A 41,359-nucleotide genomic window follows, 5' to 3' on the forward strand; every position below is an offset into this window, starting at 1 on the left:
GATGACACGCGCCACTGACAACGCGGCCCCGGGCAGCCGGAAGGGGGGGCCCCCCCCCGGCGGGGGGCGCCCGCGCGCGCCCCCCCCCCCCCCGGCGACCAGCTCGGGGTGGCTGTGCTGGTGGCCGATTCCGCGGTCTCCTGGAGCCAGCTCGCCGGTGTGGTGTACGGGCTGGTGCTGGAGAGCCGCGAGACCGCTTCGGGACGCGGCCCGACCGACCTGTTCGCCCTGGCCGACAGCCTGGCCGACGCGATCAGCGGGGCGGTGACCATCGAGGACCGGCACTCGCGGGTGCTGGCCTACTCCCGCTCCCAGCAGGCGGGGGATCCGGCCCGGTTGGAGACGATCCTCGGCCGGCGCGTCCCGGACCGGCTACGCGAGCTGTTCCAGCAGCGGGGGGTGTTCGCCCAGCTGACGGCGACGGACGAGCCGGTGTTCGTCCCCGCCGATCCCGGGCACGGCCTGACCGGGCGGATGGCGGTGGCGGTGCGGGCCGGCTGCGAGTTGCTCGGTTCGGTCTGGGTGAGCTGCGAGCGCCCGCTGACCGGCGCCCGCCGGCGCGCGCTGGCGCACGGCGCACGCACGGTGGCGCTGCACCTGCTGCGCTCGCGGGCCAGCGCCGACCTGGAGCGGCAGGTGGAGTCCGACCTGGTCATCCGGCTGCTGGAGGGCAGCGTCGACGCGGAGACGGTGATCAGCCGGCTGGGCCTGCCGTCGCAGGCGCTGCGGGTCATCGCGATCCGCGCCCACACCGACGGCGAGGAGCCCCACGCCGCGCTGCTGCTGGCCTTCGAACAGGCCACCACCGGCTTCGGCTGGTCCAGACCCGGCCGCAGCACCCTGCTCGGCGACACGCTGTACACGATCCTGCCCGCCGAGCAGGCGGACATGGCCCGCCACTGGATCACCGCGCTGCGGGCCGAACTGCCCGCCCGGGTACGCATCGCGGCCGGAATCGGCGCGCCCGCCGCGACCGAGGAACTGCCCGCCGGCCGCCAGGAGGCCGACGAGTGCCTGGCTTTGCCCGAGACCGGCCGGCCCGGCACTGTCGCGCCCGCCTACGACGAGTCGTGGGACGAGATCTTGCTGCGGCGGCTACGCGCGGCCTCGCGCACCGGCCGTACCCCGGCCCGCGGGCCGCTGAGCACGCTGCTGCGACATGACGCCCGCCACGGCACACGCTACGTGCCCACGTTGCGGGCCTGGCTGGAGACCCAGGGCGACCCCGCTTTGGCCGCCGAACGACTGCAGGTGCATCCCAACACCGTCCGCAACCGGCTGCGCAAGATGAGCGAGGTCACTCTCCTGGACCTGGACGACCCCCGTAAACGCCTCGCCATGATCATCATGCTGGCCGCCTCCGACGCCGAGGACGACCCCCACCGATGATCTTGTACCAGGCCTGTCGCTGACGCCGACGCGGCCGGTCAACGCCGTCGAGGCGTGGCTGCCGGGCGTTGTGACGATGGCACAACGGCCGCGAAGTGATTGTCGGCCGCCCACAACGCCGCCGGCTGCCGCGCGGGCCATGCTGACTTGGACACCGGCATTCGTACCCGTTGGAGGTTGGGCATGGTCGGCAACTGGCCGCGATCGGTGATCGTGGTGGGCGCGGGCATCGTGGGCCTGTCGACCGCGTGGTTCCTGCAGGAGCGCGGGGTCGAGGTCAAGGTGGTCGACCGTGGCGGCGTGGCGGCCGGCGCATCCTGGGGCAACGCCGGATGGGTCGCCCCAGGCCTGGCCATTCCGCTGAACGAGCCCGCGGTCCTGCGCTACGGCCTGCGCTCGCTGCTGAACGCGGACGCGCCGCTGCATGTGCCGGCGAGCCTCGACGCGGGGTTGTGGGCGTTTCTGGCCCGGTTCGCCGCCAACTGCCGCTGGCGATCGTGGATGCGCGCCGTGCGCGCCAACCTGCCGCTCAACGAGGAATGCGTCGAGGCCTACGAGGTACTGGCCGCCAACGGCGTGTCCGCCCCGGTCATCGCGGCGCCGATCACCGCCGCGTTCCGCACACCACGCCATGCCGAGAGCCTGCTGCGCGAGCTGCGCCGGCTGGAAGCGGCCGGGCAGCGGGTCGACCATACCGTGCTGGACGCCCGGCGACTGGCCGAGCACGTGCCGCTCGCCGGTCAGGCGCTGGGCGTGGGGGTGCGCATCGACGGGCAGCGCTACGTCGACCCGGGCGCCTTCGTGCACGCCCTGGGCAAGGCCGTGATGAGCCGCGGCGCGACCGTGTACGCCTTCGAGGTCGACCAGGTGCGCACCGACGGCAGGAAGGTGATCGTGCGCTCGGGCAAGGGCACCGTCCTGTCGGCCGACGCGGTGGTGCTGGCCACCGGCGCGTGGCTGCCCCGCCTGGCCCGGCAGTGGGGCGTGCGCGTCCCGGTCCGGGCCGGCCGGGGCTACTCCTTCACCGTGCCGGTGGACCACCCCGTCCCTGGCCCGATCTACCTGCCCGACGTACGGGTGGCGTGCACGCCGTATCGCAACGGGCTGCGCGTGGCCGGCACCATGGAATTCCGCGACCCGGACGCCCCGCGGGTGCCCGCCCGGCTGGAGGCCATCGTCGCCTCCGCCCAGCCCCTGCTGCGCGGTGTGCACTGGGACGAACGCACGGATGTCTGGGTGGGCCCTCGCCCGATCACCCCGGACGGCCGGCCGCTCATCGGCGCGACCAAAGCCCCCGGTATCTACGTGGCCGGCGGTCACGGCATGTGGGGTCTGGCCCACGGCCCCATCACGGGGCGGCTGCTCGCCGAGCACATCACCACCGGCAAGCAGCCCACCGCCCTTGCCGACTTCGCCCCCCTGCGCTGACGGGCTTCTCCTATCCGGCCGAGCGCGCGGGCCGGCCACTGTGTCGGTCGGCCTGGCCTGAGCCGGGTGAGCCGGCCCTGGTCCTCTCCCGTCGCGGTCCTCGTGAGACCAGTCAGCGCAGCGCCGCTTCGACCGTACGCACTCTGGACATGACGCGCTGAACGATCTCCTGCTTCTCACCCACGGGCGCCGCGTACTCGATCGCGGCCCAGGCGGCGGCCTCGCCGACCGTGTGGAGGAGCGTCCACGCCGCCAGATAGACAGATGCCAGGCATCCGCCCGCGGTCGCGATCGCGCCCTCCGCGTGGAACGGCGCGTCCAGTACCGTCACTCCGCGCTCCTCGAGCCAAGGCCGCGTGACGGTGTCGGTGCAGGCAGGTCGTCCGGCGAGGAGGCCGAGGTGCGCGAGTACGAGGGCTCCGGAGCACTGCGAGCCGATCAACTGTCGCGCGGGGTCAAGGGGGAGACGCGTCAGCAGGGTGTCATCAGCCACGACATCACGGGTCTTGATGCCGCTGCCGAGGAGTACGGCGTCAGCCTCGGCGATGAAGTCCAACGGCCGCTGCCCGGTCACTTCCACGCCGTTCATCGAGGTCACGACGGGCGCTGGTGTCGTGATGAACGCGGTCACGTCTTGGCCTTGCACGCGAGCGCGATTGATCAGTCCGTACGCGATGAAGCTGTCGAGCTCGTTGAATCCGTCAAAGGTGACGACCGCGACCTGCAACCCCACTCCTCCCGCAGCTCTCCCTAACAACCTCAAATGCTACAAGTCTCACGCCGGAAAGCCCAGGTCGGGCTCCTGCTCCGCATCCCGGCACTCTGGGATCGGGTGCCGCGATCATCCTGGGGTGCTCTGCCGGTACATGTTCCAGCAGAGTCTTCCACGGCCGCTTCACCTGGGATGTCATGGGCCATCTCGGCCCGCCGATCCCTCGGCGCGGGTTTGGGTTCCATCACGACACACGGCAGGGAGACACGCATGGCTGAACCGGTTCGGACCGCACGCGAACAGGAGGCGATCGGCCGCCCCTTGGCGGTCGTCCTGTGTGTGCTGACGGTCTTCGGGCCGATCTCCATGGACCTCTATCTGCCCGTACTCCCCGCGCTCACCACCGAGCTGCGCTCCGCGACCTCGGCCGCGCAGCTGACGGTCACCGCGTGCCTGCTCGGCCTGGCTCTCGGCCAGGTCATCGCCGGACCGGCGTCCGACCGGTTCGGCCGCCGCGGTCCCCTCCTCATCGGTGTCGTCGCCTACATCCTCACCTCGGCGCTGTGCGCCCTCAGCCCGGCCATCGAGGCTCTCATCGCCGCCCGGTTCGTCCAGGGTCTGGCCGGTGGGGTGGGCATCGTGATCGCGCAGGCCGCGGGACGCGACCTGTACTCCGGCGGCAAGCTGGTGCGCTACTACGGCCGTCTGACCGTGATCGGCGGGCTCGCCGCCATCATCGGGCCGGTGATCGGCGGGCAGCTCGCCGCCGTCACCGACTGGCGGGGCATCTTCCTGTTCCTGTCCGCGATCGGCGCGGCGATCCTCATCGCCGTCCTCGTCATCTTCCGTGAGACGCTGCCGCCGCGGGAGCGCGTCGCCGGGGGGCTCACGCGGGCCGGGCGCGACTTTCGGCGGCTGATCCGCGACGGGGTGTTCCTCGGCGCCGTGCTCATCACCGGGCTCGTGAACGCCGCCCTGTTCGCCTATCTGAGCGGCGCCACGTACGTCCTGCAGGGAATCTACGGGCTCTCACCGCAGGGGTACTCGTTCGCGTTCGGTCTGAACTCCCTGGGATTCATGGTGTTCGGGTTCGTCGCCGGCCGCCTGTCCGAGCGGTGGTCGGAGAAGGGGACCTTGGTGATCGGGCTGGTGATGTGCCTGTTCGGCGCCGTCGGGCTGCTTGTCACCGCGGCGCTGCACCTGCCGCTGATCGCGGTGATCCTCTCGCTGCTGACGATGGTCAGCGGCGTGGCCGCCACGACCCCGCCGGCCACCTCCCTCGCCCTGGCGAACTACCCGGACATCGCCGGCACGGCGTCCTCGCTGCTCGGGCTGGCCCGCTTCGCGTTCGGCGGCCTCGCCGCGCCGCTCGTCGGTCTGGGGGGCGCCGACGACGCCGTTCCGCTCGGGCTCGTCACGGTCGTCTCGACCATGCTCGCCATGATCGTCTACGTCGTGTCCATCCGGCGTCGCGGCAGCACTCCGCCGCACCCCGTCACGGAAGGCTCGCAGCCGCACGACAGCATCGCCGCGCGGGCCTGAAGGGTTAGGGGTGCCCTGTCAGTACATGTCTCAGCGGGGCCTCCCTCAGGCCGTTGACCACTGGTTTCATGGAGAGACGGCCGGCGTCGCCGCCTTTTGCCGCCGGCCGTCGGGCGCGGATACGGCTACGGCCGCGGCGCCGAATCCTTGATCACGTAGCGCAACGCTGACGCGGCCACGCCTCCGGCGCACGGATGAGTGTGAACGCCGGTCCTTCGCCCACTCGAGAGGGTGCCTATGTCTTCCGAACTCCCTGACTCATATGTTCCGACCGAGGCGGAGCCCGCCTCGACGGTTTCTCGGCGTACGTTCATCGCGACAGCCACCACAGCGGTCGTCGCGAGCGAGCTGGTGAGCGTGGAGACGGCGGGCGCGGAGGCGGCGGGCGCCGCCGAGGCGCCGCTCAGCGGGCGCGTCTCGCTGACCGTCAACGGCGAGCGGCACGCGGCGGTGATCGACAATCGGACCTCGCTGCTGGACCTGCTGCGCGAGCGCTTCGGGCTGACCGGCACCAAGAAGGGGTGCGACGCTGGGGCCTGCGGCGCGTGCACGGTCCTGGTCGGCGGCCGCCGCGTCAACGCGTGCCTGACGCTGGCGGTACGGCTGGAGGGCGCGGAGGTCACCACCATCGAAGGGCTCGCCCCGGGAGAGGGCGACGAGCTGCATCCGTTGCAGGAGGCGTTCGTCGAGCAGGACGCCTTCCAGTGCGGTTACTGCACCCCGGGCCAGATCATGTCCGGCATCGGCTGCATCCGGGAAGGTCACGCCGGCTCGCCGGAGGAGATCCGGGAGTGGATGAGCGGCAACATCTGCCGCTGCGGCTGTTACGTGAAGATCGTCAGAGCGGTTGAGCAAGCGGCGCGGAGGACCTGATGCACCCCTTCTCCTACACCAAGGTCTCCGACCTCGAGGGGGCGCTTGCCGCCGGGCGGCGGGGCGGGCGCTACATCGCCGGCGGCACCACCCTGGTCGACCTGATGCGCGAGAGCGTCGAACGCCCCGGCGCGCTGGTCGACATCAGCGCCCTTCCGCTGGGTGAGGTGAGCGCCACCGCGGGCGGGGGCCTGCGCATCGGCGCGCTGGTATCGATGGCCGAGGCCGCCGCCGACCCCAAGGTGCGCGCCACCTTCCCGGTCGTGTCGCAGGCGCTGGAGCTGAGCGCCTCGGCCCAGCTGCGCAACATGGCCACCATCGGCGGCAACATCATGCAGCGCACCCGGTGCGCGTACTTCCGTGATGTGACAGCGGCGTGCAACAAGCGCGAGCCTGGCTCGGGATGCGCGGCGCTGGAGGGGTTCAACCGCGGCCACGCGATCCTCGGCGGCTCCGACCAGTGCGTGGCCACCCATCCCTCCGACGTGGCTGTGGCGTTCGCGGCGCTGGAGGCGAGCGTGCACCTGCGGGGCCCGGACGGGGAGCGCAGCGTCGCGTTCGCCGACTTCCTGCTGCGGCCGGGCGGCACCCCGGACCGGGAACAGGGCCTGCGGCCCGGCGAGCTGATCACCGCCGTGGAGCTCCCCGCCCCGCCGCGCCCGCTCAGGTCCGGCTACCTCAAGGTGCGCGACCGGCAGTCGTACGAGTTCGCGCTGACCTCGGCGGCGGTCGCGCTGCACGTCAAGGGCGGGGTGATCCGGGAGGCGAAGGTCGCCGCCGGAGGCGTGGGCACGGTGCCGTGGAAGCTGCCCGCCGTCGAACGCCACCTCATCGGCGAACGGCCGTCCGAAGCCCTGTGGACTGAGGCGGCCGAGCGCGCGGCAGAGGGAGCCCGCCCGCTCGAGCACAACGGCTTCAAGGTCGAACTGCTGAAACGCACCGTCGAACGGCAACTGCGCATCGTGGGAGGAACCGAATGAGCCGGCGAGCCGTGGGGGCGCCGCTGTCCCGGGTGGATGGACGCCTGAAAGTGACCGGGCGGGCGACCTATGCCGCCGAGCACGACGTCAAGGGCGTTGTGTACGCCGTCATCGTCGACAGCGGCATCGGGCGAGGCCGCATCACCGGCATCGACGCCCGCGCCGCCCTCGCTCACTCCGGCGTCCTGAAGGTGATCAGCCACCTCAACGCGCCCAAGCTCGCCTACCGGCCCAACGCGGGATCGAACAACCCGGCGGGCGGTGAGCGGCTACACGTCTTCCAGGACGACCGGGTGCGCTTCTTCGGCCAGCCGGTCGCCGTCGTGGTGGCCACCACGCTGGAGGCGGCGCAGCACGCGGCCCGCCTGGTCGAGGTCCGCTACGCCGCCGAGAAGCCGACGACCGGCCTGGCCGGCGACCGTGCCAACAAGCCCGTGACGTACGCGCGGGGCGACGCGGAGCAGGCCCTGCGCTCGGCGGAGGTACGGATGGAGATGACCTACCGGACCGCCCGCAACCACCACAACGCGATGGAGCCGCACGCCACCATCGCCCGCTGGAACGGCCATCGGCTCACGGTATGGGACAAGACCCAGTGGGTGAACGGCACCCAGGAAGAGCTCGCCGCTGTGTTCGGCATGCCGAAGGAGTCGGTGCGGGTCATCTCGCCGTTCGTCGGCGGCGCGTTCGGCAGCGGCCTGCGGGTCTGGCCGCACGTCACCATCGCGGCTCTGGCCGCCCGCGAGACCAGGCGCCCGGTCAAACTCGTCCTCGCCCGCAGGCAGCAGTACTTCGGTACGGGCTACCGGCCCGCCTACGTGTACAAGGTGCGGCTGGGCAGCGCCCGGCAGGGGCGCCTGCTCGCCATGACGCACGACATCAGGGCCGAGACCTCCACCTACGAGGATTACCAGGAGGGCGTCCTGCCCACAGGGCAGATGCTCTACAGCATGCCCCACGTCTCGCAGACCTACGAGCGGGTGCCGCTGGATGTGAACACCCCGCTCTACATGCGCGGCCCCGGCCACGCGACCACCTCCTACATCATCGAGTCGGCGATGGACGAACTCGCCCACGAGCTCGGCCTCGACCCGATCGAGCTGCGCCGGCGCAACGAACCCGACGACGACCCCGCGACCGGGCGGCCGTTCTCCACCCGGCGGCTGCGGGAGTGCTACACCGTCGGCGCCCGCGAATTCGGCTGGGACCGGCGCCACCCCAAGCCGCGCTCCACCCGCGACGGCGATTGGCTGATCGGCATGGGCATGGCCGCCGGCGTCTATGACACCCAGCGCGGCGCGGCCCAGGCGCGGGTCAGGCTCGACGCCCGGGGGAGCGCCCTGGTCGAAGCCGCGTCCAGCGACATGGGACCGGGCACGTACACCTCCATGACCCAGGTCGCCGCCGACGCCCTCGGCCTGGCCATACGCGCCGTGACCTTCCGGCTCGGCGACTCCATCATGCCGCCGACTCCGCCGCACGGCGGTTCCATGACCATGGCCAGTGTCGGCTCCGCCGTCCAGGACGGCTGCGACAAGCTGCGCCGCCAAGCCATCGAGCTGGCCGTCGGGGACGAGCGGTCGCCCCTGCACGGCGTCGATGCGGGCGACGTCGTGGCCGATGACGGCCGGCTGTACGTCAAGGGCGATTCCGCGCGCGGGGAGACGTACCAGCAGCTTCTTGCCCGCAACAACCGCACCCACCTCGAGACGCTCGGCTCCTTCACTCCGGGAGAGAGCCGCTTCTCGATGTACGCCTATAACGCCACGTTCGCCGAGGTCGCCGTCGACCATCGCCTCGGCCTGGTCCGCATCCGGCGGATGCTCGGCGTCTACGACGCGGGACGCATCATCAGCCCCAAGCTCGCCGACAGCCAGGCGGTCGGCGGGATGGTCGGCGGCATCGGTGCCGCCCTGCTGGAGCACACGGTCACCGACCCTCGCGACGGCCGGATCGTCAACGCCAACCTCGCCGACTACCTCGTCCCCGTCAACGCCGACGTGCCCTCCTTGCGCGCGATCTACCTCGACGGTGATGACCGCGAGGCAGATCCCATCGGCGTCAAGGGTCTGGGCGAGGTCGTGTTCACCGGCGTGGCGCCCGCCATCGCCAACGCCGTCTTCCACGCCACCGGCCGCCGCGTCCGCGAGCTGCCCATCACTGCCGAAGCGCTGCTTTGAACGTCGCGCCTCAGCGGTCCGTACGGCCTCAGCGGTCCGTGCGGGGGAGGCGGCGCAGCAGGTAGGTGTCCATGATCCAGCCCTTGCGGGCCCGGGCCTCGGCGCGAAGCTCGCGGATCCGGTCGCCGACCTCGGCCACCGGGCCGGACACCAGGATCTCGTCGGGGCTGCCCAGGTAGGCGCCCCAGTGGATGTGGAAGTCGTCGAGGCCGGCGAAGGAGCAGTGGGCGTCCAGCATGACCACGACGTCGTCGGCGGACGGGCCGTCCTCGGCCAGGCGGCGGCCGGTGGTCAGGTGTACGGGCCGGCCGACCTGGGTGAGGCTGGTGCGGTGGCGGGCGGTGAGCGCGGCCACGCTGCTGACCCCGGGGATCACCTCGTAGTCGAACGTGACGTTCCCGCGTTGGAGGATCTCCTCGACGATGGTCAGCGTGCTGTCGTACACGCCCGGGTCGCCCCACACCAGGAACGCCCCCGTCTGGCCCTCGCCCAGCTCCTCGCGGATCAGCGTCTCGCAGGCCAGCGCGCGGCGGGAGCGCCAGTCCTCGACGGCGGCGGTGTAGGCGGGGGTGGTGCGGTCGCGCTCGGGGTCGCGGGCCTCGGCGATCCGGTACGGCGCGCGGCCGTGCTGGTCGATCAGGTCCAGCCGGAGGCGTACGAGATCCTGTTTGACCTCGCCCTTGTCGACGATGAAGAACACGTCCGTGGCGGAGATGGCCTTGGCCGCCTGCAGAGTGAGATGGTCGGGATCTCCGGCGCCGATGCCGATGATGAGTAGCCGCTTCACCCGCATGAGTCTGCCAGAGGACCGGATATACGATATGCCTCCGCAATTCCCTCGAGGAGGCTCGTGAATCTGGTCGAGCAGGGCGCCGCTTTCGCCGCGTTCTGGCAGGAACGGCACCTGTGCACGCTCTCAACGGCGCGTCCCGGCGGGCCGCCGCACGCGGTGCCGGTCGGTGCGACGCTGGATCTGGAGACCGGCATCGTCCGGGTGATCACCTCGGGCACCTCGTACAAAGCCCGGCTCATCGCAGCGGACGGCGCGCTGGTCGCGCTCTGCCAGGTGGACGGCCGGCGGTGGTCGACGCTGGAGGGGCGAGCCGTGGTACGCACCGAGCCGGAGCAGGTGGCCGACGCCGAGCGCCGTTACACCGCCCGCTACAAGCCGCCCCGGCCCAACCCGGCGCGGGTGGTCGTGGAGATCCAGGTGACGCGCGTGCTGGGCAACGTGTGATCACCGTCGTCGGCATCGGCGCGGACGGCTGGGACGGCCTGTCGGAGGAGTCTCGCCACGTACTGGAAGCGGCGGAGGTGCTCATGGGCGCCTCCCGGCAACTCGACCTCGTGCCCCCGTCCGCTGCGGAGCGGGTGGTTTGGCCTTCGCCGCTGCTGCCCGCGCTGCCCGAGCTCATGGAGCGGTACGCCGATCGCCAGGTGTGCGTGCTGGCCAGTGGCGATCCGATGTTCTACGGCATCGGCTCCACCCTGGTGCGGCTGCTCGGCGCGGCCCGGATCAGGGTGCTGCCGCATCTGTCGTCGCTGTCGCTGGCCTGCGCTCGGCTGGGCTGGCCGGTCGAGCAGGTGGACGTGGTCAGCCTGGTGGGCCGCCCCCTGGCCGCGCTGAACGCGGCGATCCTTCCCGGGCGGCGGGTCCTGGTGCTCGGCGCCGGTCGGGACGCCCCGGCTCTGGTGGCGGGGTCGCTGGTTGGGCTCGGGTACGGCCCGAGCCCGATGACGGTCTTGGCGGACCTGGGCGCGGCGTCGGAGTCGGCCCGGGCGGGAACGGCCGCGACGTGGGCGGACAGCGAGCCGTCCGGGTCGGGACAGACGCCGCCTGGGGCGGAAGGGGCGCCGTCCGGGCTGGAAGAGGCGCCGTCTGGAGCGGGACAGGTGCCGTCTGGGTCGGGGCAGGGCCGGAACGTGTCGTCGGTGTTGCAGGTGATCGCGGTCGAGTGCGTCGCCGGACCCGGCGCCGAGCCGTTCGCTCGTGTGCCCGGACTGCCGGACACGGCGTTCGAGCATGACGGGCAGCTCACCAAGCGCGAGGTCCGGGCCGTCAGCCTGTCACGGCTGGCGCCGCTGCCCGGGGAACTGCTGTGGGACGTGGGCGCGGGCGCGGGCAGCATCGCCGTCGAATGGCTGCGCGCCCACCCGTCGAACGCCGCCGTGGCGGTCGAGAGCAGGGCCGATCGTGTCGCCGCCATCCGTCGCAACGCCGACCGGCTCGGGGTTCCCGCCCTGCGCGTCGTGGAGGGGCGAGCGCCGGCGGCGCTGGAGGGCCTGCCCGCACCGGACGCGGTGTTCGTCGGCGGCGGCGCCACCGCGCCCGGAATGCTGGAGACCTGCTGGGCGGCGCTGCGCCCCGGCGGCAGGCTCGTGGTGAACGCCGTGACCTTGGAGTCGGAGTCCGTCGTCGCCGGATGGTACGCCCGGCTGGGCGGCGATCTGGTGCGCCTGGCCGTGCAGCGAGCCGCGCCCGTCGGCGGGTTCACCGGCTGGCGCGCCGCGATGCCGGTGACCGTGTGGTCGATCACCAGAAAGGACGTGCCGTGACCGTGGGGCCCATCGCCAGGGAGGACGTGCCGTGACCGTGTACTTCATCGGGGCGGGTCCTGGTGCCGCGGATCTGATCACGCTGCGCGGGCTGCGGCGGCTGGAGTCGTCGCCGGTCTGCCTGTACGCGGGCTCGCTCGTACCCCGCGAACTGCTGGAGTCCTGCCCGGCGGGCGCCAGGCTGGTGGACACCGCGAACCTGACGCTCGACGAGATCGTCGCGGAGCTGGTCGCCGCCCACGCCGAGGGCGTGGACGTGGCGCGGCTGCACTCGGGGGACCCGTCGGTGTTCAGCGCGGTGGCCGAGCAGATGCGCAGGCTGGACGGGCTCGGCGTGCCGTACGAGGTGGTGCCGGGCGTTCCGGCGTTCGCGGCGGCGGCTGCCGCGCTGGGCAGGGAGCTGACCGTGCCCGGTGTCGGCCAGACGGTCATCCTGACCCGTACGTCGGCGCGGGCCACGCCGATGCCCGACGGCGAGGACCTGACCACGCTGGGCGCCAGCCGGGCCACGATGGTGCTGCACCTGGCCGTACAGCGGATCGACGCGGTGGTGGCGGAGCTGCTGCCCTCCTACGGGCCGGACTGCCCCGTGGCGGTGGTGGCGCGGGCGAGCCGGGCCGATGAGGTCGTTCTGCGCGGCACGCTGAGGGACATCGCCGGGCAGGTCCACGAGGCGGGCATCCGCCGCACCGCGGTGATCGTCGTCGGCCGGGTGCTGTCGGCGACACAGTTTCCCGACAGTCACCTGTACAGCGCGGAACGGGAGCGATCATGCGACGAGACCTGATCGCGGCATGAGACGGGTCCTGATCCTGGGTGGTACGGCGGAGGCGCGGGCGCTGGCCGCCGAACTGGCCGACGTCCCGAGCATGCACGTGGTGTCGTCGCTGGCCGGGCGGGTGACGAACCCGAGGCTGCCGGTCGGCGAGGTGCGCGCGGGCGGGTTCGGCGGGCCGGACGGGCTGGCCACGTGGCTGGCCGCCGAGCGGATCGACGCCGTGGTGGACGCCACGCATCCGTTCGCGGCGCGCATGACGGCTTCGGCGGCCGAGGCGTCGGCACGCACGGGCGTGCCGCTCCTCGTCCTGCGCCGACCGGGCTGGCCGCAGGGGCCGGACGACACCTGGCAGCGCGTCGACTCCCTGGAGGCCGCCGCCACCCGCCTGGCCGTCGCCATGCCGACCGAACCGACCGAGCCGGTGCGGGTGTTTCTCACCACCGGGCGCCGGAGTCTGCCCGTCTTCACCGGGCTGGCCGGGGTGTGGCTGCTGGCCAGGTCCGTCGATCCGCCCGAACCGCCGCTCCCGCCCAACGTACGCGTGCTGCTCGACCGTGGCCCCTACACGGTCGAGGGCGAGCGGGCCCTCATCCGCGAGCACCGTCTGGAGGTGCTGGTCACCAAGGACAGCGGCGGTCAGCTGACCGCCGCCAAGCTCGTCGCGGCCCGCCAGCTCGGGCTGCCGGTGATCATGGTGGACCGGCCGCCGCTGCCGACAGGTGTCCGCCTGGTGGAGAGCGTGAACGACGCGGCGCTCTGGGCTCAGGGGTAGCGGCGCGGGGTGTAGACGACGCCGCGAGCGGTGACCCGGGTCGTCGAGGAGCCGACGATCAGCAGGCAGCGCATGTCCACCTGAGCCGGGTCGAGCTCGCCGAGCGTGGTGACGGTGACGCTCTCCCGCTCGCCGCCGACGTCGCGGCCGATCACCACGGGAGTGGCGGCGTCGCGATGCTCCAGCAGCAGGTCACGCGCGGCGGCGAGCTGCCAGGTACGGCTGCGCGAGGCCGGGTTGTACAGCGCCAGCACCAGGTCGGCCTTGGCCGCCGCGGTCAGCCGGTCGGCCACCACGTCCCACGGTTTGAGCAGGTCCGACAGCGACAGTACGCAGTAGTCGTGGCCGAGCGGCGCGCCCGCCCTGCTGGCCACCGCCTGCGCGGCCGTCAGGCCGGGCACGATCCGTACCGGCACGTCGGGGAACCCGGCCGCCGCCTCCTCCAGCACCGCGCTGGCCATGGCGAACACCCCGGGATCGCCGGAGGACACCACGGCCACCCGCGCCCCCGCCGCGGCCAGCTCCAGCGCGTGCCTGGCGCGTTCGGCCTCGACCCGGTTGTCGGTGCGGTGGCGGCGCTGGCGCGGGTTGGGCGCGACCCGGTCCACGTACGGGCCGTAGCCGACCAGGTCGGTGGCCGCGGCGAGGGCCTCCTGCGCCTCCGGCGTGAGCCACGGCCGCCCGGCCGGGCCGAGGCCGATGACGGCAACCTCGCCGCGCCCCTCGGTCGACGAGGGCTCGGGTACGAAGGTGTGCTCGGCCGGGCTGGCGAGCAGGGCCAGCGAGAAGTACGGAACGCCGTCGGCGTCCACGTCCTTGAGCGGCGCGACGCGTTCGGCGCCCATGGTGGCGCGCTCGACGTACCAGGCGTCGTCCAGCCGCCCGGCCTCGGCCAGGGCGTCGCGGACCTTCTCGAACGTCCTGCCCAGCTTCAGCACCGCCGCCGAGTCGGTGCCGCGCAGCCGCTCGGCCAGCACTTCGGCGGGCAGCGTGCCGGGCAGTACGGTCAGCACCTCGTCCCGCTCCACCAGCGGTCGCCCGAGCACGGCGGAGGCGGCGCTGACCGAGGTCACGCCCGGCACCACCTCGGTCGGATAGCGGTGGGCCAGCCGCTTGTGCATGTGCATGTAGGAGCCGTAGAACAGCGGGTCGCCCTCGCTCAGCACGACCACGGTCCGGCCCGCGTCCAGGTGGGCGGCCAGCCGTTCGGCGCAGTCGGCGTAGAAGTCGTCCAGCGCGCCCTGGTAGCCGCCGGGGTGGTCGGTGGTCTCCGTGGTCAGCGGGTACAGCAGCAGCTCCTCGATCTGCCCCTCCCGCAGGTACGGCAGCGCGATCGAGCGGGCGATGCTGCGGCCGTGCCTGGCGGCGTGGTAGGCGATCACGTCCGCCTCGCCGATCAGCCGGGCCGTCTTGACCGTGACCAGCTCCGGGTCTCCCGGGCCCAGTCCGACCCCGTACAGTCGTCCCGTCATCGCCGTCACTCCGTCTCGTTCGCGATGGCGTTGACCGCCGCCGCCGTCATCGCACTGCCGCCGCGGCGCCCGTGCACCACCAGGTATTCCAGGTCGCTGTCGGCCAGGGCCCGCTTGGACTCGGCCGCGCCGATGAAGCCGACCGGCACGCCGAGCACCGCCGCCGGTCTGCCTGCCCCCTCGGCGACCAGTTCGAGCAGCCGGAACAGGGCCGTCGGGGCGTTGCCGATCGCCACCACCGCGCCCTCCAGCCGGTCGCGCCACAACTCCAGGGCGGCGGCGCTGCGGGTGGTGCCGAGGCGTTCGGCCAGCTCCGGCACGCCTGGCTCGCCCAGAGTGCACACCACGTCGTTGTCGGCGGGCAGTCTGCGCCTGGTGACGCCGGAGGCGACCATCTGCGCGTCGCACAGCACGGGCGCGCCGCGTCGCAGCGCCTCGCGGGCCCGGACGACCACCGCAGGCGACCAGTCCAGGTCGGCGACGAGGTCGGTCATGCCACACGCGTGGATCATCCGCACCGCCACCTGGGCCACATCCGGGGGCATCCCGGTGAGATCGGCCTCGGCACGGATGGTCGCGAACGAGCGCCGGTAGATCTCGGCGCCGTCGCGCAGGTAGTCGGTCACTGCTGCCTTTCCTCGTATCGGTCGAAGCCGGCCACTATCACGGCAGCCGCTCCTCGTATCCGTCGGCGGTGGCCACCATCTGGAGCACTCGGCCGCGGGGCAGTCCGCAGCGCCGCTCGCAACCGGCCCAGTGCACCGGCGTCGCAGCGGGCGCGTCCAGGGTCGCCACCCACCGCCGTACGTCCTCCTGCACGTCCGCCAGCGATTTGGCGCAGCCGGGACGTCCGGTGCAGGCACTCACGCCGACCCAGGGAGATGCCGGATCGGTCACCAGCCCGGCCGTGGACAGCTGCCGCACCGCCCGCTCGGCCGCGGCGGGGGACAGGTCCAGCAGGACGACCGTCCGCCACGGCGTCAGCCGTACGGGAACCGCCCCACCGTCGTCGGCGGTGTCGGCGATCGCGCGTACCTGAGCGGCGGACAGCCGCCCGAGCGGCACCACGGCCTCCAGCGCCACACGGCCGTCCCGCTGATCGACAGGTCCGGGGCGACGGGCAGGGGAGACAGGGGAGGCGTCCATGGCGGTCGTCGCCCGGTCGTCCGCCGCGCCCAGGTGGGCGGCGATCCGGGCAGGGCCGTCCGCTAACTCCGCGATCCGCCACGCGGCCCGGTCACGATCGGAAAGGCCGCGCTCCCGTTCGTCGAGGAACGCTTCGGCGGCGGCGATCAGCTGCCCGACCGCCGCGTCACGAGCCACGACAAGCCCGGTGTCCACGCCCGCCAGCAGCAGCGACACCCAGGCGTCACCGCCCGCCGCCGCAGGCACGAGAGTGACATCAGCGGCCAGTTGCCGCATGTCACCCGTGCCGTCGTCCAGCGCGAACAGAAAGCGCCCCGGCAGCCCGGCCAGCCCCGCCCGCGCACACAGAGCCAGGTCCAGCGCCTCCACCAGGGGCTGCGTGTCCAGCAGACCCGCGGGACCGCGGCCGCCGAGCGGTGAGGCGACGATGTTGCGTACCCGTTCGTGCGCGGCCGAGGGGAGCAGGCCGGCGGCGGCGATCCGTTCGGCGAAGGCGGCCGGCGCGCGCAGACCCCGCACCTGTACGTTCGCCCGCGACGTGAGCTCGACCACCCCGGAGCCCAGCTCAGCCGCGCAGGCCGCCAGCTCGCGGAGCTGCCCGCCGGAGATCGCGCCGCCGGGCAGGCGGACCCGGGCCAGCGGCCCGTCGGCGGCCTCGTGCACCTGGAGCGCTCCCGGACAGGCGTCGGGCCGGACCCGTCCGGAAAAGTCGGCTATGGACACGATGAGGATGGTAACGCCACTTCTGGTGGAGGTTGATCCTGCCGTAGGCTCCTGGGTAGGCGATGGCAAAGGGAGGAAGCCGGTGCGAATCCGGCGCGGTCCCGCCACTGTGACCGGGGAGCGAACCCCACCGCAGGCCACTGCCCGGCAACGGGTGGGAAGGCCGGGGTGAGCGCTGATCCGGGAGCCAGGAGACTCCTGCCGTCGCGACACCCACGACCGGGGCGAGGACCCCGAGGGAGGATCGCGCCGTGCCTGGCGACAGCCGTACCGTCCTGCTGCTCTCCACCTCCGACACCGATCTGCTGAGCGCGCGTGCCTGTGGCGCCGCCTACCGCCTGGGCAATCCCGCCCGGCTCGCCCCCGACGATCTGCCCGGCCTGCTGGAGGGGGCCGACCTGGTCGTCGTACGACTGCTCGGCGGGCGCCGCGCCTGGCAGGAGGGGCTCGACGCGCTGCTGGCCGGGCCCCGTCCGGTCGTGGTGCTGGGCGGTGAGCAGGCGCCGGACGCCGAGCTGATGGAGCTGTCCACGGTACGCGGCGGCGTCTGCGCCGACGCGCACGCGTACCTGGCGCACGGCGGGCCCGCCAACCTGACCGAGCTGCACGCCTTCCTGTCCGACACCGTCCTGCTGACCGGGCGCGGATTCGCGCCGCCGGAGCCCACGCCGTCCTGGGGGCGGCTGGAGCGCGAGGCACGGTCACAGGAAGGGCCCGTGATCGGGGTGCTCTACTACCGGGCGCACCACATGGCGGGCAACACGTCCTTCGTCGAGACGCTCTGCGCCGCCGTCGAGGAGGCGGGCGGGCAGGCGCTGCCGGTGTTCTGCTCCTCGTTGCGTACCGCCGAACCCGAGCTGCTGGACACCCTGCGGGCCGCCGACGCGCTGGTGGTGACCGTACTGGCGGCGGGCGGCTCGCGTCCCGCGACGGCGGGCGCGGGCGGGGACGACGAGGCGTGGGACGTGGGCGCGCTGGCCGCGCTCGACGTGCCGATCCTGCAAGGCCTGTGCCTGACCACGTCCAGGCAGGCGTGGGAGGACAACGACGACGGCCTCTCGCCGCTGGACGCCGCCTCGCAGGTGGCCATCCCCGAGTTCGACGGGCGGATCATCACGGTTCCGTTCTCCTTCAAGGAGATCGACCCGGACGGGCTGACCGTCTACGTCGCCGACCCGGAGCGGGCCGCGCGGGTGGCGGGCATCGCCGTACGCCACGGGCTGCTGCGCCACACCCCGCCCGGCGGGCGGCGGCTGGTGGTGATGCTGTCGGCGTACCCGACCAAGCACTCCCGCGTCGGCAACGCCGTCGGCCTGGACACCCCCGCCAGCACCGTACGGCTGCTGGCCCGGCTCGCCGAAGCGGGCTACGACCTGGGCGAGGGCTTCCCCGGCGTGGCCGAGCAGGACGGCGACGCGCTCATCCACGCGCTCATCGCCGCGGGCGGCCAGGACCAGGACTGGCTGACCGAGGAGCACCTGGCGGGCAATCCGGTACGCATCCCCGCCGCCACCTACGAGCGCTGGTACCGTACGCTCCCCGCCGCCCTGCGCACCGGGATCGAGCGGCACTGGGGACCCCCGCCCGGCGAGCTGTTCGTCCATGACGGCGACATCGTCCTGGCGGCGCTGCGCGCCGGGAACGTGGTGGTGATGGTCCAGCCGCCGCGCGGCTTCGGCGACAACCCGATCGCCATCTACCACGACCCCGACCTGCCGCCCAGCCACCACTACCTGGCCGCCTACCGCTGGCTGTCGGCCGAGTTCGGCGCGCACGCGATGGTGCACGTGGGCAAGCACGGCAACCTGGAATGGCTGCCGGGCAAGTCGGCCGGTATGTCCGCCTCGTGCGCCACCGACGCGGCCATCGGCGACCTGCCGCTGATCTACCCGTTCCTGGTCAACGATCCGGGCGAGGGCACCCAGGCCAAGCGGCGGGCGCACGCGGTGCTGGTGGACCACATGGTGCCGCCGATGGCGCGGGCGGAGACGTACGGCGACATCGCCCGGCTGGAACAGCTCCTGGACGAGCACGCCACCATCGCCGCCATGGACCCGGCCAAGCTCCCCGCGATCCGCGCCCAGATCTGGACACTGATCCAGGCCGCCCGGCTCGACCACGACCTCGGGCTGGCGGATCGGCCGCACGACACCGAGTTCGACGACTTCATCCTGCACGTGGACGGCTGGCTCTGCGAGGTGAAGGACGCGCAGATCCGCGACGGCCTCCACGTGCTCGGCCAGGCGCCGACCGGGCAGGTCAGGGTGGACCTGGTGCTGGCCATGCTGCGCGCCAGACAGATGTGGTCGGGCCGCGAGACGCTGCCCGGCTTACGTGAGGCACTCGGCCTGGCCGAGGACGGTACGGCGGGGCTGGCCGACGTGGACCGGGCCGAGACGACCGCCCGCGCCCTGGTGGCGGCGATGGAGGAGCGAGGCTGGGCGCCGGAGGCGGCCGAGGAGGTGGCGCGGGAAGCTGCGGAGAAGCTCGCCCAGGAAGCTGCGGAGAAGGTCGCGGAGAAGGTCGCCCTCGCGCTGCCCGCCGATCGGCGCGAGCTCGTCACGCGGGTGCTCGCGTTCGCCGCCGCCGAGGTGGTCCCGCGTCTGGCCCGGACGACCGACGAGCTCGACCACGTCCTGCACGCCCTGGACGGCGGCTACGTGCCCGCCGGGCCGAGTGGCTCACCGCTGCGCGGCCTGATCAACGTGCTGCCGACCGGCCGCAACTTCTACTCCGTCGATCCCCGCGCGGTGCCCAGCCGCCTGGCCTGGGAGACCGGCCAGGCGATGGCCGAATCGCTGCTGGAGCGCTACCGCGCCGACACCGGCGACTGGCCCCGCTCAGTAGGACTGTCCGTCTGGGGCACCAGCGCCATGCGTACGGCCGGCGACGACGTGGCCGAGGTGCTGGCCCTGCTCGGCATCCGTCCCGCATGGGATGAGGCGTCCCGCCGGGTCACGGACCTGGAGCCGATCCCGCTCGCCGAGCTGGGCCGGCCGCGCGTCGACGTGACCGTCCGCATCAGCGGCTTCTTCCGCGACGCGTTCCCGCACGTGGTGGCCATGCTGGACGACGCCGTACGGCTGGCCGCCGGGCTGGAGGAGCCGCCCGAGCACAACTACGTACGCGCCCATGTGACCGCGACCGGCGGCGAGGAGCGCCACGCCACGATGCGGATCTTCGGCTCCGCGCCGGGCGCCTACGGGGCCGGGCTGCTGCCGCTGATCGACAGCCGCAACTGGCGCGACGACGCCGACCTGGCCGAGGTGTACGCGGTCTGGGGCGGCTACGCCTACGGCCGCGACCTCGACGGCGTGGCCGCGCGACCGCAGATGGAGGACGCCTACCGCAGGATCGCCGTGGCCGCCAAGAACGTCGACACGCGCGAGCACGACATCGCCGACTCCGACGACTACTTCCAGTACCACGGCGGCATGATCGCCACGGTCCGCGCGCTCACCGGCCGGGCCCCGGCCGCGTACGTCGGCGACAGCACCCGACCCGACGCCGTGCGCACCCGCACCCTGTCGGAGGAGACCTCACGGATCTTCCGCGCCAGGGTGGTCAACCCGCGCTGGCTGGCGGCGATGCGGCGGCACGGCTACAAGGGCGCCTTCGAGCTGGCCGCGACCGTGGACTACCTGTTCGGCTACGACGCCACGACGGGCGTGGTGGCGGACTGGATGTACGACAAGCTCGCCGAGACGTACGTGCTGGACCCGGAGAACCAGGAGTTCATGGCCCGGTCGAACCCGTGGGCGCTGCACGGCATCGCCGAACGGCTCCTGGAGGCCGCCGAGCGGCGCATGTGGGAGCACCCGGACCCGGAGATCCTGCGCGGTCTGCAGGAGGTCTATCTCAAGACCGAGGGCGATCTGGAGGACGACACGAGCCGGTGAGCGAGGGCCGGCGATCCGGCCCAGTGAAGGTGCAGGTAGGACGCGGTGACCAGCGGGCCGCCGTGTCCGTCCGTCCCGCCGCCCCGGCTCCGGAACAGCGGCTCGCCCGCGTGCTCGACCGTGGTCCGGTGGAACTCGTGCCCGTGGAAGCGCTCGCCCGCCCTGGTCAGGGGCGAATCCTTCAGGGCCACGGCGTCCCGGTAGCCGAGCGTGAGCCTGCCGGTCATCCGCGCCCGGCCCGGCACCCGCCCGCACATGCGCCGCCCGTCCAGCTCCTCGCACAGGTAGAGCAGCCCCGCGCACTCGGCGGCGATCGGCCCGCCGAAGGACGCCACCTGGTCACGCAGTGGCTCGTTGGCGGCCAGCTCGGCGGCGTACACCTCGGGGAAGCCGCCGCCGAGCACCACGGCGGCGGTGCCGTCCGGCAGCTTCTCGTCGCGCAACGGGTCGAAGGCCGCCACGTCCGCGCCGGCCGCCCGCAGCAGCTCGACGTGCTCGGCATACCCGAAGGTGAAGGCCGCCCCGCCCGCCACCGCCACGACGACGCCTTCTCCGACGCGCGCTCTCTCCTCGACGCGCGCGCTCTCCTTCGCCGGGTCCCATACCGGGCCGACGAGCGAGGCCGCCGCCGTCGCCAGCCGCATCAGACCGTCCAGGTCGCAGGAGCGTGCCACCAGGGCGCCGAGCCGTTCCACGGCCCGTACCGCCTCGGCCTCACGTTCGGCGGCGGGCACCAGACCCAGATGGCGGGAGGGTGTGGAGACGGCGTCGTCGCGGCGGATCGCGCCGAGCACCGGCATGCCCGCCGCGCCCAGAGCGGCCCGGCACAGCTCCTCGTGCCGGTCCGAGGCCACCCGGTTGAGCACCACCCCGCCCACCCGTACGCGCGGGTCGAACGTGGCGAACCCGTGCACCACGGCCGCCACCGACCGGCTCTGCCGGGCCGCGTCCACGACCAGCACCACCGGCGCGTCCAGCAGCCGGGCGACATGCGCGGTGGAGGCGAAGTCGCTGTCACCCTTGCCGTCGAACAGCCCCATCACGCCCTCGACCACCGCCACGTCACATCCGGCCGCACCGTGCAGGAACAGCGGCGCCACCCGCTCCTCACCCACCAGCCACGGATCCAGGTTGCGCCCGGGACGCCCGGCCGCCAGCGCGTGATAGCCCGGATCGATGTAGTCGGGCCCCACCTTGTGCGGCGAGACCTCCAGCCCGCGCGCCCGCAGCGCCGCCATCAGCCCGGTGGCCACAGTCGTCTTGCCGCTGCCCGACGAAGGCGCGGCGATCACCAGCCGGGGCACTACCACTCGATGCCTTTCTGACCCTTCTGCCCGGCGTCCATGGGATGACGTACCTTGCCCATCTCCGTCACCAGATCGGCGAGTTCGACCAGCCGCTCGGGCGCGTCCCTGCCGGTGATCACCAGGTGCTGCTTGCCCGGCCGCCCGGCGAGCGTCTCCAGCACGTCGTCCAGATCGAGCCACCCCCACTTCAGCGGGTAGGTGAACTCGTCCAGCACGTAGAACCGGTACGTCTCGGCCGCCAGGTCGCGTTTGATCTGCGCCCAGCCCTCACGGGCGTCGGCCGCGTGATCCTCCTCGGTGCCGGGACGCTGGATCCACGACCAGCCCTCGCCCATCTTGTGCCAGGTCACCGAGCCGCCCTCGGCCGTGTCGCCGAGCACCTTGAGCGCCCGTTCCTCGCCGATGCGCCACTTGGCCGACTTCACGAACTGGAACACCCCGATCGGCCACCCCTGGTTCCAGGCGCGCAACGCCATCCCGAACGCGGCCGTCGACTTCCCCTTGCCCGGCCCGGTGTGCACGATCAGCAGCGGCCTCGTCCGGCGCTGCCGGGTCGTGAGACCGTCGTCGGGCACGGTGGCGGGCTTCCCCTGCGGCATGATCAGACCGCCTTTCGATGATCGCGTACGGCCGACCCCGGATTCCGCTGGTCATGTACGGCCCGGTGATCGCGTACGACCGAACTCAGATCGGAGAGCGCGTCGAGCGAGACCAGGCGCGCCCGCAGGCGCGACGCCAGCCGGACCGCCAGGCCCAACCGCACCGGGCCGCTCTCGCAGTCCACGACCACGCTCGCCGTGCCGTCCAGCAGGGCGGCGGCCCGCTCCACATCGCCGCCCGCCGTCACCCGCCCGTCGGTCACCAGCACCAGCAGCGGCCGCCGCGCCGGGTCGCGCAGCCGCTCCACGCGCAGCACCTCCGCCGCCCGCACCAGCCCCGCCGCCAACGGCGTACGGCCGCCGGTCGGCAGCGAGCGCAGCCGGGCCGCGCCCGCCTCCACCGACGAGGTCGGCGGCAGCGCCAGTACGGCGCCCGCGCCACGGAAGGTGACCAGGCCGACCTTGTCGCGCCGCTGGTAGGCGTCGAGCAGCAGGCTGAGCACCGCCGTCTTGACGGCGCTCATCCGCCGGCGAGCCGCCATCGAGCCGCTGGCGTCCACCACGAACAGCACGAGGTTGCCCTCCCTGCCCTCGCGTACCACCTCGCGAAGGTCGTCCTGGCGCAGCACCAGGCCGGGACCGGTACGCCCGCGCGTCACCTGGTGGGGCGCCGCCGCCAGCATCGTCGCCAGCACGTGGAGGTCGCGGACCCGCGCGTCGGGGCGGCGCGAGGCGGTGGCCCGGCCGCGCGTGGTACGCGAGCGTGAGCGCCGCCCCGCCACGCCCTCACCGATCCCGGGCACCTGAAGCAACGGCACCCGGTACGGCGCCGCCAATCCGGCCACCCGGCCCGGCGGCTCCTGCCCGTAGGCGCTCCCGGCGTCCGGCGACTGCCCGGCATCGGCCGGCTGCTTCGCCGATCTCTTGCCATCCGGCATCCAGTCACCGTCACCCGCCGGTGGCGAGGCGCTCGCCGGGCCGCCGTCCTCCCCAGGCCCGGAGGCATCAGCAGGCCCGGAGGCATCAGCAGGCCCGGAGGCATCAGCAGGCCCGGAGGCATCAGCAGGCCCGGAGGCGTCAGGAGGTCCGGAGGCGTCAGGACCCCCGCCACTGGGATTGTCCGGATCGTCATCCTCCGACGTGCTCTTCAGCAGCTCGTCGAGCAGCGACTCGTCCAGCCCTGGCGCATCGAACGGGTCGCGCCGCCGCCGATGCGGCAGCGAGAGGCGAGCCGCCGCCCGTACATCCTCGGTCGTCACCCTCTCGCGCCCATGCCAGGCGGCGTGGGCGATGGCGGCGTTCGCCGTGACCAGGTCGGCCCGCAACCCGTCCACCTCGAACGCCGCGCACACCGTCGCGATCTGCCGCAGCCGTGCGTCGGGCAGTCGCACGCCGGAAACCCGGCCACGGGCCTGGGCGATCCTGGCCGCCAGCGCCGATTCCTCAGCCGCCCACCGGGCCGCGAACGTCTCGGCGTCCGCGTCGAAGGCCAGCCGGCGTCGTACCACCTCGGCGCGCTCCACCGGATTCCGGGACGCCTTCACCTCCACCGTCAGGCCGAACCTGTCGAGCAACTGCGGCCGCAGCTCGCCCTCCTCCGGGTTCATGGTCCCGACCAGCAGGAACCGGGCGGCGTGCCGGACCGAGACCGACTCTCGCTCGACGTAGCAGGTGCCCAGGGCCGCCGCGTCCAGCAGCAGGTCCACCAGGTGGTCGTGCAGCAGGTTCACCTCGTCCACGTACAGGACGCCGCGGTGCGCGGCCGCCAGCAGGCCCGGCTCGAACGCCTTCACCCCCTCCGTCAGCGCCCGCTCCACGTCGAGCGAGCCGGCCAGGCGGTCCTCCGAGGCGCCCACCGGCAGCTCCACCAACGCGGCCGGGCGGCCCAGACCTTGGGCGTCCGGTTCGTGCGGGCCGTCCGGGCACTCGGCATCGGGCGCTGCCGGGTCGCAGGCGAACCGGCAGCCTGGCACCACGTTCACCGGGGGCAACTGGGCGGCCAGCGCGCGCACGATGGTGGACTTGGCGGTGCCCTTCTCACCCCGTACCAGCACACCGCCCACCCGTGGTGAGACGGCGTTGAGCACCAGCGCCAGTTTCAGGTCGTCGAGCCCGACGACGGCGCTGAACGGATACGAGACGATCAAGACAGGACCTTCCGTACGTTCAAGACAGGATCTTCCGGTTGACGTGGGCGACCCGCCAGCCGCCTCGCGTGACGGTCAGCTCGGTGATGGACAGCGGCGCGAGATCGAAACGGGCGGCGCGCGGCGGGTCCAGTCCCAGCGCGTGGCCGAGCGCCGCCCGGATGGCGCCCGCGTCGCAGACGACGACCGCCTCGGGCTCCCCGCGTACTGAGTCGAGCCAGTCCGCCACCCGCGCCGCGAGCATGGTCAGGCTCTCCCCGCCATGCGGTGCCGCGTCCGGATCCGCCAGCCAGCTCGCCAGCGCGTCCGGCTCCTCCTGCGCGACCCGCCCGTACGGCAGGCCGCGCCACCGGCCGTGATCCGCCTCCGCGAGCGCGGCGACCACGCACGCTTCCCGGCCGAGCGCGGCAGCGGTCTGCCGCGCCGCAGCACTGGGAGCAACCCACGTCGCTGAGCCGGCCACCGCTGAGCCGGTCGCCACCGACCCGGTTGCCATCGAGCCGGTCGTCATAGAGCCTGTCACCACCGAGCCCGTCACCACCGGGTCGACGGCAACCGAGGCCAAGCCGTGTGCGCCGGCCAAGTCGTGTGCTCTGGCCAGGCTGGCCGGGTCGGCGTTCTCATCGGCCACGGGAAAGCAGGCGGTCCGCATCCCCGGCGTGCTGGCGTGCCGGACGAACAGCACGCCGGCTCAGCCCGGCGAGGCGGCGGTCGCGGGTACGGCCGCCGCCCGCCGCGCCGCCCGGTCGCTCACCCACCCGAACAGCACGCCGAAGGCCGTCCAGAAAACGAGCTGCGTCCCCAGCGACACGAGCCTGAACTGCCACAGCAACGTGGCGGGGAAGCCCTCGGGCACCTCGTCCACGGTCGGCAGCAGCAGCCACGCGGCGACCACCGGGACCAGGAACGCCACCCCCGCCGCGACCCACCGCGCCCATGGCCCGGCGGTCACCCGCCGCGCGGTGGCCACCGCGATCGCGATCGCGGCCAGGCCGACAAGGATCATCACGACATAGAGGGCGGTCCGGCTGTTGATCGTTTCCGGGTCTCCCACAGCCGGTGGATTAGCCGGATATTTCACGAATGGTACGAGGATCGCCGCCCCGAACGCCGACCCGGCGGCGGCGAGCGCCAGCCCGCCCTCCGACCGTGGGCCGACCCGGCCCCGCAGACCCGCGTACACCAGGGCGAAGACCCCTCCCACGGCCAGCCCGTACAGGCCGGTGGCGAGGAAGAGCCCGGCCTTCTGGCCTGGCCTGCTGACCAGTTCCTCCTCGCCGTGGTCATGGCCAGGTTCCTGCGCGGCGTGCGCCTGTTCCAGCGCGATAGCACTGTCCACCTGCGGTTCCCCGAAGGCGAAGGCGAAGCCGCCCGCGATCAATCCGGCCAGCAGGCCCAGAAGCAGGCCCCTGACCAGCAGGGTGCGTACCATGCCGAGGTCTAGTGGCAGGGCACGCCGAGCAGGTGACGCCCGTCGTGCATGAGTTCGTGCAGGTACGCACCTGTCTGCGAGATGGCTCCGTTGTCCATCAGCACCAGGTAGGCGATCAGCAGCAGTACCGGCACGGCCAGCAACCACAGCCGCAGACGGGGGAACGGAATGACGGTAGGAGCGGACAGACCACTCATCAGTGCCTCCTCAGGGATGACGCGTCCCAACAAATGAGGTCACGGAGGTCCAAGCGACCTGGCTCCCGGGATCTACGTCCCGGATACAGTGGCGCGTCCGCACCGGCATCTCACCGGATTTCCCTTGGACAACCGTGAAATCTACCGGAACGTATCCTTTCCTCCCGTTCGCGTCAACACATCAAGGAGGCCAGACGTCGGTGGTGTGAGGCGCGCACGGCTGGTGGCGGGTGCCACTCGCGGCGGGATGGAGCGCAGGTTGGAGGTGTACGGTCGCGCCCGGCGTGCTCGCGAGTTCATCGCCCACGGCGAAGTCCGCCGCTTCGCAGCCGCCGGCCGACGCTTTGCGCGGAGAGAGGGCGGTCCCGCGTCGTGTGCGGGACCGCCCCAGGTCAGCGGGCTAGCGGGTTAGCGGACGCGGATGAAGACAGGGTTGGAGTAGAACCACAGGTCCTGCCACGGGCTCTCCTTGCCGTCGGCCGCCGGCTCCATCTCGTCGGTGCTGGTGCCGCGTACCCGCAGGTAGCTGTCGGTCTGCACGTCGCGCAGCGTGTGCCGGATGACATAGTCCCGGCCCTGCCGGCGCCAGTCGCCCGGGCCGAAGCGCGCCACGACCTTCGTGGTGGGGTTGGTGTCGGCGTCCAGGTTGGCGCTCACGCCACTCACCTGCCCGGTGATGAGGTCGACGCGCCGCACCTCGGGGCGCTCGCCGTTGCCGTTCTTGCCCTCCAGCGGCCGGAACCGGATCTCGACCTCGACGTCGGTGCGGGTACGCCGGTTGACCACCAGCGTCTCGCCCACGGTGGCCTGGCGGCCCTGGTTGCCGGCGGTGACGTCGAGAGCGGTGACCAGGTCCCCGGTGGCGACGAAGATGCGGCCGTTGCGCAGGGCGTCCATGATGTCGCCGTAGTCCTGGCGCGCCATCACGTACGTCTTGCTGTACTCGCCCGGCCAGAAGTCCGAACCGCCGCGGGTCCAGTGCACGTGCGAGTCGGAGGTGGCCGTGATCCACCAGTGCCGGCCCTCGCCCAGCAGCGAGTCCCACAGGCCGCCGACCCGCGCGGTCATCTGGTCGAAGCCGCCGTAGGTGGGGTGGTTGCCATACCCGCCGCGCGCGCCACCGTTCAGGGGGCCCGCCTGGTGCCCGGGGGCGCCCTCGAATCCCACGTACACGTCGGGGGCGACGTTGTTGCCGTTGCGGAACTCACGCGGGGTGTCCTGACCCCACACCCCCAGCCCGGTCGCCGAGCGCGCCGCGTGGTGCGCGATCACCAGCGGCTTCTGCCCCATGCCGCGGGCGGCCTTGAGGAACTCCACCATCTTGGCCTCGGTGTCGCGGCCCGCGTCGGCCGGGAAGGCGTCGTGCTTGGCGAAGCGGCTCTCCAACTCGAACAACTGCCGCGCCTCGTCGGCGTGGTGCGGGATCATCAACGTGTGGTGGTCCAGCGCCGGCGCGTCGAACTCCATGCCCCAGAACTGCAGGACCTCGGGTACGAGCACACGCGAGCGCAGCAGGTCGGGATAAGCCTGCTCCAGGTTCACCTTGGAATGCGTCGGGCCGCCGTGGTCGGTGCACATCGCCCAGGTCAACCCGAAGTACTTGGCCATGATCGCGTTGGTGACGATCGGGTAGACCGCGTCGGCGCCCTTGTGGAAGGTCGGCGGATTGGTCTTGGTGTCGAACTCACCGCTGTACTCCGAGTGGACGTGGTGATCGCCCGCACGCCACATTCGGCCATTGCCGGCGCCGTTGCCGAAGGAGCGCTCGTCGTCGGCCTGCGCGGCGGTGCCGCCCACCAGGGGAGCCGCGGCGGCCAGCGTCGCGCCGACACCGGCGTACTTGACCAGCCGCCGCCGGGAAAGCCCGGCCGACTCGGCCTGTTCGTCCTTGTTGTTCCTCACGATGAAGCCTTTCGTGGTGCAGATAGGGTGCCGACCCGCAAGCCTCGAAGAGCCCACTGAACGCCGTGTGAACGCCGCTCGGGACGAGCAAGAACAGTGCATTGATCCCATCCGGAACCCGCCCAAGCCCGGAACCGCTGATGCGGGGCGGGCCGAGGTCGCTGCCAGGTCCTGTTGGGGCCGATCGGTATAGTCGAGGGGAACCTCCGTGGAGGAGGTCGCGGTGGTGGGGCCCACCGCCTCGCCGCCGATCCGGTGGCGGGCAACCGTGGCACCCAGCCGCCAACGGTCCCTACCAGAGGTTGTTCTGTGCTGCTGGTAGGAGGATCTTCATGTCTCGTCCCGAAGCGAAGCGACCCGTGGACGCCGACGTCGACCTGCGTGTGCCCGCCCAGCGTGCCGAGCTGCGCCGGGCTCCGTGGGCGACGCTGGGGGTGATCGCGCTCGGTGGCGCGGCGGGTGCGCTGGCCCGCTACGGCCTGGGCGTGGCCTTTCCGCGCCAGGCCGGGGCCTTTCCGTGGACGACACTGGCCATCAACACCGTCGGCTGTCTGCTGATCGGGGTGCTCATGGTGGCCATCACCGAGGTCTGGTCCGCGCCCGGATGGGTGCGTCCGCTGCTGGGCGTCGGCGTGCTGGGCGGGTTCACCACCTTCTCCACGTACATCCTGGAGATCAACCAGTTGCTGGCGGGCGACGCGGCTCGCACGGCGCTGGCGTACCTGGCGCTGACCCCCGTGCTGGCCCTGACCGCGGTGTGGGCCGGCAGCGCGGCGGCGCGTGCGGCGGCCCGCCGGTACGTCCGAGAGAGCAGGCGAGCGTGAAACTGGCCGGAGCGGCGCTACGGCTGACCATCTACGTCGGCGACACCGACACCTGGCACCACAAGCCGCTTTATCGCGAGATAGTCCACCGCGCGCACGCGGCCGGGCTGGCCGGCGCGAGCGTTTTTCGCGGCATAGAGGGCTACGGTGCCTCCAACCACATCCACACCACGCGCATTCTGTCCCTGTCGGAGGACCTGCCGGTGTCGATCGTCATCGTCGATGCCGCCGAACGGATCCGGGCCTTCCTGCCGCAGCTGGACGAGCTGATCTCTGAGGGGCTGGCCGTCGTGGACGAGGTAGAGGTGATCCGCTACGTCGGCCGCCCCAGCAGCGGGCAGCCCCGATGACCGGCCCGCTGACCGTGGCGCTGGTGGTGCTCGGCGGGGCGATCGGCGCGCCGCTGCGCTACCTGGCCGACCGGCTCGTCCAGGCGCGCCACGATTCCCTGTTCCCGTGGGGCACCTTCGCCGTCAACCTGGCCGGCTCGGCGCTGCTGGGCCTCCTGGCCGGGCTGCCCGCCGACGGCGCGGTGATGGCCTTCGCCGGCGCCGGGTTCTGCGGGGCGCTGACCACCTACTCCACCTTCAGCTATGAGACCCTGCGGCTGGTCCAGGACGGCGCCGGCTTCGTCGCCTGGGCCAATGTGCTGGCCAGCGTGGCCGGCGGCCTGGGCGCGGGCGTGTGCGGGTTCGCGCTGGCCCATGCTGTGACGGGCTGAGTCTGGCGTGCTGTCGCTGATCGGTCTGTGACCCGGCGGATCCCCGTGGTGGCGGCTTTCAGCGGGAAGCTATCGTTGCTCTCACTTGTTACGGCACCGGCCACCGAGAGCGGTCTCACCGTGGCGGAGCACGGAACGGGGGAGCGGGGATGACCGGCTGGTGGGGATGGGATCTGCTGATCGGGATCGCCGTCGCGCTGCTGGTCACCTGGCTGGCGCTGATCGCGGCGCTGGCAGTCCTCCGGCCGCGCGGCGGGCTGCTGCGCGAGGCGTTGCGGCTGTTGCCCGACGTGCTGCGGCTGGTGCGCCGCCTGGCCGCCGACCGCGAGCTGCCACGCGGGGTGCGGGTACGTCTAGGGCTGCTGCTGGCCTACCTGGCCATGCCTCTCGACCTTGTGCCCGACTTCATCCCGGTCCTGGGCTACGCCGACGACGCGATCATCGTCACCGCGGTGCTGCGCTCGGTGGTCCGCCGCGCCGGGCTGCAGGCGGTGCGCCGCCATTGGCCCGGCACCGAGGACGGGTTCACGGTGCTCTGCCGGCTGACCGGCCTGGCCGAGCGCGGCTCGGCGTCCTGAGTCTCGCTGAGAGACTGCGGCATCCTGCCGATTGCTGGCCAGCTCTGTGGCATCTCGCCGACCGCTGGTCAGTGGGTGCGGGAGGCCCGACCGCTGGTCAGCGTGTGCGTGCGGCGCTCTTCCCTTCCATAGGCGGCGTGCCCGTCATCGGGTGTGGTCGGCGTGGTTCCACCAGCGGGCGGTCGTGACGACTCCGGCCGCGCCGGTGGCCGCGACGAGCAGCAGCCCGGCCAGGCCAGGCGGGTCCTGGTCGGGACCGGCGATGCCGGCGTACAGGCCGGGCACCGACCAGGGGAAGACGGCGCCGTAGCCGAGCGCGGCGACGACCTGGGCGGCGAAGATGAGGCCGAACAGGACGCCGACGGCGGCCAGATAGCCACGGCCGACGCTGGCGGCCAAGGCCAGCGGAGCGGTGGTCAGCGCGCCCAGCGCGGCCGCGGCCACGATGCGTGCGACGCCTTCGCCCACGACCGGCGCCGACCAGCCGGGCAGGGCGAGCAAGGTGCCGATCAGCAGACCGAGCCCGGCGAGCAGCAGGGCCAGCAGCAGCGCCCAGAGCGCGGCTATGACGAACTTGGCGGCCACGATGGCGGTGCGGGAGGTGGGCAGGGCCAGCAGGTCGGTGGCGGTGTGGTCGCTGAACTCGCGGCCGAACAGCCACACGGCGATCAGCCCGTAGATGCCCAGGCCGCCCACCGCGACGGCCTGGGCGAGCAGGGCGAGATAGCCGGGCCAGTCGGCGCTGGCGCCGGACAGCTGGGCCTTGCCGCCGAGCAGGCCGAACGCCCGGGCGCGGGCGGGGTCGGCCAGGATGAACATGAACATCCCGCACACCAGCGCGGCGATGGTGAAGGCCAGCGCGGTGATCCAGGGCAGGCGGCTTCGCCGCACCTTCAGCAGTTCGGCCCACAGCGCCTCACGCATGCTCGGCCCCCGATCCGGCGCCCGTCTCGGCGCCCGATCCGGCACTCGTCTCGGGCCCCGCTTCGGCGCTCGTCACGGTTCCCGGTGCGGCCTGGGCGCCGGGCCCGACCGTACGCAGGAAGAAGGTCTCCAGGTCTTCTTCCTCCAGGTGGAGGTCGGCGGGCGGCACTCCGCCGTGGACCAGGACGGTGGCCACCTGCTCCGGCTGAGCCAGGGCGCGGGGATCGGTGAGCAGCAGGCCGGCCGGCCCAACCTCGGGACGGTAGCCGCCCGCGCGGAGCACCGCGCAGGCGGCGTCGTCGTCGCGGGTGGACAGGCGCAGGTGGCGGCGGCGGTGCCGGTCCAGGTGGTCGGCGTCGTGTTCGCCGATCAGGTGGCCGTGGTGCAGGATGCCGATGCGGGTGGCCAGGCGGGCGACCTCGGCCAGCAGGTGGCTGGACAGGAACACGGTGGTGCCGTGCTGGTGGGCCAGGTCGGTGAGCAGGGCGCGGATCTCGGCGACGCCGGCCGGGTCCAGGCCGTTGACGGGCTCGTCGAGGATGAGCAGGGCGGGGGCGTGGAGGAGGGCCTTGGCCAGGGCCAGGCGCTGCAGGTTGCCGAGCGACAGGGCGCGGGCGCGGCGGTCGGCGTAGGGGCCGAGCGCCAGCCGTTCGATGATGTCCTCGGCGCTGCCGGGCAGTCGGCGCAGCCGGCGGACCACCTCGAGGTTCTCGCGCACGGTCAGCTCGGGGTAGGCGGCGGCCTCCTCTACCAGGTAGCCCACCTCGGCCCAGGCGGAGCGGTCGCCGGCCGAGACGTCGGCGCCCAGGACGCGTACCGTCCCGGCGGTGGGTGCGATCATGCCGAGCAGCATGCGGATCAGGGTGGTCTTGCCGGCGCCGTTGAGACCGAGCAGGGCGTAGATCTGCCCCTGCTCCACGCGCAGGGTGACGTCGTCGACGGCCGTCACGTCGCGATAGCGCTTGCTGAGGTGAGCGATCTCGATGACCGGCGTCGCCGCGCTCGGGAGCGGACGCGTGCTCATGTCCGGGAGCGAAGCAAGTCGTGGGGGTACGGGTTTCGGGGGCACACGGGCACATCCTTCACTCGATACGGAGTGGACGTGCCGACCAGACTTCCCGGCTCACCTGGTGCCAGCGTATCCCTCTCGGTTCATCCCGAACAGTGATGCTTCCGGACTTGTCACATGAGGTAGCGCAGCCACAGGTAGGGCGCGACCAGCGTGACGGTGACCGCGGTGACGATCAGGCCGTACTTGGTGAACTGCCAGAAGCTGATGGGAGTGCCGTTACGGGCGGCGATGCCGAGCACGACCACGTTGGCGGCGGCGCCGACGGCGGTGGCGTTGCCGCCCAGGTCGGCGCCGAAGGCCAGCGCCCACCACAGCACCCGTCCGGGCCCGCCGCCACCGGCCGCCTGCACGAGGTCGGACACGATCGGGCTCATCGTCGCCACGTAGGGGATGTTGTCCACGATGGCCGACAGCACGGCCGAGGCGCCCAGGATGCCCATGGTGGCCAGTTCCAGCTGCCCGCCGGTCGCCGCGGCGGCGGCCTGGGACAGCCGGCCGATGACGCCGGTCTCGACCAGCGCGCCGACCATGACGAACAGCCCGGCGAAGAACACCAGCGTGGGCCACTCCACCTCGGCGATGGCCTGCTCGGTGGTCACCTTCGTCGCGGCCACCAGCACGCCCGCGCCGAGCAACGCGACCACGGACGGCTCGTAGTGCAGCACCGGGTGCAGCACGAACGCCGCCATCACCAGCGCCAGCACGGCCAGCGACTGCCACAGCAGCCTGCGGTCGGCGATCGCCTCCCGCTCGTCCAGCGCCATGATCTCACTGGCGCGTTCGGGGTCGTAGCGGAACGAGCGGCCGAACATCAGCCAGCACAGCCCGACGAACACCGCCATCAGCACGATGACCATCGGTGCCATGTGCAGGAGGAAGTCGTTGAAGCTCAGGCCACCGCGGCTGGCGATGATGATGTTCGGCGGGTCGCCGACCAGGGTGGCCGTACCGCCGATGTTGGAGGCCATCGCCTCGGCGATCAGGAACGGCGCCGGGTTGACGGCGAGCCGCTCGCACACCAGGAAGGTCACCGGCGCGATCAGCAGCACCGTGGTCACGTTGTCGAGCAGCGCCGAGACGCCGGCGGTGATCAGCACCAACTGCACCATCAGCCGGAACGGCCGCCCGCGAGCGCGCTTGGCGGCCCAGATCGCCAGGTACTCGAAGACACCCGTCTCCTTCAGTACGCCGACGATGACCATCATGCCGAGCAGCAGGAAGATGACGTTCCAGTCGATCCCGGTGTGCTCGGAGAAGAACGCCGCCTTCGCGCCGGTGGCGTGGATGGCCAGCATGATCCCGGCGCCGCCGAGCGCGGCGGCGACCCGGTGGACCTTCTCGGTGGCGATCAATGTGTACGCGGCCAGGAACACCGCCACGCTCACCCAAGCCAGCACATTCACGCCCCGAGCACCCGGTCCAGCAGCGCCTGCAGCGTCACCGCGCCCAGCAGACGCCCACCGGCGACGATCGCGACCAGCGGGCTGTGGGTGCGGGCCATCAACGCGGCCAGTTCCAGGACGGTGGCATCGGGGTCGGTGACCGGCAACTCGCGCCGGTCCCGTGGCAGGACCTCGCGTATGGTGCGGCCCTTCAGCGCGTTCAGGAAGGCGTCGGCGTGCGCCTCGTCCACCACCCGGGCCAGCGCCGGATCGTCCTGGCAATAGCGGGGCACGGCCAGCCGCAGCACCTGGGTGCCGGGCAGGATGGTGAACGGCGCGCCGTCGTCATCCACCACGATGATGCCGGGCAGATCCTGCTCGGCGAGCATCCTGGCCGCATCGACCACAGGAGAGTCGAGACCGACCACGGGAAAGGCGGCAAGCAGGTCGTGGGCGCGCACTGGGCACATCCTTCGCGATCAACGGAACTTCGGGGTCAACGGGACAAGGACCTGCCGACCAGACTTCCCGGCGCACCTGTAGGAAACGTACCAAGAGCCGTCAAGATCGCATATGCCGGGGGAGGAGGTGCCATGGACGGCCGAACGATCGACTCCGCACCGCCTGAAGCGCGGCATCACGCGGGCGGGGGCGGGTCCGCGGTCGTGTTCAGGCCGTCCAGAAGCAGGTCGAGACCGGTGATGAACTGGTCGCGGTCGTCGTGCTCGCGCAGGTCCGCGGTGGTACGCGCTAGGAAGGGGTAGTCGGCGGGGTCGAGTTCCGCCCAGCGTTCGGCGGTCTGCGCGAGGTAGGCGTCGCGGCTGGTGGCCGCGTCGAGGGTGGCGCATGGGGTGATGATCTGGGCGCTGACGCCGGTGATGTAGTAGGAGATCGCGGTGGCGACCGCGAAATGCCGTTCGGCGGGCAGGCCGGTCCGTGCGACAAGGGTGCCGATGCGGTCGAGCAGGCGCAGTGCGTTCGCCAGCGTGGCCGGCGCGGTGACGTGGGAGGCTGCCCACGGGTGCCGATCGAGGGCATCGAAGACGGCGATGGCGAGCGCGCGCAGCTCGGTGCCGGCGCCTACCCCGAGGCGCGGGGCCGCGGCGAAGGCGTGGCCGAGCACCTGATCGGCGGCCAGGGCGACGAGCTCGTCCTTGTTCGTCATGTGCCAGTAGAGCGCGCCGGGTCCGGTGTTCAGCTGTTTGGCCAGCAGCCGGAAGGTGAGTCCCCGCTCGCCGTGCTCGTCCAGCAGCGCGACGGCCGCGTCGACGATCACCTCTCGCGAAAGGGCGCCGGCGCGTCCCCCAGTGGGTGCTCTTCCGCGTGTCCGTGGCATGACCTCATTTTGACACATTCTGGATCGGCGTTCCATATTAATTATGGAACGCCGATCCATATAGGCGTCCGGGCAGCCGCCCGGCGCTCCGCCCGCACGGGAACGAGGAAGCCCATGAACACCAGCCACCACCCGATCGCCATCGTCGGCGCCGGCCTCGGCGGCTTGACCCTCGCCCGGGTCCTGCACGTCCACGGCATCCCCGCGACGGTCTACGAGGCCGACCCCTCGGCGAAGTCCCGTACGCAGGGCGGGCAGCTCGACATCCACGAGGAGGACGGGCAGCGCGCGCTCGCCGATGCCGGCCTCACCGACGAGTTCCGGGCGATCATCCACGAAGGCGCTGAGGCGCTGCGCGTGCTCGACCAGCACGGCAAGCTGCTGTTCGACGCCCCGGACGACGGCAAGGCGCGGCGTCCCGAAGTGCTCCGCGGCGACCTGCGCCGGATCCTGCTCGACTCCCTGCCCGAGCAGACGGTCAAGTGGGGGCGCAAGGTCACCGGTGTCCGGCCCCTCGGCGATGGCCGGCACGAGCTGACCTTCGCCGACGGCGCGAGCGTGACCAGCGGCCTGCTCGTGGGTGCCGACGGCGCCTGGTCGAAGATCCGCCCACTGCTGTCCGACGCCGAGCCCGAGTACATCGGCACGACGTTCATCGACACCTACCTCTACGACGCCGACGAGCGGCACACCGCGACGGCCGAGGCGGTCGGTGTCGGCGCGATGTACGCGCTGACCCCGGGAAAGGGGATCATCGCGCACCGCGAGGCGGGGAACATCCTGCACGCGTACGTCGAGCTGAACCGCCCCGCCGAGTGGATCGCCGACCTCGACTTCACTGATGCCGCCGCCGTGACCGCTCGGGTCGCGGCCGAGTTCGACGGGTGGGCACCGGAACTCACCGCGCTGATCACCGACGGCGAGACCGCTCCGGTCGCGCGCATGATCCACACGCTCCCGGACGGACACCGATGGAATCGCGTGCCCGGGGTGACGCTCCTCGGCGATGCCGCGCACCTGATGCCGCCGTCAGGCGACGGCGCGAACCTGGCGATGTTCGACGGCGCCGAACTCGCCAAGGCGATCGCCGCGCACCCCGACGACATCGAAGCGGCACTCACCGCCTATGAGAAGGAGCTGTTCCCGCGCACCGAGGCCTTCTACGCCGACGCCCACGAGATACTGGACCTCTGCCTCGGCGACCGCGCACCGTTCGGACTCATCGACCTCGTCAACGGTGATCCCAAGCCCTGAGCCGCACCGTCGATCACGGGGCGAAGGCCGCGGCGGCCGCGTGATCCTGCGCGAGCCTGTCCTGCTCAGCCGTCCATCCGGCCGCCGCGCGCAGCCGGTCGAACTCCTGGGACAGGGTGGTCCCCGAGGTGGTGCGCGCGTCGGTGCTGATGGTGACGGCCAGCCCGTCGGCCAGGAACCGGGCCGCGGGATGCGCTTGGAGGCTGGAGACCGCGCCGGTCAGTACATTGCTGGTCGGGCACATCTCCAAGGCGATACCGTCGCGCCGCAGCCGCTCGCGGAGCGCGTGCTCGCGGGCGCACCTGACGCCGTGGCCGATCCGGCGCGCGCCGAGCACGTCGATCGCCTCCCACATGCTGTCGGCGCCCGCCGCTTCACCGGCATGGACCGTGCAGGGGAGTCCCGCCGCGTGGGCTAGATCGAAGGCGGCCCGGTGCGGGGTAGCTGGGTGGAGCCGCTCATCGCCCGCGAGATCGAGTCCGGCCACCTTGTCGCGGTGCCGCAGCGCCGTCTCGGCGACGGCGAGGCTCTCCTCGGGCGTCTGGTGCCGCAGGCAGCACAGCAGCAGCCCGGTGCGTACGCCGGTGGCCTGCCGCCCCGCCGCCAGCCCCTCGGAGACCGCTTGGACCGCCTCGTCCTGAGTCATGCCGCGATGGCCGTGCAACTGCGGGGCGAAGCGCGCCTCGCCATAGACCACGCCGTCGGCGCTCCAGTCTTCGACCAGCTCGCGGGCGGCCCGGTGGAGGGCGTCGGGGGTCTGGAGTACTCGCAGCGGCAGGTCGATGTAGGTGAGGAAGCGGGTCAGGCTGCCGCAGGAGGCGGGTGCCGTGACCAGTCGCTCGACGGGGGCGGTCAAGGCGATGCCCTGGTGGCGTGCCAGGTCGGCGACCGTGCCGGGGCGTACCGATCCGTCGAGGTGACAGTGCAGTTCGTGACGCGGTATGGGAGCGGCGATCATTGGTGCTCTTTCAGGTCATATCGGCTTTGGTGGATTCCGGCGCAGGTGGTGAACAGCAGGTCCTTGAAGCCGGCTTCATTGACCCGGCGGACCAGCGTCAGATTGGGCGGCGGGGCGGAGCGGCGGCGGTCGATGATCAACTGGCCGCGGGTCTCGTCGCCGAGGGCGATGTCCACATGGGCCCGCTCCCGTTCGGTGATCAGTTCGGGCCGCAGTGCCACGGCCATGGCGATGGGGTCAGGGAGGTCATAGCCGGCCAGGCCGGTGACGTCGCGGGCCCAGTCGGCGAGAGTACGGTTCACGCGGTGGGCGAAGGTGGCCATCGGGGTACCGATTCGCTCCAGCCGGGACTGGTCCTCGGGCGTCATGACGGCGTCCCGGCGGGAGACGTCCCAGCCGATCCAGGTCACCTTGTCGGGCGTGGCGCTCCGCAACACCACCTGGGCCGCCTCGGGGTCGGCCCAGGCGTTGAACTCGGCGGTGGCCGTGATGTTGCCGCTCAGGTCCGCGGCGCCGGCCATGCAGTACACATGCCGGTAGCGGGTCAGCAGATCGCGGTCGCGGACCAGCGCGGCCGCGAGATTGGTGAGCGGGCCGAGCGTGACCAGCGTCAGCTCACCGGGGTGATCGCGCGGGGCGGACAGCAGGACCTCGACGGCGTGCCGCTCCTCGGCCAGCCGCAGCGGGTCGGGTAAGCAGATGTCGCCCATCCCGTCCTGGCCGTGCACCTGCTGGGCGGTGGACAGCGGACGTGTCATCGGGCGTTCGCATCCCGGATGGACGGGGATGTCGACGCGCCCGGCCACTTGCAGGGAAAAGAGCGCGTTGCGGGTCCCCGTCGCCAGGGGTACGTTGCCCGCCACCGTGGTCACGGCGCGGATGTCGCCGAGACCGCTGGCGGCGGCCAGCAACAGCGCCACCGCGTCGTCCGACCCGGTGTCGGTGTCGATGATCAAGGGAAGGGCCGGCACTGCTCACCTTTCATCTAATCGGTTAGACCACGGCTATCTAATCGATTAGATGGCAGAATGTAAACTGCTATGACGAAACGCGCAGACAAGCCCATCACGCTCGCCGATGTCGCCCGCCGGGCGGGGACCTCCACGGCGGTGGTCAGCTACGTGATCAACAACGGTCCGCGTCCGGTCGCCGCCGCGACGCGCGAACGCGTCCTGGCGGCCGCGGCCGAGCTGCGCTACCGGCCCAACCGCATCGCCAGGGCACTGCGCTCGCGTACGACGGGCGTGGTCGGCCTGGTGCTGGCCGACGCGTCCAATCCCTACTTCGGCGCCCTGGCCAGACACATCGAGCAAGCGCTCGAGAAGCGCGACCGCCTCACGCTGGTCGGCAACGCCGGATACTCAGCGGATCGCCAGCGGCATCTCACCGAACGTTTCCTGGCCGCCCAGGTCGACGGGCTGGTGATCGTCGCCGCGGACGGCGGGGGAGATGTGGCGGCCCGGGCTGAGGCGGCAGGCGTACCGGCCGTGTACGTCCATCACGGGCACCCCGGCGGGCACGGACAGGTGGTGGCGGCCGACAACCAGGCCGCCGTGCGCGAAGCCGTCGGACACCTGCGCCGGCACGGGCACCGGAGCCTCGCCTTCCTGTCCGGCCCCACCGACGAAGGACCCGTGGGAGTGCGCCGCGAGGCCTGGGCCGCGGCCGTGTCCGGCGATCCGGACGCCGTACTCCTGCGCTGCGACTACTCACGCGGCGCCGCGGACGCCTTGACCCGCCACCTCATCGCCAAAGGGGCCATGCCGCGCGCCTTGATCACCGCCACGGACGAGCACGCCATCGGGGTCCTGTCCGGGGCGTGGGCCCGCGGGCTTGCGGTCCCCGACCGGCTGGCGCTGATCAGCCTCGACGGTACGCCGGAGAGCGCCCACACCGCTCCGGCGCTGACCGTTACGCAACAGCCGCTGCGGGCCATGGCGGAGCAGGCCATCGAGCTGCTGTTCGGCGACATTTCCGAGGCGCTTGCCGCGCATGCCCCCTTGGTCGTCAGACGCAGCTGCGGCTGTGCGGCTTGATGATCTCGATGCGGTACGACGGCCGCTCGGCCTGGGCAGGGTGAGCCTCCTCGGCGACTCCAGCCGGCGAGCGGCAGGTTCTCCGAAGGCAGCTCATCGCCGGTGATGTGAGTACGGAGTTAATCATGCGAGCTGGCCAGCCCCATGCGAGGTTTCGATGGCGACGCAACCGATCCCCATCGAATGGGTAAAGGGCGTCCCCTGATGAACCAGCTCGAGAGCCCTATGAACGCGACGCGGCGCTCCTTCCTGCACAAGGCCATGGGTTAGATATCGCGACAACCCTGATTGGCTCGCTGGTAACTGCAGGCCCAGCGTCCGCCGAACCCGGCACGCACACCAGCTCTGGCCATGTCGTACGGCACCATCGGCAACCCCGTCTGCCAAGTGGGCGGGACTCGTTCATCTGAATGGTGGCGCGGAGACCCGGTCCTTCGGGGTCGGGAGGAAGCGCCACCCCTCCTTTCGAAAACAGTATGGAAAGACTCGGTCACGTTCGGTAATGTGTGCGGTGGGTGAGGTTTCTGTGACAGGAGGTGCGCGATGGCGATCCGCCGCTCCGCCGCCAAACGCAACGGCCTGCCCTCGATCGTGCAACTGCGGCTCACGCCCGCCCCGGCCCAGGCCGACGCGCTGGCGGCGGCGGTGCTGCTGTGCAATCAGGCGGCTACTGTCATCTCTCGCCTGGCGTGGCAGCATCGCGTCTTCGCGGTGGTGGAGTTGCATCGGCTGGCCTATTACGAGGTGCGCGGGCAGGTGGCCGGGCTGGGTGCGCAGGCAGCCGTGCGGGCGATCGCCCGGGTCGCGGGCGCGTATGCCAACCGGCGCGCCAGCAAGAAACGCGCTCACATCTTCCGCCCGTGCGGCGCCGTCCCTTACGACGCCCGGCTGATGAGCTTCAACCGGGACGCCCGGACCGTGTCGCTGTGGACCCCCTCCGGCCGCGTCACCGTGCCCTACACCGGCCGGCCGGAAGACCTCAAAGCCGTGGACACGTTGCCGCTCGGGGAGGCCGACCTGATCTGCCAGCGCGGTGTGTGGCTGCTGCAGGTCGCGGTCACTCTGCCCCGACCGGCGGTGCGTGAGCCGGTCAGCGGCTTTATGGGGGTGGATCAAGGGGTGGCGAACCTGGCGGTCACCTCCGACGGCGCGGTACTGCCCGGCCCCATCCTGCTCGGGCCGATCGGTGGCAATGGCCACGTCCGCAGGCTGCGGGAGCGGCGGCACCGTCAACGTCGGCGGTTGCAGAAGAAGGGCACATCTGCGGCGCGGCGGGTGCTGCGCCGTCTGTCCGGGCGTGAGCACCGGATGATGACCGACCTCAACCACCAAATCAGCACGTTTGTGGTGCGTGAAGCCGAACGCACCGGCCGTGGGGTCGCCCTGGAGGATCTTCAGGGTATCCGTGGACGGGTAAGGGCTCATCGGTTCCAGCGGCGCACCCTGCACAATTGGGCTTTCGCCCAGCAGATCGCCTTCACCCGCTACAAGGCCGCCCGAGCCGGGATCGCCTTCCTGCTGGTCGACCCTGCATATACGTCGCAGGCGTGTCCGGAATGCAGGCACATCAGCAGGGCGAATCGGCCGGCGCGGGGCCGGTTCGTCTGCACCCGGTGCGGCCTCGCTGGGCACGCCGACCACATCGCGGCCCGCAACATCGCCACACGCGGCGTCGCGGGCTGGGCTGCCATCAACCAGCCACACGCTACCGGCCTCCCCTCACCCAGACGGGACCGCGAGAGCAAACCACCAGCTTCAATCGGTGGTAGTTGATCTTCTTCCGCAACCCACGGCCGGGCTCGGTCGACCCCGGCACCGATGAGCACTAAACGGATGTGATCATCTTCTGGGTCGAGTTCGAGGCGGACAAGCAGGCGCTGGTTCGGGACGAAGCATTGCAGGTCTTCGCCGCTGCGCACTTCGATGGTCATCAGTCGGTACTGCTGCGGGCCAGTCGACTTGGTGAGCTCACGCGGAACAAGCTCAGTCAGCGGGTCGTCGGCGCTGTCCAGCCATATCTGGCTACGAAGGTAGGGACCCTTGCCGTGGCCCGGGTGAAGCGCGGCGCCGCACGTCACCGCAACATCGCCCAGTAGCTCTGGCACCCACGGCTGGTCGATCAGTTCGCATGTCCACACGGGGCTTCCCCCATGAACGCGAACACCGATTTCAGGCGGCAGGCCTCAGACTATCTGCCATCATCTCGTAGGCGATCGGGCTGAGTTGGCCGAGGCGGGAGT

38 protein-coding genes and 2 riboswitches are annotated in these 41,359 nt (G+C 72.0%); of the genes, 19 read left to right on the forward strand and 19 right to left on the reverse strand.

Annotated elements, in window-relative coordinates; translation table 11 throughout:
* Window positions 1-120 precede the first annotated feature (120 nt).
* Complete coding sequence (locus AB0B61_RS54995) at window positions 121-1,389, forward strand: helix-turn-helix domain-containing protein (protein WP_358449879.1); 1,269 nt, start codon at window positions 121-123, stop codon at window positions 1,387-1,389.
* A gap of 183 nt (window positions 1,390-1,572) precedes the next feature.
* Window positions 1,573-2,817 (forward strand): FAD-dependent oxidoreductase, encoded by a 1,245-nt coding sequence (locus AB0B61_RS55000; RefSeq protein WP_358449880.1) that lies wholly within the window; start codon window positions 1,573-1,575, stop codon window positions 2,815-2,817.
* Between the two features lie 112 nt (window positions 2,818-2,929).
* On the opposite strand, the gene AB0B61_RS55005 is transcribed toward AB0B61_RS55000, so the two are convergent.
* Window positions 2,930-3,544 (reverse strand): DJ-1/PfpI family protein, encoded by a 615-nt coding sequence (locus AB0B61_RS55005; RefSeq protein WP_358449882.1) that lies wholly within the window; start codon window positions 3,542-3,544, stop codon window positions 2,930-2,932.
* 255 nt (window positions 3,545-3,799) lie between these two features.
* Here AB0B61_RS55005 and AB0B61_RS55010 point away from each other — a divergent pair, with 255 nt between their 5' ends.
* From AB0B61_RS55010 to AB0B61_RS55025, 4 genes are all read left to right on the forward strand, one after another.
* Window positions 3,800-5,071: a multidrug effflux MFS transporter gene (locus AB0B61_RS55010; RefSeq protein WP_358449884.1), complete on the forward strand. Its 1,272-nt coding sequence runs from the start codon at window positions 3,800-3,802 to the stop codon at window positions 5,069-5,071.
* 357 nt (window positions 5,072-5,428) lie between these two features.
* The gene (locus AB0B61_RS55015) at window positions 5,429-5,944 is read left to right on the forward strand and encodes a (2Fe-2S)-binding protein (RefSeq protein WP_358449948.1); all 516 of its coding nucleotides are present in this window, start codon (window positions 5,429-5,431) and stop codon (window positions 5,942-5,944) included.
* Window positions 5,944-6,924, forward strand: coding sequence for a xanthine dehydrogenase family protein subunit M (locus AB0B61_RS55020; RefSeq protein WP_358449886.1), 981 nt, complete (start codon window positions 5,944-5,946; stop codon window positions 6,922-6,924). The genes AB0B61_RS55015 and AB0B61_RS55020 overlap by 1 nt, the downstream gene beginning before the upstream one ends.
* Window positions 6,921-9,104 carry a xanthine dehydrogenase family protein molybdopterin-binding subunit gene (locus AB0B61_RS55025; protein ID WP_358449888.1) on the forward strand — a complete coding sequence of 728 codons (2,184 nt, stop codon included), beginning with the start codon at window positions 6,921-6,923 and terminating at the stop codon, window positions 9,102-9,104. Before AB0B61_RS55020 ends, AB0B61_RS55025 begins: the two co-directional genes overlap by 4 nt.
* Before the next feature lie 28 nt (window positions 9,105-9,132).
* On the opposite strand, the gene cobF is transcribed toward AB0B61_RS55025, so the two are convergent.
* Window positions 9,133-9,897: a precorrin-6A synthase (deacetylating) gene (cobF, locus tag AB0B61_RS55030; protein ID WP_358449890.1), complete on the reverse strand. Its 765-nt coding sequence runs from the start codon at window positions 9,895-9,897 to the stop codon at window positions 9,133-9,135.
* 57 nt (window positions 9,898-9,954) lie between these two features.
* Between cobF and AB0B61_RS55035 the strand changes: the two genes are divergently transcribed.
* From AB0B61_RS55035 to AB0B61_RS55050, 4 genes are read left to right on the forward strand one after another with little or no spacing between them, the layout of a single operon-like run.
* A complete protein-coding gene (locus AB0B61_RS55035) occupies window positions 9,955-10,341 on the forward strand; it encodes a TIGR03618 family F420-dependent PPOX class oxidoreductase (RefSeq protein ID WP_358449892.1) in 387 nt (128 codons plus the stop codon).
* On the forward strand, window positions 10,338-11,660 hold the full coding sequence (gene cbiE, locus AB0B61_RS55040) for a precorrin-6y C5,15-methyltransferase (decarboxylating) subunit CbiE (protein ID WP_358449894.1): 1,323 nt from the start codon (window positions 10,338-10,340) through the stop codon (window positions 11,658-11,660). The genes AB0B61_RS55035 and cbiE overlap by 4 nt, the downstream gene beginning before the upstream one ends.
* Window positions 11,661-11,691: 31 nt before the next feature.
* Window positions 11,692-12,447: a precorrin-4 C(11)-methyltransferase gene (cobM, locus tag AB0B61_RS55045; protein ID WP_358449896.1), complete on the forward strand. Its 756-nt coding sequence runs from the start codon at window positions 11,692-11,694 to the stop codon at window positions 12,445-12,447.
* Between the two features lie 7 nt (window positions 12,448-12,454).
* A complete protein-coding gene (locus AB0B61_RS55050) occupies window positions 12,455-13,210 on the forward strand; it encodes a cobalt-precorrin-6A reductase (RefSeq protein WP_358449898.1) in 756 nt (251 codons plus the stop codon).
* Here the strand turns inward: AB0B61_RS55050 and AB0B61_RS55055 are convergent.
* From AB0B61_RS55055 to cobG, 3 genes are read right to left on the reverse strand one after another with little or no spacing between them, the layout of a single operon-like run.
* Window positions 13,201-14,682, reverse strand: a complete 1,482-nt coding sequence (locus AB0B61_RS55055) for a precorrin-2 C(20)-methyltransferase (RefSeq protein ID WP_358449900.1) — start codon at window positions 14,680-14,682, stop codon at window positions 13,201-13,203. The genes AB0B61_RS55050 and AB0B61_RS55055 overlap by 10 nt on opposite strands.
* A 5-nt stretch (window positions 14,683-14,687) precedes the next feature.
* Window positions 14,688-15,308, reverse strand: a complete 621-nt coding sequence (locus AB0B61_RS55060; RefSeq protein WP_358449902.1) for a precorrin-8X methylmutase — start codon at window positions 15,306-15,308, stop codon at window positions 14,688-14,690.
* Window positions 15,309-15,345: 37 nt separating this feature from the next.
* Window positions 15,346-16,551, reverse strand: coding sequence for a precorrin-3B synthase (gene cobG / locus AB0B61_RS55065; protein WP_358449904.1), 1,206 nt, complete (start codon window positions 16,549-16,551; stop codon window positions 15,346-15,348).
* A gap of 28 nt (window positions 16,552-16,579) precedes the next feature.
* A riboswitch (cobalamin riboswitch) is annotated at window positions 16,580-16,768 on the forward strand.
* A gap of 34 nt (window positions 16,769-16,802) precedes the next feature.
* Here cobG and cobN point away from each other — a divergent pair.
* On the forward strand, window positions 16,803-20,450 hold the full coding sequence (cobN, locus tag AB0B61_RS55070) for a cobaltochelatase subunit CobN (protein WP_358449906.1): 3,648 nt from the start codon (window positions 16,803-16,805) through the stop codon (window positions 20,448-20,450).
* Here the strand turns inward: cobN and AB0B61_RS55075 are convergent.
* The 7 genes from AB0B61_RS55075 to AB0B61_RS55105 all read right to left on the reverse strand — a co-directional run bounded on the left by AB0B61_RS55075 (window position 20,405) and on the right by AB0B61_RS55105 (window position 28,034).
* Window positions 20,405-21,745, reverse strand: coding sequence for a cobyrinate a,c-diamide synthase (locus AB0B61_RS55075; protein ID WP_358449950.1), 1,341 nt, complete (start codon window positions 21,743-21,745; stop codon window positions 20,405-20,407). The genes cobN and AB0B61_RS55075 overlap by 46 nt on opposite strands.
* 8 nt (window positions 21,746-21,753) lie before the next feature.
* Window positions 21,754-22,356 carry a cob(I)yrinic acid a,c-diamide adenosyltransferase gene (cobO, locus tag AB0B61_RS55080; RefSeq protein WP_358449908.1) on the reverse strand — a complete coding sequence of 201 codons (603 nt, stop codon included), beginning with the start codon at window positions 22,354-22,356 and terminating at the stop codon, window positions 21,754-21,756.
* 2 nt (window positions 22,357-22,358) lie between these two features.
* Window positions 22,359-24,503, reverse strand: a complete 2,145-nt coding sequence (locus tag AB0B61_RS55085; RefSeq protein ID WP_358449910.1) for a VWA domain-containing protein — start codon at window positions 24,501-24,503, stop codon at window positions 22,359-22,361.
* 19 nt (window positions 24,504-24,522) lie between these two features.
* The gene (locus AB0B61_RS55090; protein ID WP_358449912.1) at window positions 24,523-25,188 is read right to left on the reverse strand and encodes a histidine phosphatase family protein; all 666 of its coding nucleotides are present in this window, start codon (window positions 25,186-25,188) and stop codon (window positions 24,523-24,525) included.
* A 6-nt stretch (window positions 25,189-25,194) separates the two neighbouring features.
* Complete coding sequence (locus AB0B61_RS55095; RefSeq protein ID WP_358449914.1) at window positions 25,195-25,935, reverse strand: CbtA family protein; 741 nt, start codon at window positions 25,933-25,935, stop codon at window positions 25,195-25,197.
* Window positions 25,936-25,943: 8 nt separating this feature from the next.
* A complete protein-coding gene (locus tag AB0B61_RS55100; protein ID WP_358449916.1) occupies window positions 25,944-26,132 on the reverse strand; it encodes a CbtB-domain containing protein in 189 nt (62 codons plus the stop codon).
* Window position 26,133: 1 nt separating this feature from the next.
* Window positions 26,134-26,282: riboswitch (adenosylcobalamin (AdoCbl) riboswitch) on the reverse strand.
* A gap of 258 nt (window positions 26,283-26,540) precedes the next feature.
* Window positions 26,541-28,034 (reverse strand): phosphoesterase, encoded by a 1,494-nt coding sequence (locus AB0B61_RS55105; RefSeq protein ID WP_358449918.1) that lies wholly within the window; start codon window positions 28,032-28,034, stop codon window positions 26,541-26,543.
* A gap of 332 nt (window positions 28,035-28,366) precedes the next feature.
* On the opposite strand from AB0B61_RS55105, the gene crcB (AB0B61_RS55110) reads away from it, so the two are divergent.
* The 4 genes from crcB (AB0B61_RS55110) (at window position 28,367) to AB0B61_RS55125 (ending at window position 30,157) form a co-directional block, all read left to right on the forward strand.
* A complete protein-coding gene (gene crcB, locus AB0B61_RS55110; protein ID WP_358449920.1) occupies window positions 28,367-28,858 on the forward strand; it encodes a fluoride efflux transporter CrcB in 492 nt (163 codons plus the stop codon).
* Window positions 28,855-29,208: a DUF190 domain-containing protein gene (locus AB0B61_RS55115; protein ID WP_358449922.1), complete on the forward strand. Its 354-nt coding sequence runs from the start codon at window positions 28,855-28,857 to the stop codon at window positions 29,206-29,208. Before crcB (AB0B61_RS55110) ends, AB0B61_RS55115 begins: the two co-directional genes overlap by 4 nt.
* A gap of 8 nt (window positions 29,209-29,216) precedes the next feature.
* Window positions 29,217-29,579: a fluoride efflux transporter CrcB gene (gene crcB, locus AB0B61_RS55120; protein WP_358449952.1), complete on the forward strand. Its 363-nt coding sequence runs from the start codon at window positions 29,217-29,219 to the stop codon at window positions 29,577-29,579.
* 149 nt (window positions 29,580-29,728) lie between these two features.
* Window positions 29,729-30,157: a DUF1232 domain-containing protein gene (locus tag AB0B61_RS55125; protein WP_358449924.1), complete on the forward strand. Its 429-nt coding sequence runs from the start codon at window positions 29,729-29,731 to the stop codon at window positions 30,155-30,157.
* A gap of 144 nt (window positions 30,158-30,301) precedes the next feature.
* On the opposite strand, the gene AB0B61_RS55130 is transcribed toward AB0B61_RS55125, so the two are convergent.
* The 5 genes from AB0B61_RS55130 to AB0B61_RS55150 all read right to left on the reverse strand — a co-directional run bounded on the left by AB0B61_RS55130 (window position 30,302) and on the right by AB0B61_RS55150 (window position 34,871).
* On the reverse strand, window positions 30,302-31,081 hold the full coding sequence (locus tag AB0B61_RS55130) for an ABC transporter permease (RefSeq protein ID WP_358449926.1): 780 nt from the start codon (window positions 31,079-31,081) through the stop codon (window positions 30,302-30,304).
* The gene (locus AB0B61_RS55135; protein WP_358449928.1) at window positions 31,074-32,105 is read right to left on the reverse strand and encodes an ABC transporter ATP-binding protein; all 1,032 of its coding nucleotides are present in this window, start codon (window positions 32,103-32,105) and stop codon (window positions 31,074-31,076) included. The genes AB0B61_RS55130 and AB0B61_RS55135 overlap by 8 nt, the downstream gene beginning before the upstream one ends.
* A gap of 158 nt (window positions 32,106-32,263) precedes the next feature.
* Window positions 32,264-33,556 (reverse strand): ArsB/NhaD family transporter, encoded by a 1,293-nt coding sequence (locus tag AB0B61_RS55140; protein ID WP_358449930.1) that lies wholly within the window; start codon window positions 33,554-33,556, stop codon window positions 32,264-32,266.
* A complete protein-coding gene (locus AB0B61_RS55145; protein ID WP_358449932.1) occupies window positions 33,553-33,996 on the reverse strand; it encodes a CBS domain-containing protein in 444 nt (147 codons plus the stop codon). Before AB0B61_RS55145 ends, AB0B61_RS55140 begins: the two co-directional genes overlap by 4 nt.
* 176 nt (window positions 33,997-34,172) lie before the next feature.
* Window positions 34,173-34,871: a TetR/AcrR family transcriptional regulator C-terminal domain-containing protein gene (locus AB0B61_RS55150; protein WP_358449934.1), complete on the reverse strand. Its 699-nt coding sequence runs from the start codon at window positions 34,869-34,871 to the stop codon at window positions 34,173-34,175.
* Between the two features lie 114 nt (window positions 34,872-34,985).
* Here AB0B61_RS55150 and AB0B61_RS55155 point away from each other — a divergent pair, with 114 nt between their 5' ends.
* Entirely contained in the window at window positions 34,986-36,125 is a 1,140-nt protein-coding gene (locus AB0B61_RS55155) for an NAD(P)/FAD-dependent oxidoreductase (RefSeq protein ID WP_358449936.1), read from the forward strand.
* 13 nt (window positions 36,126-36,138) lie between these two features.
* Here the strand turns inward: AB0B61_RS55155 and add are convergent, their stop codons facing one another.
* A complete protein-coding gene (add, locus tag AB0B61_RS55160) occupies window positions 36,139-37,083 on the reverse strand; it encodes an adenosine deaminase (RefSeq protein WP_358449938.1) in 945 nt (314 codons plus the stop codon).
* The gene (locus AB0B61_RS55165) at window positions 37,080-38,054 is read right to left on the reverse strand and encodes a nucleoside hydrolase (protein ID WP_358449940.1); all 975 of its coding nucleotides are present in this window, start codon (window positions 38,052-38,054) and stop codon (window positions 37,080-37,082) included. The genes add and AB0B61_RS55165 overlap by 4 nt, the downstream gene beginning before the upstream one ends.
* Window positions 38,055-38,123: 69 nt before the next feature.
* Between AB0B61_RS55165 and AB0B61_RS55170 the strand changes: the two genes are divergently transcribed.
* From AB0B61_RS55170 to AB0B61_RS55180, 3 genes are all read left to right on the forward strand, one after another.
* Complete coding sequence (locus AB0B61_RS55170; RefSeq protein ID WP_358449942.1) at window positions 38,124-39,119, forward strand: LacI family DNA-binding transcriptional regulator; 996 nt, start codon at window positions 38,124-38,126, stop codon at window positions 39,117-39,119.
* A gap of 543 nt (window positions 39,120-39,662) precedes the next feature.
* Window positions 39,663-40,892, forward strand: a complete 1,230-nt coding sequence (locus tag AB0B61_RS55175) for a transposase (protein ID WP_358449944.1) — start codon at window positions 39,663-39,665, stop codon at window positions 40,890-40,892.
* Between the two features lie 62 nt (window positions 40,893-40,954).
* Window positions 40,955-41,215 carry a hypothetical protein gene (locus tag AB0B61_RS55180; protein WP_358449946.1) on the forward strand — a complete coding sequence of 87 codons (261 nt, stop codon included), beginning with the start codon at window positions 40,955-40,957 and terminating at the stop codon, window positions 41,213-41,215.
* Window positions 41,216-41,359: the final 144 nt, after the last annotated feature.

This window comes from Nonomuraea sp. NPDC049158 (assembly GCF_040648335.1).
In the GTDB taxonomy this organism is placed as follows: domain Bacteria; phylum Actinomycetota; class Actinomycetes; order Streptosporangiales; family Streptosporangiaceae; genus Nonomuraea.

Bases quoted from the DNA above. Each gene is read 5' to 3' on its own strand.
- AB0B61_RS55020 (WP_358449886.1), top strand. From the start codon at position 5,944: ATGCACCCCTTCTCCTACACCAAGGTCTCCGACCTCGAGGGGGCGCTT.
- AB0B61_RS55000 (WP_358449880.1), top strand. From the start codon at position 1,573: ATGGTCGGCAACTGGCCGCGATCGGTGATCGTGGTGGGCGCGGGCATC.
- AB0B61_RS55025 (WP_358449888.1), top strand. From the start codon at position 6,921: ATGAGCCGGCGAGCCGTGGGGGCGCCGCTGTCCCGGGTGGATGGACGC.
- AB0B61_RS55055 (WP_358449900.1), bottom strand. From the start codon at position 14,682: ATGACGGGACGACTGTACGGGGTCGGACTGGGCCCGGGAGACCCGGAG.
- AB0B61_RS55130 (WP_358449926.1), bottom strand. From the start codon at position 31,081: ATGCGTGAGGCGCTGTGGGCCGAACTGCTGAAGGTGCGGCGAAGCCGC.
- AB0B61_RS55175 (WP_358449944.1), top strand. From the start codon at position 39,663: ATGGCGATCCGCCGCTCCGCCGCCAAACGCAACGGCCTGCCCTCGATC.
- AB0B61_RS55135 (WP_358449928.1), bottom strand. From the start codon at position 32,105: ATGAGCACGCGTCCGCTCCCGAGCGCGGCGACGCCGGTCATCGAGATC.
- AB0B61_RS55100 (WP_358449916.1), bottom strand. From the start codon at position 26,132: ATGAGTGGTCTGTCCGCTCCTACCGTCATTCCGTTCCCCCGTCTGCGG.
- AB0B61_RS55170 (WP_358449942.1), top strand. From the start codon at position 38,124: ATGACGAAACGCGCAGACAAGCCCATCACGCTCGCCGATGTCGCCCGC.
- add (WP_358449938.1), bottom strand. From the start codon at position 37,083: ATGATCGCCGCTCCCATACCGCGTCACGAACTGCACTGTCACCTCGAC.
- AB0B61_RS55050 (WP_358449898.1), top strand. From the start codon at position 12,455: ATGAGACGGGTCCTGATCCTGGGTGGTACGGCGGAGGCGCGGGCGCTG.
- cobO (WP_358449908.1), bottom strand. From the start codon at position 22,356: ATGCCGCAGGGGAAGCCCGCCACCGTGCCCGACGACGGTCTCACGACC.
- AB0B61_RS55095 (WP_358449914.1), bottom strand. From the start codon at position 25,935: ATGGTACGCACCCTGCTGGTCAGGGGCCTGCTTCTGGGCCTGCTGGCC.
- crcB (WP_358449920.1), top strand. From the start codon at position 28,367: ATGTCTCGTCCCGAAGCGAAGCGACCCGTGGACGCCGACGTCGACCTG.
- AB0B61_RS55155 (WP_358449936.1), top strand. From the start codon at position 34,986: ATGAACACCAGCCACCACCCGATCGCCATCGTCGGCGCCGGCCTCGGC.
- cobF (WP_358449890.1), bottom strand. From the start codon at position 9,897: ATGCGGGTGAAGCGGCTACTCATCATCGGCATCGGCGCCGGAGATCCC.
- AB0B61_RS55150 (WP_358449934.1), bottom strand. From the start codon at position 34,871: ATGCCACGGACACGCGGAAGAGCACCCACTGGGGGACGCGCCGGCGCC.
- AB0B61_RS55125 (WP_358449924.1), top strand. From the start codon at position 29,729: ATGACCGGCTGGTGGGGATGGGATCTGCTGATCGGGATCGCCGTCGCG.
- AB0B61_RS55010 (WP_358449884.1), top strand. From the start codon at position 3,800: ATGGCTGAACCGGTTCGGACCGCACGCGAACAGGAGGCGATCGGCCGC.